The 57,671-nt window shown below is 69.7% G+C and carries 47 protein-coding genes (1 of these 47 running past the window's edge); 30 read left to right on the plus strand and 17 right to left on the minus strand.

All coding sequences use genetic code 11. The annotated features are described in order from the left end of the window. Positions 1-184: 184 nt before the first annotated feature. From ACFHYQ_RS10580 to ACFHYQ_RS10610, 7 genes are all read left to right on the plus strand, one after another. The gene (locus ACFHYQ_RS10580) at positions 185-1,036 is read left to right on the plus strand and encodes a class I SAM-dependent methyltransferase (RefSeq protein WP_394300938.1); all 852 of its coding nucleotides are present in this window, start codon (positions 185-187) and stop codon (positions 1,034-1,036) included. A gap of 53 nt (positions 1,037-1,089) precedes the next feature. Beyond that, entirely contained in the window at positions 1,090-2,040 is a 951-nt protein-coding gene (locus ACFHYQ_RS10585; protein ID WP_394300939.1) for a lysylphosphatidylglycerol synthase domain-containing protein, read from the plus strand. Positions 2,041-2,304: 264 nt separating this feature from the next. Next, positions 2,305-3,444: a glycosyltransferase family 4 protein gene (locus tag ACFHYQ_RS10590; protein ID WP_394300940.1), complete on the plus strand. Its 1,140-nt coding sequence runs from the start codon at positions 2,305-2,307 to the stop codon at positions 3,442-3,444. A gap of 16 nt (positions 3,445-3,460) precedes the next feature. After that, positions 3,461-4,555 (plus strand): mannose-1-phosphate guanylyltransferase, encoded by a 1,095-nt coding sequence (gene manB / locus ACFHYQ_RS10595; protein WP_394300941.1) that lies wholly within the window; start codon positions 3,461-3,463, stop codon positions 4,553-4,555. A 6-nt stretch (positions 4,556-4,561) separates the two neighbouring features. Further along, the gene (locus ACFHYQ_RS10600) at positions 4,562-5,599 is read left to right on the plus strand and encodes a DNA-3-methyladenine glycosylase family protein (protein WP_394300942.1); all 1,038 of its coding nucleotides are present in this window, start codon (positions 4,562-4,564) and stop codon (positions 5,597-5,599) included. Between the two features lie 291 nt (positions 5,600-5,890). Then, complete coding sequence (locus ACFHYQ_RS10605; protein WP_394300943.1) at positions 5,891-8,533, plus strand: bifunctional FO biosynthesis protein CofGH; 2,643 nt, start codon at positions 5,891-5,893, stop codon at positions 8,531-8,533. 74 nt (positions 8,534-8,607) lie between these two features. Next, complete coding sequence (locus ACFHYQ_RS10610; RefSeq protein WP_394300944.1) at positions 8,608-9,384, plus strand: SAM-dependent methyltransferase; 777 nt, start codon at positions 8,608-8,610, stop codon at positions 9,382-9,384. Here the strand turns inward: ACFHYQ_RS10610 and ACFHYQ_RS10615 are convergent, their stop codons facing one another. Further along, positions 9,385-10,716 carry a coenzyme F420-0:L-glutamate ligase gene (locus ACFHYQ_RS10615; RefSeq protein WP_394300945.1) on the minus strand — a complete coding sequence of 444 codons (1,332 nt, stop codon included), beginning with the start codon at positions 10,714-10,716 and terminating at the stop codon, positions 9,385-9,387. Between the two features lie 155 nt (positions 10,717-10,871). Then, positions 10,872-11,810: a 2-phospho-L-lactate transferase gene (cofD, locus tag ACFHYQ_RS10620; RefSeq protein WP_394300946.1), complete on the minus strand. Its 939-nt coding sequence runs from the start codon at positions 11,808-11,810 to the stop codon at positions 10,872-10,874. Positions 11,811-11,980: 170 nt separating this feature from the next. On the opposite strand from cofD, the gene ACFHYQ_RS10625 reads away from it, so the two are divergent. The 4 genes from ACFHYQ_RS10625 (at position 11,981) to ACFHYQ_RS10640 (ending at position 19,220) form a co-directional block, all read left to right on the plus strand. Then, positions 11,981-14,179: a hypothetical protein gene (locus ACFHYQ_RS10625; protein ID WP_394300947.1), complete on the plus strand. Its 2,199-nt coding sequence runs from the start codon at positions 11,981-11,983 to the stop codon at positions 14,177-14,179. Positions 14,180-14,385: 206 nt separating this feature from the next. Further along, complete coding sequence (locus ACFHYQ_RS10630; protein WP_200926223.1) at positions 14,386-14,628, plus strand: WhiB family transcriptional regulator; 243 nt, start codon at positions 14,386-14,388, stop codon at positions 14,626-14,628. A 144-nt stretch (positions 14,629-14,772) separates the two neighbouring features. Then, positions 14,773-17,694: a glycosyltransferase gene (locus ACFHYQ_RS10635; protein ID WP_394300948.1), complete on the plus strand. Its 2,922-nt coding sequence runs from the start codon at positions 14,773-14,775 to the stop codon at positions 17,692-17,694. After that, a complete protein-coding gene (locus ACFHYQ_RS10640) occupies positions 17,691-19,220 on the plus strand; it encodes a DUF5719 family protein (protein WP_394300949.1) in 1,530 nt (509 codons plus the stop codon). The genes ACFHYQ_RS10635 and ACFHYQ_RS10640 overlap by 4 nt, the downstream gene beginning before the upstream one ends. Positions 19,221-19,236: 16 nt before the next feature. On the opposite strand, the gene ACFHYQ_RS10645 is transcribed toward ACFHYQ_RS10640, so the two are convergent. After that, positions 19,237-19,632 (minus strand): metallopeptidase family protein, encoded by a 396-nt coding sequence (locus ACFHYQ_RS10645; RefSeq protein ID WP_204017963.1) that lies wholly within the window; start codon positions 19,630-19,632, stop codon positions 19,237-19,239. A 240-nt stretch (positions 19,633-19,872) separates the two neighbouring features. Here ACFHYQ_RS10645 and ACFHYQ_RS10650 point away from each other — a divergent pair, with 240 nt between their 5' ends. The 5 genes from ACFHYQ_RS10650 to ACFHYQ_RS10670 all read left to right on the plus strand — a co-directional run bounded on the left by ACFHYQ_RS10650 (position 19,873) and on the right by ACFHYQ_RS10670 (position 23,975). Beyond that, entirely contained in the window at positions 19,873-20,238 is a 366-nt protein-coding gene (locus tag ACFHYQ_RS10650; RefSeq protein ID WP_204019143.1) for a DUF3499 domain-containing protein, read from the plus strand. A 64-nt stretch (positions 20,239-20,302) separates the two neighbouring features. After that, positions 20,303-21,658, plus strand: a complete 1,356-nt coding sequence (locus ACFHYQ_RS10655; RefSeq protein WP_394300950.1) for a phosphomannomutase/phosphoglucomutase — start codon at positions 20,303-20,305, stop codon at positions 21,656-21,658. A gap of 4 nt (positions 21,659-21,662) precedes the next feature. Continuing rightward, positions 21,663-21,842, plus strand: coding sequence for a Trm112 family protein (locus tag ACFHYQ_RS10660; protein WP_204019145.1), 180 nt, complete (start codon positions 21,663-21,665; stop codon positions 21,840-21,842). Then, complete coding sequence (locus ACFHYQ_RS10665; protein ID WP_394300951.1) at positions 21,839-23,005, plus strand: SIS domain-containing protein; 1,167 nt, start codon at positions 21,839-21,841, stop codon at positions 23,003-23,005. Before ACFHYQ_RS10660 ends, ACFHYQ_RS10665 begins: the two co-directional genes overlap by 4 nt. 34 nt (positions 23,006-23,039) lie before the next feature. Further along, on the plus strand, positions 23,040-23,975 hold the full coding sequence (locus ACFHYQ_RS10670; RefSeq protein WP_394300952.1) for a cation diffusion facilitator family transporter: 936 nt from the start codon (positions 23,040-23,042) through the stop codon (positions 23,973-23,975). A 124-nt stretch (positions 23,976-24,099) separates the two neighbouring features. Here the strand turns inward: ACFHYQ_RS10670 and ACFHYQ_RS10675 are convergent, their stop codons facing one another. Beyond that, positions 24,100-24,432, minus strand: coding sequence for a MerR family transcriptional regulator (locus ACFHYQ_RS10675; protein WP_394300953.1), 333 nt, complete (start codon positions 24,430-24,432; stop codon positions 24,100-24,102). A 172-nt stretch (positions 24,433-24,604) separates the two neighbouring features. Between ACFHYQ_RS10675 and ahcY the strand changes: the two genes are divergently transcribed. Further along, positions 24,605-26,032: an adenosylhomocysteinase gene (ahcY, locus tag ACFHYQ_RS10680; protein WP_394301104.1), complete on the plus strand. Its 1,428-nt coding sequence runs from the start codon at positions 24,605-24,607 to the stop codon at positions 26,030-26,032. A 336-nt stretch (positions 26,033-26,368) separates the two neighbouring features. Then, a complete protein-coding gene (locus ACFHYQ_RS10685) occupies positions 26,369-27,649 on the plus strand; it encodes an adenosylhomocysteinase (protein ID WP_394300954.1) in 1,281 nt (426 codons plus the stop codon). A 154-nt stretch (positions 27,650-27,803) separates the two neighbouring features. Here ACFHYQ_RS10685 and ACFHYQ_RS10690 read toward each other — a convergent pair whose 3' ends face one another. Further along, entirely contained in the window at positions 27,804-28,700 is an 897-nt protein-coding gene (locus ACFHYQ_RS10690) for an RDD family protein (protein WP_394300955.1), read from the minus strand. Positions 28,701-28,768: 68 nt separating this feature from the next. Between ACFHYQ_RS10690 and ACFHYQ_RS10695 the strand changes: the two genes are divergently transcribed. The 4 genes from ACFHYQ_RS10695 (at position 28,769) to ACFHYQ_RS10710 (ending at position 32,849) form a co-directional block, all read left to right on the plus strand. Further along, positions 28,769-29,761: a stage II sporulation protein M gene (locus ACFHYQ_RS10695; protein ID WP_394300956.1), complete on the plus strand. Its 993-nt coding sequence runs from the start codon at positions 28,769-28,771 to the stop codon at positions 29,759-29,761. 159 nt (positions 29,762-29,920) lie between these two features. Continuing rightward, positions 29,921-30,649 (plus strand): GOLPH3/VPS74 family protein, encoded by a 729-nt coding sequence (locus tag ACFHYQ_RS10700; RefSeq protein WP_394300957.1) that lies wholly within the window; start codon positions 29,921-29,923, stop codon positions 30,647-30,649. Positions 30,650-30,780: 131 nt separating this feature from the next. Next, a complete protein-coding gene (locus tag ACFHYQ_RS10705; protein WP_394300958.1) occupies positions 30,781-32,259 on the plus strand; it encodes an APC family permease in 1,479 nt (492 codons plus the stop codon). After that, complete coding sequence (locus ACFHYQ_RS10710) at positions 32,256-32,849, plus strand: GNAT family N-acetyltransferase (protein WP_394300959.1); 594 nt, start codon at positions 32,256-32,258, stop codon at positions 32,847-32,849. The genes ACFHYQ_RS10705 and ACFHYQ_RS10710 overlap by 4 nt, the downstream gene beginning before the upstream one ends. A gap of 157 nt (positions 32,850-33,006) precedes the next feature. Here ACFHYQ_RS10710 and ACFHYQ_RS10715 read toward each other — a convergent pair whose 3' ends face one another. The 5 genes from ACFHYQ_RS10715 to ACFHYQ_RS10735 form a co-directional block, all read right to left on the minus strand. Then, positions 33,007-34,416: a DUF58 domain-containing protein gene (locus tag ACFHYQ_RS10715; protein ID WP_394300960.1), complete on the minus strand. Its 1,410-nt coding sequence runs from the start codon at positions 34,414-34,416 to the stop codon at positions 33,007-33,009. Between the two features lie 170 nt (positions 34,417-34,586). After that, positions 34,587-35,666 carry an AAA family ATPase gene (locus ACFHYQ_RS10720; protein ID WP_394300961.1) on the minus strand — a complete coding sequence of 360 codons (1,080 nt, stop codon included), beginning with the start codon at positions 35,664-35,666 and terminating at the stop codon, positions 34,587-34,589. Positions 35,667-35,674: 8 nt separating this feature from the next. Next, positions 35,675-36,931, minus strand: coding sequence for a DUF4350 domain-containing protein (locus ACFHYQ_RS10725; protein ID WP_394300962.1), 1,257 nt, complete (start codon positions 36,929-36,931; stop codon positions 35,675-35,677). After that, positions 36,928-37,650: a DUF4129 domain-containing protein gene (locus ACFHYQ_RS10730; protein WP_394300963.1), complete on the minus strand. Its 723-nt coding sequence runs from the start codon at positions 37,648-37,650 to the stop codon at positions 36,928-36,930. Before ACFHYQ_RS10730 ends, ACFHYQ_RS10725 begins: the two co-directional genes overlap by 4 nt. Continuing rightward, entirely contained in the window at positions 37,647-39,068 is a 1,422-nt protein-coding gene (locus ACFHYQ_RS10735) for a DUF7847 domain-containing protein (protein ID WP_394300964.1), read from the minus strand. Before ACFHYQ_RS10735 ends, ACFHYQ_RS10730 begins: the two co-directional genes overlap by 4 nt. 334 nt (positions 39,069-39,402) lie before the next feature. Here ACFHYQ_RS10735 and mtrA point away from each other — a divergent pair, with 334 nt between their 5' ends. From mtrA to hpf, 5 genes are all read left to right on the plus strand, one after another. After that, on the plus strand, positions 39,403-40,080 hold the full coding sequence (gene mtrA / locus ACFHYQ_RS10740) for an MtrAB system response regulator MtrA (RefSeq protein ID WP_055478012.1): 678 nt from the start codon (positions 39,403-39,405) through the stop codon (positions 40,078-40,080). Positions 40,081-40,095: 15 nt separating this feature from the next. After that, the gene (gene mtrB / locus ACFHYQ_RS10745) at positions 40,096-41,847 is read left to right on the plus strand and encodes an MtrAB system histidine kinase MtrB (protein WP_394300965.1); all 1,752 of its coding nucleotides are present in this window, start codon (positions 40,096-40,098) and stop codon (positions 41,845-41,847) included. Continuing rightward, a complete protein-coding gene (locus ACFHYQ_RS10750) occupies positions 41,837-43,636 on the plus strand; it encodes an LpqB family beta-propeller domain-containing protein (protein WP_394300966.1) in 1,800 nt (599 codons plus the stop codon). Before mtrB ends, ACFHYQ_RS10750 begins: the two co-directional genes overlap by 11 nt. Positions 43,637-43,705: 69 nt before the next feature. Continuing rightward, complete coding sequence (locus ACFHYQ_RS10755) at positions 43,706-44,479, plus strand: ComF family protein (protein WP_394300967.1); 774 nt, start codon at positions 43,706-43,708, stop codon at positions 44,477-44,479. A gap of 514 nt (positions 44,480-44,993) precedes the next feature. Continuing rightward, positions 44,994-45,686, plus strand: a complete 693-nt coding sequence (gene hpf / locus ACFHYQ_RS10760; protein WP_394300968.1) for a ribosome hibernation-promoting factor, HPF/YfiA family — start codon at positions 44,994-44,996, stop codon at positions 45,684-45,686. A 72-nt stretch (positions 45,687-45,758) separates the two neighbouring features. Here the strand turns inward: hpf and ACFHYQ_RS10765 are convergent, their stop codons facing one another. From ACFHYQ_RS10765 to ACFHYQ_RS10775, 3 genes are read right to left on the minus strand one after another with little or no spacing between them, the layout of a single operon-like run. Continuing rightward, entirely contained in the window at positions 45,759-46,256 is a 498-nt protein-coding gene (locus ACFHYQ_RS10765; RefSeq protein ID WP_394300969.1) for a hypothetical protein, read from the minus strand. Then, complete coding sequence (locus ACFHYQ_RS10770; RefSeq protein ID WP_394300970.1) at positions 46,253-46,726, minus strand: hypothetical protein; 474 nt, start codon at positions 46,724-46,726, stop codon at positions 46,253-46,255. The genes ACFHYQ_RS10765 and ACFHYQ_RS10770 overlap by 4 nt, the downstream gene beginning before the upstream one ends. After that, positions 46,723-48,615: an alpha/beta hydrolase gene (locus ACFHYQ_RS10775; protein WP_394300971.1), complete on the minus strand. Its 1,893-nt coding sequence runs from the start codon at positions 48,613-48,615 to the stop codon at positions 46,723-46,725. The genes ACFHYQ_RS10770 and ACFHYQ_RS10775 overlap by 4 nt, the downstream gene beginning before the upstream one ends. 54 nt (positions 48,616-48,669) lie before the next feature. On the opposite strand from ACFHYQ_RS10775, the gene ACFHYQ_RS10780 reads away from it, so the two are divergent. Both ACFHYQ_RS10780 and ACFHYQ_RS10785 read left to right on the plus strand, forming a co-directional pair. After that, on the plus strand, positions 48,670-49,095 hold the full coding sequence (locus tag ACFHYQ_RS10780) for a hypothetical protein (RefSeq protein WP_394300972.1): 426 nt from the start codon (positions 48,670-48,672) through the stop codon (positions 49,093-49,095). A gap of 163 nt (positions 49,096-49,258) precedes the next feature. Beyond that, complete coding sequence (locus ACFHYQ_RS10785) at positions 49,259-49,963, plus strand: response regulator (protein ID WP_394300973.1); 705 nt, start codon at positions 49,259-49,261, stop codon at positions 49,961-49,963. Here the strand turns inward: ACFHYQ_RS10785 and ACFHYQ_RS10790 are convergent. The 4 genes from ACFHYQ_RS10790 to ACFHYQ_RS10805 all read right to left on the minus strand — a co-directional run bounded on the left by ACFHYQ_RS10790 (position 49,960) and on the right by ACFHYQ_RS10805 (position 55,416). Then, entirely contained in the window at positions 49,960-51,873 is a 1,914-nt protein-coding gene (locus ACFHYQ_RS10790; protein ID WP_394301105.1) for an ABC transporter ATP-binding protein, read from the minus strand. The genes ACFHYQ_RS10785 and ACFHYQ_RS10790 overlap by 4 nt on opposite strands. Positions 51,874-51,956: 83 nt before the next feature. Further along, positions 51,957-53,690 carry an ABC transporter ATP-binding protein gene (locus ACFHYQ_RS10795; protein WP_394300974.1) on the minus strand — a complete coding sequence of 578 codons (1,734 nt, stop codon included), beginning with the start codon at positions 53,688-53,690 and terminating at the stop codon, positions 51,957-51,959. A gap of 74 nt (positions 53,691-53,764) precedes the next feature. Next, the gene (locus ACFHYQ_RS10800; RefSeq protein ID WP_394300975.1) at positions 53,765-55,021 is read right to left on the minus strand and encodes a winged helix-turn-helix domain-containing protein; all 1,257 of its coding nucleotides are present in this window, start codon (positions 55,019-55,021) and stop codon (positions 53,765-53,767) included. Between the two features lie 128 nt (positions 55,022-55,149). Further along, a complete protein-coding gene (locus ACFHYQ_RS10805; RefSeq protein WP_394300976.1) occupies positions 55,150-55,416 on the minus strand; it encodes an HGxxPAAW family protein in 267 nt (88 codons plus the stop codon). 223 nt (positions 55,417-55,639) lie between these two features. Here ACFHYQ_RS10805 and secA point away from each other — a divergent pair, with 223 nt between their 5' ends. Then, positions 55,640-57,671, plus strand: partial view of a preprotein translocase subunit SecA gene (gene secA, locus ACFHYQ_RS10810; protein ID WP_394300977.1) — the 5' portion only. 770 nt of this gene lie beyond the right edge of the window; the window shows 2,032 of its 2,802 coding nt (coding positions 1-2,032); its start codon is at positions 55,640-55,642; its stop codon lies off the right edge, out of view.

Raw genomic sequence — 57,671 nt, forward strand, 5'->3', positions numbered from 1 at the left:
GGTCAACTGCCATTGCTGCGAGTATTCGCGAGATCACGCGGGGGGGGGGGGCTGTCGCTGCTGCCGTCGCTGGTCGTGGTTCAAGGCTGTGATTCGCAACGGGGTTGGGCCGGGCGAAGGTACTGTTGGGCACCGTGGAACGGAACCCTGATCGCGAGTGTGGCGGCAGCGGCGGTGATCGGTCGTGAGCGAGGGGCGGGCGGCACAGCTCGAGTACTCCGAGTTCCAAGCCGCGATGCTCGACGAGGCCAAGCGCCGCCGGAAGGCCGCGAAGATCATCTCCGTGCTCGCGCATTTCCTGGGCAGGGAGAACGCCGATCCCGGCAAGGTCCTCGCCGGGCTCACCGTGGGCGATGTCGGCTGCTCGGCCGGGTTCATCGCCGACGAACTCGCCGGCGCCGGCGCGAGCCGTACGTTCGGGATCGACATCGACGTGCCGGGGCTGCGGAAGGCGGCCGACCGGTTCGGCGGGCGGGTCGGGTTCGTCTGCGCCGACGGCGGCGCGTTGCCGTTCCCGGACGGCTCGCTCGACGTGCTGGTCTTCAACCACATCTACGAGCACGTGGTCGACCCGGACGCGGTGATCGCGGACATGCACCGGGTGCTGGCCGACGACGGGGTGCTCTATCTCGGGCTCGGCAACCGGCTCGGCATCATGGAGCCGCACTACAAGCTGCCCTTCCTGTCCTATCTGCCGCCGGCCGCCGCCGACCGGTACGTCAGGGCGTTCGGCCGGGCCGACCACTACTACGAGCGCTTCCGCACTCGTGGGGGTCTGCGGCGGATGCTGGCGGCCTTCCACGTGTGGGACTACACGTTCCCGGTGCTCGCCTCGCCGGAGCGGTTCGCCGGGGGTGAGCTGTTCCCCGGTCCGGCGGGCCGTGCCGTACGGGAGACCCTGTCGCGGACGCCGCGCGCCGTGCTGCACGCCCTCCTGCCCGTCGTGCCGACGTACCTCTGGGTCGCCACCAAGACGCCGCGGCGGCCGCTCGGCGGCGCGCTCCCGCAGCCGCCCGAGCCGGTACGCACGCCGTGAAGCTCGGCCAGCCGCGTGAGAGACGTCAGCCGGCCGAACCGTTAGGCGGCCGGGTGAGCGGACGCAAGGTGGTCCGCGTGCTGTTCCTGCTGGTCGCGCTCGGGTTCGGCGCCTGGGCGATCGCCGGGCGGTGGGCCGAGGTCTCCGACGGCTTCGCCCGGCTGTCCTGGCCGGAACTGGCGGGGTCGCTCGCCGCCGTGCTCGGCGCGCTCGGCGCCGGGATGATGATGTGGCGTGCATTGCTGGCCGACCTCGGGTCGCCGCTGGCGTTCACCGACGCCGCCAAGATCTTCTTTGTCGGCCAGCTCGGCAAGTACATCCCCGGGTCGCTGTGGCCGGTGCTGGCCCAGATGGAGATGGGCCGTGATCACGGAATCCCTAGATCGCGCAGCGCCGCTGCCTTTTTCCTGACCTATCCGGTCTATCTGGCGAGCGGCCTGGTGGTGGCGGCGGTCACGCTGCCCGCGCCGGCGGGCGAGTCGGTGGCGCGGTACGCCTGGCTCCTGCTGCTCATCCCGGTGTTCGTCGCCGCACTGCACCCGGCGGTCGTCAACGGGGCGATCGGCTTCGGGCTGCGGAAGCTGCGGCGCCCGCCGCTCGAACGGCCGCTCACCCGCCGTGGGGTGCTCGTGTCCGCGGGTTGGGCGCTGGTCGGATGGGCGGCCTACGGCATGCACCTCGCGCTCATCGTGCACGCACTCGAGCCAGCCGGGGGAGGTGGGGCGTCCGGGGCGACGGCGGTGGTGCTGAGCTTCGGCGCGTTCGCGCTGGCCTGGTGCCTGGGCTTCCTGGTGGTCGTCGCACCGGCGGGCGCGGGCGTCCGGGAGGTCGCCATGTTCGCCGCGCTGGCCCCCGTGCTCGATCGGGGCTCGGCGACCGCCGCGGTGCTCTGCTCCCGCCTGATCGTCTCCATCGGCGACCTGGTCTGTGCCGCCCTGGCCGGTCTCGCCTCCCGGCGGGCCGTCTCTCCCTCCGACGCCGTTGAGAACGCCAAGCGGCGCTGATATTCCGTACAAACAGCGGAGTGGACTGGCATTTCCGGGCAATGGTCGCGGGTTCCGCGATTCTCTGACAGCCCCTTATGTGATTATCGCCACGGTTCGGGGGACGTCGGGAAGAGAGTGAAGGTGACGGTGACCGAGGGACGACTCTCTGTGGTCCGATCGCGAACACAGGGGAGCATCGGCAGGACCTCGGCCGCCCTCACCGGATGACACCGCCGGACCAATGAGTCCCGCCGCCGGGGCTCGCCGAGGGGAGCGATCTGGTTGACACCCCGAGTGCTCGTCGACGCCGCGGCGGTTCCCGCCGATCGCGGCGCGCTGATCCGGTACGTCGATGGGCTGGTCGCCGCCCTGCACGAGGCCGGCGCCGACCTCGCCGTGGTGTGCCAGCGCGCGGACGCCGAGCGGTACGGCAAGCTGGCCCCCGCCGCGCGGATCCTCGCCGGTCCGGCCGCCCTCACCAACCGGGGCAAGCGCCTGGTGTGGGAGCAGTTCGGCCTTCCCGTCCTCGCCCAACGCGCCGAGGCCGACGTGATCCACGCCCCTTACTACTCGATCCCACTGCGATCCGGACTGCCGATCGTGGCGACCATCCATGACGTGGCCTGCTTCACCGAGCCTGAGCCGGAGCCGGAGCAGTACGACACGGCCAGGGCGGCGTTCTTCCGCTCGGCCACGCGAACCGCCGTACGGCGGGCCAGCCGCCTCGTCGTGCCGTCCAAGGCCACGCGGGACGAGCTCGTCCGGGTGCTGGGGGCCGACCCGACCAGGATCGACGTCGCCTATCACGGCGTGGACACCGTGCTGTTCCGCCCGCCCGGCGAACGCGAGATCCGCCGGGTCGCCGACCGGATCGGCCTGCACGGTCATCCGTACATCGCCTATCTGGGCGTGCTCGAGCCGCGCAAGAACGTGCCGAACCTGATCCGCGGCTTCGCCGAGGCGGTGGGGCACCTGCCGGCACCGCCCGCGCTGGTGCTCGCCGGCGGGCCGGGCTGGGACGGCGAGGTCGAGGCGACGATGGCCGGACTGCCGTCCAGGATCAGGATCGTCCGGCCCGGATATCTTCCCTTCGCCGATCTGCCGGGCTTCCTGGGCGGCGCGCTCGTGGTCGCGTTCCCCTCACGCAGCGAGGGATTCGGGCTGCCGGTGCTGGAGGCGATGGCGTGCGGTGCGCCGGTGCTGACCACCCATCGGGCCTCACTTCCCGAGGTGGGCGGCGACGCGGTCGCCTATACCGAGCCGGATGCCGAGAGCGTCGCCGCCGCGCTGCGCGCGCTGCTGGAGTCGCCGCGACGGCGGACGGCGCTGTCGTCGGCCGGGGTCGACCGGGCGAGGGAGTTCACCTGGCGGCTGTCCGCCGAGGCCCACCTCGCGGCATATCAGCGTGCGGTGGACACCTGAGCTAGTCTGCCGGGCTATGGGTAACTCCGGTTCGCGATCGCTTGAAGCGATTCTCCTCGTCGGTGGTAAGGGGACGCGCCTGCGCCCGTTGACGATGTCGATTCCCAAGCCCCTCCTGCCCACCGCCGGGGTGCCGCTGCTGGAGCATCAGCTCGCGCGCGCCGCGGCCGCCGGGGTGCGGCATGTGGTGTTCGCCACGGCCTACCGCGCGGAGATGTTCGCGGAAAGTTTCGGCAGCGGCGGCAGGTTCGGGCTGGAGATCACCTATGTGACCGAGGACGTTCCGCTCGGCACGGGAGGCGCGATCCGCAACGCGTCGTCGGCGCTGCGGTCGGGGCCGGACGACCCCGTCTTCATCCTCAACGGGGACATCATCTCCGGCCACGACATGGCGGCGCAGCTGGCGGCGCACGAGAAGGCGGACGCCGCCGTGACGCTGCACCTCACCACTGTGGAGGACCCACGCCGGTACGGCTCGGTGCTGACCGACGCGCACGGCCGGGTGGAGGCGTTCATCGAGAAGTCGCCGACCCCGGTCACCGATCAGGTGAACGCGGGTTGCTACATATTCCGCCGCGGCGTCATCGACGAGATCCCGGCGGGACGCCCGGTCTCGGTGGAGTATGAGCTGTTCCCGAAGTTCCTGGCCGAGTCGACGCCGGTCCTGGGACATGTGGACCCCGCCTACTGGCTGGATGTGGGGACCCCGGCCGCCTTCGTACAGTGCTGCTGCGATCTCGCCCTTGGCCGGGTGCAGTCCCCGGCGCTGCCCGTTCAGGGGGTGCCCGCGCTGGTCGCGGAGGGGTCGGTCGTCGCGCCGGACGCCCGGGTGGAGGGCGGCTCGACGATCGGCGCGGGGGTGCTCGTCGCGTCCGCCGCCGTGATCGACGCGAGCGTGGTGATGGACGGCGCCGTGGTCGCGGAGGACGCCCGGGTGACGCGGTCCGTGGTGGGGCGTGGTGTCAAGATCGGCCCGGGTGTCGTGGTCGAGGACGCGATCGTGGGTGACGAGGCCGTCATCGAGGCGGGCAACGAACTGCGCGGTGGCATCCGGATCTGGCCCAGGTCCGTAATATCGGGCACGTCGGTCAGGTTCTCCAGCGATATGTGATCAACGATGTCGGACCTCACGCCCGCGCCGGTGTCCGCGCCGGGGCCGGGGCTGCCGAAATCCGTCGCGCCGCCACGGCCGTCCGAACGCGGATGGCGGCCGGCCATGCCGATCGACGTGGCGCTGACGCTGGCGCCCCATCGGCGCGGAGGCTCCGATCCCGCCTGGCGGCGTACCCCCGACGGGGCCGTCTGGCGCGCGTCCCGTACCCCCGACGGCCCCGCCACGCTGCGGATCGTCACGATCGAGCGAGCCGGAGAGGTCCGCGCTCAGGCCTGGGGACCTGGGGCGGAGTGGGCGCTGGAGACGCTGCCGGGGCTGCTCGGCGCCGACGACGACATGGCCGGCTTCGCCGACCTGCTGGCGGCGCTCACTCGCAGTATCCGGGCCGGCGAGACGGAGCAGGCTCGGCGGGCGATGTTCGTCGCCCGGCTCGCCGCCCGGCATTCCGGGCTGCGGATCGGGCGGTCCTTACGAGTCTTCGAGGCTCTGGTCCCCGCCGTGCTGGAGCAGAAGGTCGTCGGCAGGGAGGCCTGGCGGGCCTGGCGGTGGCTCGTCCGCCGGTACGGCGAGGCCGCGCCGGGCCCGGCGCCCGAAGGGATGACGGTGATCCCGCCGCCCGAGGTGTGGCGGCGGATCCCCTCGTGGGACTGGCACCGGGCCGGGGCGGAAGCCGTACGGGCGAGGACCGTCGTCAACGCGGCACGCCACGCCGAGAAGCTGGAAGCCACGTGCGGTGGCGCGGGCTCGGCCGAGGCGGACCGCCTGCTGCGGGCGCTGCCGGGCATCGGGGTGTGGACGTCGGCTGAGGTGCGTCAGCGCGCCCACGGGGATCCCGACGCGCCGAGCGTGGGTGACTACCACTTACCGAGCATCGTCGGATGGGCGCTGACCGGCCAGAAGACCGATGACGCGGGCATGCTCGCCCTGCTTGAGCCGTTCCGGGGGCATCGTCATCGGGTGATCAAGCTGATCGAGCTCAGCGGCATCCGCCCACCGGGCCGAGGCCCCCGCATGCCCGCCCGCGACTACCGCTCCTTTTAGTCGGGGCCTCTAAGTTTTTGGGGTTTTCCGGCTTCCAGCCTTGGCCGTCGCGGGTGTCCGCACCGAAGAGCGGGGCGAGCAGGGCGATGGCGGTGATGAAGACGAGGATGGCCCAGGGCATCGGATCTCCCGTGTGGTGTGTGCGTATCGTGACATTTCAAGTGTGCTTCGGTACGACTGTTTACGTCCAGCGAAATCTCTTTGGGTGGACGATTAAGAATCGCTGAAGATTGGTGAATCGATCAGACCCCGCCACAGGTGGGCGCCCGCCGGTTTCGTACTGTGCATCCTGTGCGTAACGAGGTTGTGATCCCCACGGAGGCCGCGATGCGGCGGGCGCTCGCCCGGGCACGGGACGGCAAGACACTGGATGCGGTCGAGGCCGCGATCCTGCTGCAGGCCCGCGGAGACGATCTGGAGACCCTTCTCGGGCACGCCTCGAGAGTGCGGGACGCGGGGCTCGCCGCCGTCGGACGGCCAGGCGTGATCACCTACAGCCGCAAGGTCTTCATCCCGCTGACCCGTCTGTGCCGTGACCGCTGCGGCTACTGCACATTCGCCACGGCCCCGAACAAACTGCCCGCCGCGTTCCTGTCACCCGACGAGGTGCTGGAGATCGCCCGGCAAGGAGCGGAGATGGGCTGCAAGGAGGCCCTGTTCACGCTCGGCGACCGGCCCGAGGACCGGTGGCATCAGGCGCGTGAGTGGCTGGACGCGCACGGCTACGACGACACGCTGTCGTATGTGCGGGCGATGGCGATCCGCGTCCTGGAGGAGACCGGGCTGCTGCCGCATCTCAATCCCGGGGTGCTGACCTGGCGCGACCTGCAGCGCCTCAAGCCGGTCGCGCCGTCGATGGGCATGATGCTGGAGACCACGTCGGAGCGGCTGTTCGCCGAGAAGGGCCAGGCGCACTACGGCTCTCCCGACAAGGACCCGGCCGTACGGCTGCGCGTGCTGGAGGACGCCGGGCGATCCAGCGTGCCGTTCACGACCGGCATCCTGATCGGCATCGGCGAGACCATCGAGGAGCGGGCCGACTCGATCTTCGCCATCCGGCGGGTGGCCAGGGAGTACGGCGGTGTCCAGGAGGTCATCGTCCAGAACTTCCGGGCCAAGCCCGACACCGCGATGCGTGGCATGCCCGACGCCGACCTGCACGAGCTGGCCGCGATGATCGCGGTGACGCGGCTCGTGCTCGGGCCCAGGGCGCGGGTCCAGGCACCGCCGAACCTGATCGGCGACGAGTACGGCCTGATGGTCCGCGCGGGCATCGACGACTGGGGCGGTGTCTCCCCGCTCACGCCCGATCACGTCAACCCCGAGCGGCCGTGGCCGCAGATCGACGAGTTGGCGGCCCGTACGGCTCGGGCCGGCTTCGAGCTGAAAGAGCGGCTGACGATCTATCCGGAGTACGTGCTGGCCGGGGAGCCCTGGCTCGACCCGCGGCTGCGCGAGCACGTGGCCGCGCTCGCCGACCCGCGGACCGGACTCGCCAGGGAGGGCGTGGCGCCGACCGGCCGACCGTGGCAGGAGCCGGACGGTGGTTTCGCCGCCGGACTGCGCACCAGCGGCCGGGCGGACCTGCACGTCTCCATCGACGCCGAAGGACGTACGAGCGACCGCCGTGACGACTTCGACAGCGTGTACGGCGACTGGGCGGCGCTGCGTGACCGTCTGCCGGGCGGCGGCGGGAGCCGTACCGGCGTGGTCGACGGCGTGGTGCGGGAGGCGCTGCGGCGCGCGGAGAGCGACCCGGCCAGGCTGACCGATGAGCAGGCGGTGGCGCTGCTGGGCCTCGCGGGCGACCAGACCGGCGCCGGCGCCGACGACGCGGGGCTGGACGAGCTGTGCCGGATCGCCGACGGGCTGCGCCGCCAGGCGGTGGGCGACGACGTCACCTACATCGTGAACCGGAACATCAACTTCACCAACGTCTGCTACACCGGCTGCCGGTTCTGCGCGTTCGCCCAGCGGCGGACCGACGCCGACGCCTACACCCTGTCGCTTTCCGAGGTGGCCGACCGGGCGCAGGAGGCCTGGGAGGCGGGGGCCACCGAGGTGTGCATGCAGGGCGGCATCCATCCGGATCTGCCGGGGACGGCCTACTTCGACATCGCGCGGGCGGTCAAGGAGCGCTGCCCGGACATGCACATCCACGCGTTCTCCCCGATGGAGGTCATCAACGGCGCGAGCCGGACGAACCTGTCCATCGAGGACTGGCTGCTCGCGGCCAGGGAGGCCGGGCTCGACTCGCTGCCGGGCACCGCGGCCGAGATCCTCGACGACGACGTCCGCTGGGTGCTCACCAAGGGCAAGCTCCCGGCAGCCGAGTGGATCGAGGTGATCACCACGGCGCACCGGCTGGGCATCCCGACGACCTCGACCATGATGTACGGCCACGTGGACACGCACGAGCACTGGGTACGGCACATCCGGCTTATCAGGACGATCCAGGAGGAGACGGGCGGGTTCAGCGAGTTCGTGCTACTGCCGTTCGTCCACCACAGCGCGCCCATCTACCTCGCGGGGATCGCCCGGCCGGGGCCGACGGCCCGGGAGAACCGGGCCGTACACGCGCTCGCCCGGATCATGCTGCACGGCGCGATCAGGAACATCCAGTGTTCGTGGGTCAAGCTCGGCGACGAGCTGTGCCGTTCCGTCCTCGCCGGCGGCGTCAACGACCTCGGCGGCACGCTGATGGAGGAGACGATCAGCCGGATGGCCGGATCCGAGAACGGGTCCTACAAGACGATCAGTGACATCGCCGCGATGGTCGCCCCGACCGGACGGCCGCTGCGCCGGCGGACCACGTCGTACGGCACGCCCGATCCCGAGCGCCTCGCTGCGGCCGAGCGCAGCGACGGGGTCTGCCGCAGCGTGCGTCTGCCAGTCATAGCGTCCGACGAGACGGGTCCGGGGCACCGGGGGTAGCGGCGGCAGCCGGGAGAATCACGACATGCGCAAAAGATCTAAAATGGCGCATACCGCGAAGTACCATGAGCCCCATGGTCGAAGGCGCCCCTCCCCGCGGTATTGACGTCAGCACGCCCAACGTCGCCCGCATCTATGACTACATGCTCGGGGGCAAGGACAACTTCGCCGCCGACCGCGAGGCGGCCGAGCAGATCCTCAAGGCGTTCCCCGAGGCCAGAGATGGCGTGCGGTACAACCGGGAGTTCCTCGGCACCGCCGTGCGCCACCTGACCGAGAAGGCGGGAATCCGGCAGTTCGTGGACATCGGGGCCGGGCTCCCGACACAGCGCAACGTTCACGAGGCGGCGCGCTCGATCACCCCTGACGCGCACACGGTCTACGTGGACAACGATCCCGTCGTGTGCGTGCACGGCAGGGCTATCCTCGCCAGCTCACCCGGGGCGGCGATGGTGCAGGCCGACCTGAGCCGGCCCAAGGAACTGGTCGCCGCGGTCGCCGAGTCCGGTCTGATCGACTGGTCCCGGCCCGTCGGGGTGCTCATGGTCGCGCTCCTCCACTTCCTCCCCGATCCCTATGAGGAGGTCGCCTACCTGCGCGAGATCATGGCCCCGGGAAGTCACCTGGTCATCACTCACATGACGCTGACCGACGACCGGGCGGGCGACACCGACCAGGTCAGAGGCGTCTACGAGAAGACCGCCTCCGGTCTCTTTCCCCGTGCCGTGGCGGACATCGTCAGATTCTTCGGTGATTTCGAGCAACTCGATCCGGCCCAGTTCATCGACGCGGCCCTGCTGCGCAGGTTCTCGTCGCTCGGCTGGGGCGCCGCCGCCCGCAAGGGAGCGTGATCACCGGGTTACGATGAAGTCGGCGGGGTCGCGGCGCGGCCGGTCCCTGGGCGGAGCGGCGGGGTGGCCGATGGCCACCGCGCCCATCGGATCCCAGGTCTCCGGTATGTCGAGCACCTTGCGCACCACGTCGCGGCAGAACATCGTGGACGACACCCAGGCCGAGCCCAGGCCCTCGACGGCGAGTTGGACGAGGAAGTTCTCCACCCCCGCTCCCGTCGCGACCACGAACATCTCCCGCTCGGCGGCGTTCCTGCGCTCGTCGCGGTAGGTGTGCGAGCCGTCCATGACCAGGCAGGGGACCGCCAGGTAGGGGGCGTTCCGCAGCACGTCGCCCCGCCTGATCCGCCGGGCGATCGACTCCTCGGAGAACCCGTCCGATCGCAGGTCCTCGATCCAGGCGTCCCGCATCGCGTCCAGCAGTGCCGTACGGGAGGCCGCGGTCTCCAGGAGGACGAACCGCCACGGTGTGGTGTGGTGCGGAGCCGGGGCGGTGACGGCCGCCGCCACCGCCCGCCGTACGGCCTCCGGATCCACGGCCTCGGCGGTGAACTCGCGGATCGTGCGGCGGGCGTGGACCACGTCGGCCGAGCCGTACCGGAACATGTCCATGTCGGCGGGCCGCACCAGTGCGCGGGCACCGGGGCCGTCGTCGGCGGTGACCAGGCCGGGCAGGCCGCGTACGACGGCGACCGGGACGCCGTCGAGCTTGCCCTTGACCAGCTCGGCGGCGGACGCCAGCTCGTCGATGAGCGCGGTGACCGTCGCCGACAGCTCGTTGCCGTACGGATCGAACCTCCCGCGGAAGTCGTCGAGCGGCCGGACGCCCGCCGCGCCGATCGCCACGTCGGTCAGGCCGTGCCGCCACGGCCGGCCGAACGTGTCGGAGACGATCACGCCGACCTGGACCCCCAGGCGCTCGTGCAGCCCTCGGCGGATCCGCCGGGCGGACTCGTCGGGGTCCTCGGGCAGCAGCAGGATCGTGCCGGGGGAGGTGTTGGAGGCGTCGACCCCGGCCGCCGCCATCACGAAGCCGTGCCGTGTCTGCGCGATCACGGTCTCGCCTCGCCGGGCGACCACGCGCGCCGTCTCCTCCTCGATCGCGGCGGTACGGACGTCGCCCTGTCTCGTATCGCTGTCGCCTTGTGTCGTACGGCTCTGGCGGATCCGACCCTCGGCCTTGCTGATGATTTTGGAGGTTATGACGAGGATGTCGCCGTCGGCCAGGCCGTCGGTCAGGTCAGGCGCGGCTCGCGCGACGAGGTCGGCGACGTCGTCGCCGGGCCGTACTTCGGGCAGTCCGGGCACGCCGGTGATGGCGATGTGGGTCACGGGTTCCCTCTGTGCAAGATCATGGACGCTGTTCTACCTGTTCAGAGTGGTCGGCTGCGAGAAACTGCAAGATCACGGTGGCCGAATTCGCTGGTCGGCGGGCGTGTCTGCGAGAAACTGCAAGATCACGCGGGGGTTGTGTGTGTGTGTGGGGGTCACGCTTTGAGGGAGGTCGCGAGGGTGAGGGCGGCGGCGGCGATGTCCCTGGTGGCCTCGGGGGAGTCCATGAGCAGCGGGCGGGCCTCGACGGTCACGCCGTCCAGGGAGACGTCCTTGTCCTGCTCGGCCACGAGCCACCCGTCGATCAGGCGTGAGCCGTACAGCTCGAGGACCGCCTGGGCGCTGGTGTGCACGCCTATCGCGGTCAGGCAGGCGTCGGCCATGCCGCGGACCGGCGCCCCGCCGATGATCGGGGAGACGCCGACGACGGTCTTCTCCTCCAATGCCGTCCGGATGCCGGGGATCTGCAGGATCGTGCCGATGCTGACGACCGGGTTCGAAGGCGGAAGGATCACGAAATCGGCGTCTCGGATGGCCTCCAGGACGCCGGGAGCCGGACGGGCGTCGTCGGCGCCCACGAGCACGATCTGCTCGGCCGGTACGGAAGCGCGCAGCCGCACCCACCACTCCTGGAAGTGGATCGCCCGCCTGCCGCCTTCGTCGGAGACGACCACGTGGGTCTCGGTCTGGTCGTCGGACATCGGCAGCAGCCGCACGCCCGGCCGCCACCGCACGCACAGCGCCTCGGTCACCTGCGAGAGCGGATAGCCGGCCGCCAGCATCTGCGAGCGCACGATGTGCGTCGCGAAGTCGCGGTCGCCCAGCCCGAACCACTGTGGCTCCATCTCGTAGGCGGCCAGCTCCTCCTTGACGGTGAAGCTCTCATCGGCGCGTCCCCAGCCCTGCTCCTCGTTGATGCCGCTGCCCAGCGTGTACATGACGGTGTCGAGGTCGGGACAGACACGCAGGCCGAAGAGCGTGATGTCGTCTCCGGTGTTGCCGATCACGGTGATCTCGGCGTCGGGCGCCGCTGCTCTGAGGCCGCGAAGGAAGCGAGCACCGCCGATTCCTCCGGCGAGGGACACGATTCGCATGTCTCTCAGTCTTCCATCGAGCCGTCTCCCCGCGTGAGGGGCCACCATGAGATGCAGGGATAAGGGGATTAGTAGGCTCTCGCGGCTTATGAGGTTCTTGTCGCGGCATACACCAATGTCGGCTGTGTGCAAAACTTCCCCGAGCACCGTTTTGACCGTTGGGGGGAGCCATGCTCAAGGCCGACAACGACCGGCTGCGCGAGCCAGCCGCGTTGATCATGCTCGCGGTGCTGGTCACGGGCACCCTCGTCGGCATCGCACAGTTGCTGATCGGTGAGAGCCCGATGTCCACCTTCGGTGACCGGGCGGTCCCCGGTCTGGCGAGCCTCGCTTTCCCGATGTGGACCGCCCTCGCCGTGGGCGCGGTGCTGCTCGTGACCAAGTTCGGCGCGCCGACGCCGCGCGCCCGCCTGGTCGCGCTCGGCTCGGCCGGGACGCTCGGCCTGGGCGTGCTTTTCAGCCTGATCAGTGTGCTGGGCGTGCTGTTCGGCGGTGACTGGACCTTCCGCACCCGGTTCGAGTCCCTGCTCACCGGGGTTCCTCAGATCGCCCTGGCCGCCATCGGGATCGTCTTCGCGATCAGGTCCGCCGCCAACCTCCAGTCCGGCGGCTCCTCCGCCGTGCCGAACCAGAGCTTCTATGGAGGACCGCAAAGCGACGCCTACGGCCCGCAGGGGCAGGCGTACGCCCCCGGTCCGCAGCAGGCCGGTCCGCAGCAGGCCGGTCCGCAGCAGGTCGGCCAGCAACTGGGAGGGCACCCCGACGGCGCCTACGGGGCGGGTTACGGTCAGGGCCCGGCCCCTCAGTCCCCACAGCCCGTTCAGCCTTCACAGCCCGTTCAGCCTTCACAGTCCTCTCAGTCCCCTCAGCCCGCCCAGTCCCCTCAGCTTGTCCAGCAGGACCACGGCGTACACCCCGGAGCCATGCCGCCCGTGCCCACCACTCAGGGTCAGTACGGCCCGCCCGGCCCGTACGGCGATCCGCATGGGGTCGGCCAGCCCGGTCCCGGCCCGATCCAACAGGGCCCGATCCAACAGGGCCCGACCCAACAGGGCCCGATCCAACAGGGCACAGTTCAGCAGGGCGTAGCTCAACAAGGCACAGTTCAGGAGGGCACTGCCCAGCAGGAGCAGGGATCGGGCCAGGGACAGCCGACGCCCGCCGTCGCTCCCGCTCCCGCCGCCTCCTATCCGCAGCTTCCGGCGCCACCGCCGGAGACCGCTGCGACAGAGCAGCAGCAGTACGCCCACGACTCGTACGGAACCGCGTACCCGGCGCAGGACCGTGGTCAAGGGGCCTTCAGCCAGGACCGCTCCGAGGATCCCTACGCCGCTCAGGATCCCTACGCCCAGAACACTCCGTACGCGCAGAACATCCCGTACACGCAAAACACCCCGTATGCGCAGAACGCCGCGTACACCCAGCATGCCCCGCACACGCAGGAGTCGTACGGGCAGCCCGCTCAGCAGCAGCCGTGGTCGGCGGCCGAACACCAGGGGCAGGACCGTCAGCCGTCCCCGCAGGACTTCCAGACGGGGGCGCACTACTCCGAGCAGTTCGGCGCCGCGCTCCCTCCGGCCCCGTCGACCCAGGGCGCGTCCGGTCAGGCTCTGCCGGGTCAGCCCCCGCAGGGCCCGATGTTCGACCAGTACGGCTACGCCGGCCAGCAGCAGCCCGGTGCTGAGGCGGGCGTCGGCCAGGGCGCCTACGCCGAGTCCTCGTACGGATCGCCCGCCGCCCCGCCCGCGGCGCCTTACGAGCAGGCGCCTTACGAGCAGGCACCCTACGAGCAGGGGCATTACGAGCAGGGTCGGCCCTACGGTCAGCAGGGCGGCTCGCCGTTCAGCGGATATTCGGGCCCCCAGTTCGCCAGGCAGGCGCCCGCCGCCCCGGCCTTCGACTCCGGCTACGAGACGACCTACGACGACTCTCCGAGATACGAAGGTGCGGCCGACCCGCGCGGGCAGCAGCTCGCGCAGGCGTACCAGCAGGCGCAGAGCTACCAGCAGCAGGCCAGGCCGAGCGACTACTCCAGCGGCCCGACCGGGCCCTTGGACCCGCCGCAGAGCTACCAGGACTTCTACGACAGCCCGCTCGGTCACCCGCAGATGTCCGACCGTCCGGCCGACCCGGCGTCCGGGGGCGCGGCCGCCGACCAGACCGTGCGCTTCGACCCGGTCGCCTACCAGGGAGATCCGCTGAGCGGTCCCAGCCCGACCGGGGGTCCGACCCGCCGGGAGGAGCCCATCGACCCGACCGCGATCTACGCCCCCGACCGGTCGCAGGCAAAGTATGAGGAAGGTTCCGGCAGCGATCAGTCAGGCCGCGGAACCGACCCCAACCTCCCTTGGTATGGTTCCGAACGCTGATTGGAGCGAAGAGCAGTACGGACGAACCGGGGCAAGCGTGTCTTTCCCCGGGTATCGTTATGCCGCTTGACGCCACACGCACCACGTGCGTGTAATTACAGACATGTTGTTACGCCTTCCCACGGGTGGGTATAGGGGAGGCGTTTTATGGGGGGCTCCATGTGGGCGGGCGAGCGACAGGGAGGTGTGCATTGACCGATCTGGTCATGGCACAGGCGCTCGATGGTGAAGATCTTGGTTGGCAGGAACGCGCGTTGTGCGCCCAGACCGATCCGGAGGCGTTCTTTCCCGAGAAAGGCGGCAGCACTCGGGAAGCCAAGAAGGTCTGCCGCTCGTGTGAGGTGCGGGCCGAGTGTCTGGAGTACGCACTCGAGCATGACGAGCGGTTCGGCATCTGGGGCGGGCTGTCGGAGCGTGAACGTCGCAGGCTGAAGCGTCAGGCCGGCTGATCAGCCCGCTCGGGCGCGCCCGTCTTTCGGGTTTCGGGCGTTTCCGCTGACCGGATGGGTCCGTTTCCTATGCGTGTGATCGGATGAGTCCGCACTTGCCGTATCGTGGTCGGCGCTAGCCGTACGACCCCCCAAGGATTCGACGTGCACTCGGTCACCGCGATCGTCGTCGCCCATGACGGCGCCCGATGGCTCAAGGAGACGCTGGCGGCCGTGCTGCGACAGACCCGGCCGCTCGACCGCGTCGTCGGTGTCGACAACGGCAGCCGCGACGGCAGCGGGCGGGTCCTGGCCGAGGTGTTCGGCGCCGGCAGCGTACTGAGTCTTCCGAGGTCGACCGGCTTCGGCGAGGCCGTGCACGAGGTGCTGCGGCGCCTTCCGGCCGCGCCCGCCCAGACGCAGGCGGGTCACCCGCAAGGACAGGTACGTGAGTGGCTGTGGCTGCTTCACGACGACTGCGCGCCCGACGCGAAAGCTCTCCAGGCGATGCTCGCGGCGGCCGACCAGGATCCGAAGGCGGCCATCCTCGGCCCCAAGCTCCGCGACTGGCTCGACCGGCGGGTGCTGCTGGAGATCGGCGTGACGGTCAGCAGATCGGGTCGGCGCGACACGGGCCTGGAGCCCAGGGAGTACGACCAGGGTCAGCACGACGGCGCACACGGTGCGCGGGACGTGTTGTCGGTCTCCACGGCCGGCATGCTGATCCGCCGTGATGTCTGGGAGGAGTTGTCCGGGCTGGACCCGGAGCTTCCGCTCTTCCGCGACGATCTGGACCTGTGCTGGCGGGCCAGGACGGCCGGCCACCGCGTGCTCAACGTGAGCGGCGCCGTCGCCTGGCACGCGGAGGCCTCCGCCCGGCGGCGCAGGCGCGTCGCGACCAGTGATGAGCACCCGCGCCGGCTCGACCGGCGCAATGCGCTGTTCGTCATCATGGCGAACCTGCCCTTCTGGGCACTGCTGCGATCGATCATGCGAAACGTGTGCGGGTCGCTCGTACGGACGATGCTGTTCCTGCTGGCCAAACAGCCCGCCAACGCCCTGGACGAGGTGGTCGCGCTCGGTTCGGTCATCCGCCATCCGGTGCGGCTGTACCGGGCGCGTAAAGCACGCAGGAAGGGCAGGAAGCAGGGGTACCCGGCGGTCCGGCGCCTGTTCACCCCGCCGGGCGGGGCCTTCCGGCGGCTCACCGACATGGTGCAGAGCTTCCTGGCCGGCTCGGGGCCCGTCGAGTCCTCCGGTCGCCATCACGCGGGGGCCGCGGGCGGTGAGACGGACCAGGATGACGGGGAGGAACTGCTCGCCGACGCGGGCATGCTCCAGCGGGTGTTCGGCAATCCGGGCGTGCTGCTCTGCCTCGTGCTCACCGCCGTCACGCTCGTGGCCGAGCGGTCGCTGCTGGTGGGTGACCTGCTGGAGGGCGACCTGCTGGGGGGCGGCGCGCTGACGCCGGTCGTGGGCGGCGCCGGGGACCTGTGGCGGCTGTACACCGAGGGGCATCACGCCGCCGGCCTGGGCTCCGACAACTGGGCCCCGCCGTACGTGGCGGTGCTCGCGGCGCTGTCCGCGGTCGCTTTCGGCAAGACCTGGCTCGCGGTCGGCGTGCTGCTGCTGGGCTGCGTGCCACTCGCCGGATTCTCGGCTTATGTCGCTACCAAGAGGATGATTCCGTACAGGCCGGCCCGGGTCTGGCTGGCGGCCACCTACGCCCTGCTGCCGGTCGCGACCGGCGCGATCGCGAGCGGGCGGCTCGGCACGGCGATCGTCTTCGTGCTGCTTCCGGTGTACGCGGCGCTCGGCACCAGGGTGGTCGCCGGTTCCCGCCGCGCGGCCTGGGGGTTCGGCCTGCTGCTCGCCGTCGGGACGGCCTTCGTCCCCCTCGTCTACATCCTGGTGGCGGTGCTGGGCGCGCTCGCCGCGGTGTCCTTCGGCGGGATCCGGCGGGGCACGCGGACCTCGCTGGTCATCGGTCTCGGCACCCCGATCCTCCTGCTGTTCCCCTGGCTGGCCGAGCTGGTGCGGGAGCCGGGCCGCATCCTGCTGGAGGTGGGCCTGCGCGACCCCGCCCTGGCCGACCCCCGCCTGCCTGCCGAGTCTCTGCTCATGCTGAGCCCCGGCGGCCCGGGCGTGCCCCCGTTCTGGGTGACCGCCGGTCTGGTCGCCGTCGCCCTGGCCGCGCTGCTGCTGCGCCGCGACCAGATGGTGATGGTGATCGGATGGGGGGTCGTGCTCTTCGGCGTGCTCGTCGCCATCGTCGTCAGCCGTGCCACGGTCGACGGAGTCTCGGTCTGGCCCGGTGCGCCGATGGCACTGGCCGCGACCGGCCTGCTGCTGGCCGCCGCGCACCCGGCCTACCGCATCGCGGAGTTCCGCGCGGCGGGCGGGCTGCGCCGTCTGGGCGCGCTGCTCATCGCGGCCGTCGCCTTCGCCACCCCGGTCGCGGCCGCGTCGCTGTGGGTGAAGTCGGGCGCGGGCGGTCCACTGCGGTACGACGTCCCCGACCCGATGCCGGTCCTCGCCGCGGTCGGATCGGCAAACGGGCAGGGCACGCTGCTGTTGCGCCAGAAAGACGGGCGCGTCGTCTACACCGTCCTGCACGGCAGGGCCCCCCTGATCGGCGAGGCCGACCTGGAACCGCCCGACGACGATCGCCGGCGGTTCACCGACGCCGTGGCCGGGCTCACCTCAGGCCGTGGCGGTGCCGATGTCCAGACGATCGCGTCCTTCGGGGTTCAGTTCATCACCGTGCCCGCCCCCGTAGACCCGGCCCTGCGGCGGGCGCTGGACTCCGAGCCGGCCCTGGTGCGGATGAGCCTGTCGCAGGCCGGCGGGCTGTGGCGGATGGCCCATCCGGTCGCCCTCCCCACGCCGCGGACCGCCGACGACAGCCGGCACCGGGCCTGGCTGTGGGCTCAGGGAGGTCTGCTCGCCCTTGTGCTCATCCTCGCCTCGCCGGGCCGTACCAACCGGGAAGAGGAGTACGGCGAAGCCGACGTGCCGGCGGAGGAGAGCGCGAGGGAAGACAGGGCGAAGAGAAACAGGGCGAAGGCGAACAGGGTGCGAGCATGAAAGGACTGATCGAGAACCGCTTCGGCCTGCTCGCCCTGGTGCTGGTCGCGCTGGCCGCCCTGTACGGCGCGGCCTACGTCGGCCGGCCCGCCCCGGTGGTGCAGCGGCAGCCCCAGGCGGTGAAGGCTCCGGTGGAGGCCGTGTCCGTGGTGTGCCCGGCCCCGGGCGGCAGCAAGATCAGCGTCGTGTCTCCGCCCGATTCTGAAGGGCCCCATTCTGAAGGGCCCCATTCTGAAGGGCCCGATGCCGAGAGTTCCGGCGGCAAGGGCACGGGTAGCGCCACGCTCACGCAGGTGCACGCATCAGCCGAGGCCGCGGGCGCCAAGACGGAGAAGGACGGGAGATCCCCGAAGCCGGAGACCGTGATCGACAGGCCGGGCGTGCTGTGGCAGCGGGAGATGCCCGCCGGCGGTGGGCCGGTCACGGTAGCGGCGACCGGCGCCATGGCCCCCGGGCTGGAGAGCGCGCAGACCGCCCGTGAGACCTCCGGGACCCAGCGCGGGCTGGCGGGCGTCCGCTGCGTCGAGCCCGGCGCCGACGCCTGGTTCGTCGGCCCGGGACCGGCAGGGGCGGATGTGCGGCTCTATCTCGCCAACGCCGACGCCGCGCCCGCCGACGTGTCGGTCATGATCTATTCGGGTGAGGGCCCGGTGCTCAGCGACCGGGGGAACGGGGTGATCCTCCAGCCGGGTGAGCACAAGGCGATCGATCTGCGCGATCTCGCACCCTCACCCCTGGTGATGGCGCTGCGCGTGAGCACGGGCAACGGGCGGGTGGCCGCCGCGGTCAAGGTCGTCCTCAGGAAGGGCGTCGACTGGCTGCCGGTGGCCGCGGCGCCGTCCACCACGGTGGTGGTCCCCGGCATTCCCGGCATCGCGGGCCGCCGCGAACTGTACGTCACGGCCCCCGGAGAGGAGGACACCGTCGTCCAGGTGAAGGCCGTGCTCAAGGACGGCTTCTACGCCCTCAAGAACAAGGAGGACGTGGACGTGCCCGCGGGCTCCACCGCGACGATGGACCTGACGACCGGCATCGGCGGACAGCCGGCGGCGCTGGTGCTGACCTCGGATGCGCCGATCGTCGCCGGCATGATGATCACCGGGACCGGCGCCGCGCAGGACGTCGCGTTCACCGCGGGAGCGCAGCCGATCGACCTCGGCAGCGTGGTGGCCGACGGACGGTCCTCCCGGAAGCAGACCTCGCGTCTCGTGCTGTCGGCCCCGTTCGCGGCGGGCGCCGTACGGATCCGGATCCTGCCTCAGAAGGGGACCGTGCCGGAGCCGATGGAGGTGACCGTGCCGGCCGGCCGGACCAGGGAGGTCAAGCTCAAGCCGCCCGCGGGGTCCGGGTCCGCCTTCGCCGTCGTCGTGCAGCCGCTGCCCGGCTCCGGTCCCGTGTACGGCGGACGCGTGCTCGACGAGTCGACCCGAGACGGCCTGCTGATCACCGCACAGCCACTCGCCCTCGCCCGGATCTGGACGCTCGTCCCGTCCACCACCGACTCCCCGGCCGCCGTTCTCCCTTGAGATCCCGCGCGGAAGGTCAATGGCGGTCGTCGTATCCGGGGTCGATGGTCTCCGGGGCGAGCCCGAGGAGACTGGCCACCTGCTCGACGACGACGTCGAGCACGAGCGTGCCGAGCTGGTCGCGGTCACGGGCCCTGGCCTCGAGCGGGCGACGGTAGACGATCACCGCGGCCGGATCCTTCCCTGCCGCGGACTCCGCCCGCCCGAGCGGGATGGGATCCGACGAGAGCCTGGTCGGCCCGTCGATCAACTCGTGCGGCGGAGGGACCTCCTCCACGGCGAACTCCACCGATGCGAGCTGCGCGCCCCACCGGGGCTTGAGCCGGTCCACCGCGTCGAGCACCAGGTCGTCGAAGCGCTCACCGCGCGACTTGGCGATCGGCACATGAGACGGTGCGATCGGTCCGCGCATGCCGCGGCCGTGCCGGTCGCGTCGCCGGACCCGCCGCTGGGGATCCGGGCCGCCGCCGCGCTCGCTCCGCTCGCTCACGCAGCCAGCTTAGGCTGTGTCCCTGGGGCGTGTTCCAAAAGTCATGCCCCTGCCGTGAGCCGGGCATGGGTACCTCGAATATTTTGGACGGATTGTGGCGACACGCTCGATAAGAGTGCCAGGGTGGTGGCAATGTGAACGCGGACCGGATACGGTCCCACCGTGAGCCCCGTCCGCAGCTGTTCCCGTACCGCCTGCAGGCAGCCTGCCGTCTTCACACTCACGTATGTCTACGCCGACTCCACCGCTGTCCTCGGCCCGCTGGCGACGTACGTAGAGCCTCACTGTTACGACCTGTGCGCGGAGCATGCGGAGCGGCTCACCGCACCGCGGGGATGGGAGGTCGTACGGCTTCCGTCGGAGGCGGTCTCGCCGAGCGGCGACGATCTGGAGGCGCTGGCCAACGCGGTGCGCGAGGCCGCACGTCCCGCCCCGGCGGCGGGGGAGCCGGTCGGACAGGCGGTCGAGGTGGGGCGCCGGGGGCACCTGCGGGTGCTGAAGTCGGCACAGCCGAACCGGGAGCGGTGACCTCGCGTCACGACGGCGCTATAGGCTCGACTGCGAAGACGTCACGACTTTTAGGGGCTATGCGGTGGCCGACCTCACCAAGATCTTCAAGGCGTACGACGTGCGCGGCGTGGTGCCGGACGAGCTCAACGAGGAGATCGCGCAGGCCGTCGGGGCGGCCTTCGTGGAGGTGACCGGCGCCGGGTCGGTGGTGATGGCGCACGACATGCGGTCCTCCTCCGGTCCGCTGGCCGCGGCCTTCGCCCGGGGTGCGACATCCCGGGGCGCCGATGTGGTCAATGCGGGCCTGGGCTCGACCGACATGCTCTACTACGCCAGCGGCAGCCTCGGCCTGCCCGGCGTGATGTTCACCGCCAGCCACAACCCCGCCCAGTACAACGGCATGAAGATGTGCCGCGCCGGGGCAGTGCCCATCGGTACGGACACCGGCCTGATCGAGATCCGGGATCGGGCGGCCGAACTGATCGGCAGCGGTGGAACCAGCGCGGCCGGTGAGGGCACGGTGAGCGAACAGAGCCTCCTCGGCGGCTACGCCACCCACCTCAAGACCCTGGTCGACCTGTCGGGGATCCGGCCGCTCAAGGTCGTGGTCGACGCGGGCAACGGCATGGGGGGATACACGGTTCCCGAAGTCTTCACCGGCCTGCCGATCGAGCTGACCCCGCTCTACTTCGAACTCGACGGCGGCTTCCCCAACCACGAGGCCAACCCGATCGAGCCGGAGAACCTGCGTGACCTGCAGAAGGCGGTCGTCGAGCACGGCGCCGACATCGGCATCGCGTTCGACGGCGACGCGGACCGGTGCTGGGTGATCGACGAGCGGGGCGAGTCGGTCTCACCGTCCACGATCACCGCGCTGGTCGCGGTCCGTGAGCTGGCCAAGCACCCGGGTGCGACGGTCATCCACAATCTGATCACCTCCCTGGGCGTGCCGGAGATCGTACGAGAGCACGGCGGCGTCCCGGTCCGTACCCGTGTCGGGCATTCGTTCATCAAGGCGGAGATGGCCCGTACGGGGGCGGTCTTCGGGGGCGAGCACTCCGCCCACTACTACTTCCGCGACTTCTGGTTCGCCGACTCCGGCATGCTGGCGGCCCTCCACGTGCTCGCCGCGCTGGGCGAGCAGGAACGGCCGCTGTCGGAGGTCCTGTCGCGCTACTCGCGGTACGCGTCCTCCGGGGAGATCAACAGCAGGGTGGCCGACCAGGACGCGGCCCTCGCCAGGGTGCGCGGGACCTTCGCCGGCCGTGAGGGCGTGACCCTCGATGAACTGGACGGTCTCACCGTCAGTGGTACCGGTTGGTGGTTCAACCTGCGGCCGTCCAACACCGAACCGCTGCTGCGGCTCAACGCGGAGGCGGCGGACGAGACGATGATGGCGGCCGTGCGCGACGAGGCGCTCGCCGTCGTGAGGAGCTGACGAGTTGAAGATCGACGACTGGTTGCTGGACATCCTGGCCTGCCCGGCGTGCAAGTCCCCGCTCCGCGTCGCCGCGGACGCCGATGCGGACGAGTTGTCGTGCACGTCCGACACGTGCGGGCTCATCTATCCGGTGCGCGACGACATCCCGGTTCTCCTCGTCGACGAGGCCCGCAAGGTATGAGCGGCGCCGGAGGGGCGCCCGGCCGGAGTTTCGAGCCTGACCGGCTCGACGACCAGTCCTGCCTTGTGGAGGGCGACCCCGCCGGCATGCTCAGGGCCGTCGCGTCGTCGGCCGCCCAGGTCCGCACGGCGTACCGCTCCGCGCGGGAGGCGGAGGTGGCTCGCGTCGCCGCGGACGGCAGGCCACGGGCGATCGTGGTGGCCGGGGTGGGGGCCTCGGCGCTCGCCGGCGAGGTGCTCGAGGCCGTCTGCGGGAACGGCGCGCCGCTGCCGATCGTGACAGTGCGCGGCTACCGGTTGCCGGGCTGGGTCGGCGCCGCCGACCTGGTCTGCGCCGTCTCGCGCTCGGGCCGTACCGAGGAGACGCTCGCGCTGGCGGCCGAGTCCGTACGGCGCGGCTGCCGGATGATCGGGGTCGGCCCGGTGGGCACGCCGCTTCGCGACCTCGTCGTCCGGGCCGGCGGGCCGTACGTGCCGGTCTCCGGATCGCCGGGTCCTTCGCGTACGGCGCTGTGGGAGCTGGCGGTTCCCCTGGTCGTCGCAGCGGCCTCGCTGGGCCTGGTGGAGGCGGGGGAGGACGTGTTCGAGTCGATGGCCGGGCGGCTCGAGGACATCGCCCACCGGTGCCGGCCGTCGAGTGAGTCGTTCATCAATCCCGGCAAGACGCTGGCGATGGAACTGGCCGGCAGCGTCCCGATGATCTGGGGCACCTCGCCGCTGGCGCGGGTGGCCGCGCACCGGCTCGCTCGTCAGCTCAGTGAGAACGCGAAATATCCCGCTGTGTGGGGTGAGATCCCCGATGCGAGCCATGACCAGCTCGCCGTGCTCGACGGGCCGCTGGCCGGGCGGGAGCTCTTCCACGATCCGTTCGCCGACGAGCCGGACGGGTCCGGCGGACCGAGCGCCCGGCTGCGGCTGTTCCTGCTGCGTGACGCCGAGGAGCATCCGCAGGTCGTGAAGTGCCGGACGGCGTCCGTACGGCTCGCCGAGAACCGCGGTGTGCCGGTGTCCGAGATCCTCGCCGAGGGCGCCCACCCACTGGAGCGCCTGGCCACGCTGGTCGGCTTGGGAGACTACGGCAGCGTTTATCTCGCCATGGGATATGGCATCGACCCCACCAACGTGCCCGCCGTGATGGAACTCCAGGCTCGGGTTTCCCCATAAGATCTCCCGTGGCCGAATTTCTGAGGAGTTCCACGTGAGTGCGGGTGGCGGTACCAAGGCGATCATCGCGGCGCTGGCCGCGAACCTGGCGATCGCGGCGGCGAAGTTCGTGGCGTTCGCCTTCACCGGGTCGTCGTCGATGCTCGCGGAGTCCGTGCACTCCGTGGCCGACTCGGGCAACCAGGCGCTGCTGATGGTGGGGGGCAAGCGCGCGGCGCGCAAGCGCACCCGCGAGCATCCCTTCGGCTACGGGCGGGAGCGGTACTTCTACGCCTTCGTGGTGGCCGTGGTGCTGTTCACGATCGGCGCGCTGTTCTCGCTGTACGAGGGCTGGCACAAGATCTCCGACCCGCATCCGGTGGCCTCGCCGCAGTGGGCCTTCGGCGTGCTGATCTTCGCGATCGCGGCGGAGGGGTTCTCGTTCCGGACCGCGATCAAGGAGTCGCGGGGGCACAAGGGCGACGAGACGTGGGTGTCGTTCGTCCGCCGGGCCAAGGCCCCCGAGCTGCCGGTCGTGCTGCTGGAGGACCTGGGCGCGCTGCTCGGCCTCGTTTTCGCGCTGTTCGGCGTGACGATGGCGGTGATCACCGGTAACGGCGTGTGGGACGGCGTCGGCACTCTCGCCATCGGCGCCCTGCTCGCGGTCATCGCGATCATCCTGGCCCTGGAGACCAAGTCGCTCCTGATCGGCGAGAGCGCGGCGCCCGAAGTCGAGGAGCGAATCTGCGCGGCAGTGGAAGAGGCACCGGAGATCGACAGGGTCATCCATCTGCGGACGCTGCACCTGGGGCCGGAGGAGCTCCTGGTCGCGGCGAAGATCGCGGTCCGGCACGACGAGACGGCGGCAGAAGTGGCCCGGGGGATCGACGAGGCCGAACGGCGCATTCGCGCGGCCGTACCGATCGCCCGAGTCATCTACCTCGAGCCCGATCTGTACCGCGCGAACGCCCCTGATCCGGACCGGGTCTGATCACGCGTCTTCGCCGGGCCGTACGCAGCCGGTCTCGTAGACGTGGATGACCGCCTGGCGCGGTCGTGCAGGGCCCCAGCTTCGCCGGCACCCGGGCCACGCGGTGACGGCGATCGCGGCTTCCTTACCGGCCCCTCAGCAGGCGGAGGGCCTTCTCCTTCTCGAAGTCCAGTGCCCGGCGCGGCGCCGGGATCCGGCCGATCCGCACGCCCAGGTCCCGGACGGCCTGGCCGACGGCGGGCTCGGCCAGCGCACGCAGCGCGAAGGCCAACTCGGCGGGGGAGACGTCGAAACGGCGTTCCAGGTCCATCGCCTGGCGGACGGCGGCCAACTCCTCGGGCCCGAACTGCCGGTGAGCGCCCCGATCGCGGATCGGCGGCAGCAGCCCGAGCGCCTCCCGGTAGCGCAGCATGCGGGGGGACAGACCGAGCCGTCTGGCGGCCTCCGTGATCCGCATCGAAGCCACCACCTCCAGTTCCTTTTCGCCCACGCTAGACGTTTCCGGGCCGTTGCGGGAGCCGTACGAGCGCAATCCTCACATTCTTGTGTCAGGTTCGCATGTGATCGGATGCACGGGGTGGATCGCGCCGCCTAAACTCGCTGCGACGGACAATGGAGGGATGACACTCATGGACTTCAAGGTCGCCGACCTTTCGCTTGCGGACTTCGGCCGCAAGGAGATCCGCCTCGCGGAGCACGAAATGCCGGGACTTATGGCGACCCGGAAGGAATTCGCCGCGTCGCAGCCGCTCAAGGGCGCCAAGATCATGGGCTCGCTGCACATGACGATCCAGACGGCCGTGCTGATCGAGACGCTCGTCGCGCTCGGCGCCGACGTCCGCTGGGTGAGCTGCAACATCTTCTCCACTCAGGACCACGCCGCGGCCGCGGTCGTCGTCGGCCAGAACGGCACCCCTGAGAACCCCTCCGGCGTACCGGTCTTCGCCTGGAAGGGCGAGACGCTCGAGGAGTACTGGTGGTGCACCGAGCGGGCCCTGCAGTGGCCGGACGGCTCCGGCCCCAACATGATCCTCGACGATGGCGGCGACGCCACGCTGCTCGTGCACAAGGGTGCCGAGTTCGAGAAGACGGGCGCGGTGCCGACGGCGGGCGAGGACGACCCCGAGGAGTGGGCGATCATCCTCGACACGCTGCGCCGCACCGTCGGCCCCGACAAGCGCTGGACCAAGATCGCCGAGGGCATCAAGGGTGTCACCGAGGAGACCACCACCGGCGTGCACCGGCTGTACGAGATGCACCGTTCCGGGCAGCTCCTCTTCCCGGCGATCAACGTCAACGACTCGGTCACCAAGTCCAAGTTCGACAACAAGTACGGCTGCCGCCACTCCGTGATCGACGGCCTCAACCGGGCGACCGACGTGCTGATCGGTGGCAAGGTCGCGGTCGTGTGCGGTTACGGCGATGTGGGCAAGGGCTGCGCCGACGCGCTGCGCGGTCAGGGAGCCCGGGTCATCGTGACCGAGGTCGACCCGATCTGCGCGCTTCAGGCGGCCATGGACGGCTTCCAGGTGACCACCCTGGACGACGTCGTCGGCACCGCGGACATCTTCGTCACGTGCACCGGCAACTACAACATCATCACCGCCGACCACATGTCGAAGATGAAGCACCAGGCGATCGTCTCCAACATCGGGCACTTCGACAACGAAATCGACATCGCGGGGCTCGCCCGCATCCCGGGCATCGTGAAGGAGGAGGTCAAGCCCCAGGTGCACACCTGGACCTTCGCCGACGGCCACTCGATCATCGTGCTCGCCGAAGGCCGCCTGATGAACCTGGGCTGCGCCACCGGTCACCCGTCGTTCGTGATGTCGAACTCGTTCACCAACCAGGTGATCGCCCAGATCGAACTGTTCGCCAAGACCGAGAACTACCCGACCGGCGTGTACGTGCTGCCCAAGCACCTGGACGAGAAGGTCGCTCGGCTTCATCTGGACGCGCTCGGCGTCAAGCTCACCACGTTGAGCAAGAAGCAGGCCGAGTACATCGGCGTCGACGTCGAGGGCCCCTACAAGCCCGACCACTACCGCTACTAACCGACCACCCCGCCCACAAGCGCACCCACCCACCCGCGCACCCACCCACCCGCGGTGATCTTGCAGTTTCTCGCAGGTATAGGGCGTGACCTGCTCCGATCCCTCTCGTGATCTTGTAGTTTCTCGCACACGAGATGGTTTCCGCTGGTCAGATGGGGTGTCATTACTCCGTGATCTTGCAGTCCGAAATTCCGGACTGCAAGATCACGGAGGACGTTCTCGCTGGTGGTAGCACCTGACTGCGAGTTTCTGCAAGATCATGAATGGGAAAACCGCAGGTGGGCAAGGGTAGCTGCGAGTTTTCGCAAGATCACGCCCGGGGGGTGGGTCAAGAACATGCCCTGGGAGGTTGGGGTGGTGGCAGAGGGGATCGCCGAGGCGGGAGAGCGCCGGATCGGATGGGCGGCCAGGGCCATGCCGGTGCTGACCGCGCTGGGGGAGCGGTTCGCCGGAGAGCGGCCGTTCGACGGCGTGCGGATCGCCGCCTGCCTGCACGTCACCGCCGAGACCGCCGTACTGCTGGGGGCGCTCAGGGCCGGTGGTGCCGAGATCGCGCTGGCCGCCTCCAACCCGTTGTCCACCCAGGACGATGTCGCGGCAGCCCTTGAGACGTACGGCATAGCGGTACACGCCCGGGCGGGAGTGGACAGGGGCACCTACTACCGGCATATCCACCAGGCACTGGACATCTCCCCGAACATCGTGCTCGACGACGGGTGCGATCTGGTCAACATCCTCCACACCGAGCGGGTGGAGTTGCTCGACACGGTCGCCGGCGGCTGTGAGGAGACCACGACCGGCATCATCCGGCTCCGCCAGATGGCCTCGGAGAACGCCCTCCGATTCCCCGTTGTCGCGGTCAACGACACCCGTACGAAGCGGATGTTCGACAACCGGTACGGCACCGGCCAGTCGACGCTCGACGGCATCATGCGGGCGACCAACGTCCTGCTGGCCGGCCGTACCGTCGTCGTGGCGGGTTTCGGCTTCTGCGGACGGGGAGTCGCCGAGCGGGCCAGGGGGCTGGGCGCGCGGGTGATCGTCACCGAGATCGACCCGGTGAAGGCGCTGGACGCCACGCTGCAGGGGTACGAGGTCCAGCCGATGGGCCGGGCCGCCGAGATCGGCGACGTTTTCGTGACCGTCACCGGAAACCGGGACGTGATCCGCGCCGAACACCTGGCCGACATGAAGGACGGCGCGATCCTGGCCAACGCGGGGCATTTCGACGTCGAGATCGACGTGCGCGCACTGGAGGAGTCGGCGACCGCCGTCCGCTTCGGCATCCGCCCCAACACCGACGAGTACGTCATGGCCGACGGCAGGCGGCTGCTGCTCCTGTCGGAGGGTCGCCTGGTCAACCTCACCGCGGCCGAGGGACATCCGGCGGCGGTCATGGACATGTCGTTCTCGGCTCAGGCCCTCGCCGTCGCCTGGCTCGCCCGCTCCACCTGGCTCGCCGAGGAGTCCGTACGGCTGCGGCCCGGCGTCCACGACGTACCGGCCGAGATCGACGCCGAGGTGGCCCGGCTCAAGCTCGCCGCGACCGGCATCGAGATCGACATCCTCACCGACGACCAGGAGCACTACCTCCACTCCTGGCGCCTCGGGTCATAGACGAGGACAGGCGCGGCCGGAGGCGACCTCTCCCTTCGCGGTCCGGCCGCGCCTGTCCCAACCCCACTGCAGGCACTGCCCCAAGGGCCTGCGAACGTCACAGGTGCCCCGCAAGCAGGGAGATACACCCTCTGCTGGCGACAAATCCGAAAAATCAGGCCGGGGGAACGAATCCCCCAGATGTCGGCCCCGGATCGTGGGCCGCCGGAGCGGGCGTGGTTCCATACGCCCCAGAAGTGCCGTACGCCCCAGAAGTGCCGTACGCGAACGGCGTTCCGTACGCGGGGGGCATGGCGGAACGGCGGGCCTGCGCCCGGGTGAGGCGGATCTCGGTGCGGCGGCGACGTTCGGCGAGGACGGCGGCGAGGTAGGCATGCGGCGGAACGCCCGGCGGGGGCGGCGGGGTGACGCGGGACATCACCTGGGCCGAGATCCGCGTGCCCATCTCGTGCTGGACGGCGGGGGTGAGCTGGTGCCAGCGTGAGAGGTACTGCCGGGCCGCGCCCGCCAGCTCGTCGGTGAGCTGGGAGAGCTCAAGTGTGGCCGCCCAGGAGGCGAGGTGCGGCGGCATGACCGGTGGCGGGCTCTGGCGTGGCCCGCGCTCCCCGATGACGATGGTCCCGGAGAAGACGTCGCCGAGCCGTTTGCCCTTCTCGTTGGCCAGCGAGGTGATGAGCGCCGGGGCTCCGGCGAACATCCAGAACTCCACGAACCCGGCGAGCCCGCGAAACAGTGCCTGCCGGAAGCGTTCGGGGCCGCCGTCGTCGCTCACCACCCGAAGGCCGAGTGCGAGCTTGCCGACGCTGCGGCCTCTGCTGATGGTCTCGAACGCGACCGGACAGGCCACGATGACGAGCACGGTGAGCAGGATGTTCAGGCCCATGGCCAGCGCGTCGTCGACGATGGGGGAGGCGTACGCGACGAGCAGGTAGACCCCGATGAGCAGGGTCATCTGGATGAGCCAGTCGATGAGGAACGCCAGGGCGCGGCTGGAGAGCTGGGCGACCCGCACCTCGACGACGACGGCCTCGCCGGTCACGACTTCGGACACACTGCGCACCCTATCTCCACCGCATCTCTACCGCCCTGATCGTCTCCGAGCCCGATAAGGTCCGATGCGTGGACATGGATGCGTTCGTCGCCGTGAACGGTCCGGTTTGGGACCGGCTCGACGAGCTGGTACGGCGGCGCCGGAGCCTTGACGGAGCCGAGGTCGACGAGCTGATCGAGCTCTACCAGCGGGCGACCACGCACCTGTCCATCGTCCGGTCCGGTTCGGCGGACGCGATGCTCGTCGGCCGGCTGTCGTCGCTGGTCGCGCGGGCCCGCTCGGCGGTCACCGGGGCGCACGGCCCGGCATGGCGGGAGGTCGTTCGGTTCTTCACGGTGTCGTTCCCCGTGGTGGCCTACCGGGCGTGGCGGTGGTGGCTCGGCGCGGCACTCGGGTCGCTCGCCGTCGCATATGTGCTCGCCGTGTGGGTGGTGAAGGACCCCGCGGTACAGACCGTCCTCGGCACTCCGGAGGAGATCAGGCAGCTCGTCGAGCGCGATTTCGCCGACTATTACTCCGAGCATCCGGCGGCCTCGTTCGCCGGCCAGGTATGGGTGAACAACGCCTGGGTGTCGCTGCAGGTCGTCGTCTCGGCGATTCTGCTCGGGCTGCCGATTCCGTGGATTCTCTGGCAGAACGCCGCGAACCTGGGAATCATCAGCGGGCTGATGCACGCCCACGGCAAGGCCGACGTGTTCTGGGGACTGATCCTGCCGCACGGCATGCTGGAGTTGACCGCGGTCTTCCTCGCGGCGGGGGTCGGCATGCGGCTCGGCTGGACGGTGATCGACCCGGGCCCCCGGCGTCGAGGGGAGGCGCTGGCCGAGCAGGGCAGGGCCGTGATGAGCGTCGCCCTGGGGCTGGTCGCCGTGCTGCTGGTCTCCGGGCTGATCGAGGCCGGGGTCACCCCGTCGGGCCTGCCCACGTGGGCGCGCATCGCGATCGGCGCGCTGGCCGAGGTGCTCTTCCTCACGTACGTGATCGTGTTCGGCCGCCGCGCCGTACGCGAGGACGAGACCGGTGACATTGAGGAGGCCCCCGACCTGGCCCCTACGGCCTGACGTCGTTCCTGACCAATTTAGGTAGCCCGAAATTCGGACATTCGAGTCATCCGTATTCTGACCAGTTTTGCCAGTGATGTCAGGGGTAGCAGGTGGCAAAACTAGAATTTAATTCACAGGGCTGACAAACCCGACATTCGGGCTATACGATCGCCTCTCGTGACTGGAGCCGATCTTTCAGGTCCCCTCCTGGCCAACGATCTCTACTTCGTCATACATGACGACAGAACGGGCCGGATGCGGCTGCATCCCCGGCTGACCGGGCTCGGTCTGGCCGCTGCCATCGTGGGTGAACTGATGCTCGCCGGGTGGATCACCATCCGGCTCGCCGCGGGTCAGGCGCGGCTCGCCCCGGTCGGCACGCCTCCCGGAGGCGTCGTCTCCGCGCCGGGTACGGCCCCGCGAGGCACGATGACGGCCGGTGCGGCCGGTGCGGTCGGCGTGGCGCCTCTGGCCGACGTGGTCACGCGGAGCGCGCTGGCCCACATCGCCGCCGAGCCGGCGCATTCCCTCCAGACCTGGCTGCAGTTCCTCGCCCGTACGGCTCACGCCGACGTGGCCGCCCGCATGACGGAGGCCGGGCTGCTGCGGCGTCCCCCCGGCAGGCGGCTGCCGCGCCGGGCCCGGCCGCAGGCTCCCGTCGATCCCAACACGGCACTGTGGCCGGTCGGCCGTCTCAACCTCGCGATCCAGCGCGGTCAGCGACTCGACACGCGCGAGGCGCTCCTGCTGGGGCTGGTCGTCGCGACCACGGTCGCCCGGACAGTCCTGTGGGAGCCGGACTCGAGACACCTGTCCGACTCGATCGCCACCCTCCCCGCGCCGTTCCGGGAGCTGATCGCCCAGACCAAGGCCGCTGTCGGCGACGCCGTCATCAGCCGCCTGTGAAAGTCCCCCTCTGAAAGTCCCCCTGCCAAAGTGCCGACTGCCAAAGTGCCGACTGCCAAAGTGCCCCCTGCCAAAGTGCCCCCTGCCAAAGTGCCGACGAAAACCGACACCCCTCTCCACGGAGTTTCCGCATGTCCCTGACAGAGCACAGAACTACGAGCGCCGTCTCGGCGGCGCTGGCCAAAGACCGCCTCGGCGTGCCGTCCGTGGTGTTCTTCGTCATGTCGGCGGCGGCCCCGCTGCTGGTCACCGCCGGCGTGGTGACCACCGCCTACGCCGTGACCGGCGTGACCGGCGTTCCGCTGGCGTACATCCTGCTCGGCGCCATTCTGGGGCTGTTCGCCGTCGGATTTGTGACGATGTCCCGCTACGTGGTGAACGCGGGCGCGTTCTACGCGTACACCGCGAAAGGCCTCGGCCGGCCGGTGGGCGTGGCGACCGCCTGGGTCGCGCTGCTGGCCTACAACGCACTCGTGCTGGGCCTCTACGGCATTATCGGGTCGGCCGTCGAGCCGCTGCTCGGTGACTGGTTCGGGATCTCGCCGCCGTGGTGGCTGATCGCGCTGGTCTTCTGGGCGCTGACCGGGGTGCTCGGCCTCATGCGGGTGGACGTGAACGGGAAGATCCTGGCAGTTCTGCTGCTGTCCGAGATCGCCTTCGTCATCGTTTTCGACATCGCGGACTTCTTCCACCCGGCCGCCGCCACCGGCTTCAGCCCGGAGATCTTCAACCCCGGCAACTTCTTCGCCCCCGGCTTCGGCGCTCTGCTCGCGATATGCGTCGCGTCCTTCTCGGGTTTCGAGTCGTCGGTGGTCTTCGCCGAGGAGACCAAGAACCCGAAGCGGACGGTGCCGCTCGCGACCTACCTGGCGCTCGCCGTCATCACCGTTCTGTACACCATCTCGTCGTGGGCGATGATCGTGCCGGTCGGCACCGATGAGATCGCAGAGGCGGCCGGAGAGCAGGGTCCCGGTCTCCTGTTCGGCCTGGCGGAGCAGCACCTGGGGTCGACGATCTCGACGATCGGCTCGGTCCTGTTCGCGACCAGCATCGTCGCGGCGATGATCGCCTTCCACAACACGACCTCTCGCTACATTTTCGCGCTCGGCCGGGAGAACGTCCTGCCCGCGGCCTTCGGCCGTACCCACCCGCGGACCGGCGCCCCGTTGCTGGGATCGCTGACCCAGAGTGTCCTCGGGCTGGTGGCGATCGTCATATACGCGATCTTCAGCTCGGATCCGCTGGTCGAGATGTTCTTCACCCTGGGCTCGTTCGGCGGCTTCGGCCTGTTGGTGTTGCTGACGGCCACCTCGGTCGCGGTGTTCGCCTTCTTCGCCAAAAACCCCGGCCTGAAGAACGCCTGGCGCACCCAGATCGCCCCGGGCATCGCCTCGGTGCTGCTGTTCTGTGTGCTCGGACTCGCGCTGATCAATTTCGACAAGATTCTCGGCGTGGAGCCCGACTCCCTGCTCCGCTGGCTCCTGCCCGCCCTGTACCTCCTCGGCATCGGGCTCGGCGTCGCCTGGGCGCTGTTCCTGCGCGCCAAACGCTCAGAGATCTACGCCAACATCGGCCTGGGCGCCCAGGCCGCGGTCAGGAGGAGCAGTTGAGCGAGATCATCCGGATCAAGCCCAGCTCGGAGGCGGCCGACACGGTCGGCGCGATCATCGCGGAGTCCTTCCACGACCTCGCGGTCTCGAACTGGCTCGTCCCGCCGGACGACGTCCGTCGTCGGGTGCTGCCGCCGCACTTCGCCATGTTCGTCGAGCACGCCTTCACCTACGGCGAGGTCTACGCGACGGCCGACATGTCCGCGGTCGCGGTGTGGTTCGACAACATCGCCTCGCCCATCCCCGAGATCCCGGACATCGGGCCCCGCATGGAGGTGCTCGCCGGTCCGCACGCCGAGCGCTTCGGGCTGCTCGGCGAGGCGATGGACAAGCATCATCCGCACGAGCCGCACTGCTATCTCGGGTTTCTCGCCGTGCTGCCGAACCGGCAGGGTCAGGGACTGGGCAGCGAGCTGGTGGCCGAGCACCATCGCAGGCTCGATGAGCGGGGGACGGCCGCGTACCTGGAGGCCTCCAGCCCCCGCAGCCGCGAGTTCTACCTGCACCACGGCTACGCGGACCTCGGTGAGCCGCTGATCCTGCCCGGCGGCCCGCCCATGTTCCCGATGTGGCGCCCCCCGGCCTCCTGAACTCTTTTAACCGTCCCGTACGGAGGCTCAACGTGAAGGAAGCTTCCGTACGGGCACCGGGAACGGGCACCGCAGCGCTCGCCGAGCATTTCGACGGCGTCGCCATTCCACCTCACCGGACCCACAGCTCTGGGTTCTCCGATCCATGCGGCTGCCCTCAGAGGCGGCCGGCGGCTTTGAGGGCTAGGTAGGTGTCGGCCAGGGCGGGGGCGATGTCCTCGGGGAGCGCGTCCACGACCTCGACGCCGTGTCCGCGCAGCAGTGCGGTGATCCTGCGTCGCTCCCCGCGCAGCCGTTCGGCCGCGGCCGCGTCATACACGCGCTCGGCCGTGCCCCGGCCGGACGCCATCGCGGCCACCCGGGGGTCGGCGACGGCGGCGAGCAGGACGAGGTGGCGGGACGAGAGCTGGGGCAGCACCGGCAGCAGGCCTTCCTCCAGCGCGGCCGGGTTGAGGTCGGTGAGCAGCACCACCAGGCAGCGGCGGCCGGCCCTGGCCAGCACGGCCGACACCATGCCGGACGCGTCGGACTCGACGAGCTCCGCCTCGATCGGCGCCATGACGTTGACCAGTGAGGAGAGCAACTCGGTCCGGGACGCCCCGGACAGCGACGCGCGGACCTTCCGGTCGTAGGCGAGGAAGTCGACCCGGTCACCGGCGCGGGAGGCGAGCGCGGCCAGGAGCAGCGCGGCGTCCATCGACCAGTCCAACCTCGGCCACCCCGCTTCGGGACGACCCGCGAGATCCGCCGCCGAAGGCCCGTCCTGCCCCGCTTGACGGCCGTCGGACTTCCCGTGGCCCGTCGATGGTTCACCGGCGAGCGGGATCGGTGCGACACCGACACGGCCCGCGGACGTACGCCCCGTGTCGAGGACGATCAGCACCCGCCGGTCGCGCTCGGGCCGCCAGGTCCGTACGACCACGTCGGCACGCCTGGCGGTGGCCCGCCAGTCGATCGACCTGACATCGTCGCCGACCACGTACTCTCTGAGCGAGTCGAACTCGGTGCCCTGGCCGCGCACCAGTGCGGGATGGTTGCCCTCGAGCTCCTGCAGCCTCGCCAGCCTGCTGGGCAGATGTCTGCGGCTGAGGAACGGCGGCAGCACCCGGACCGACCACGGCACCCGGTGGGCGCCCTGCCGCCCGGCAAGGCCGAGCGGCCCGAGCGAGCGGACCGTCACGGTGACCGCCTCGCGGTCGCCCCGCCTGGTCGGAGTCAGCGTCGTGATCAGTCGCCGCCGTTCGCCGCTCGGCACCGCGAACCGCACCTGGCGGGGCCTCGCCCCCGCCGAGGGCGGCCATGCGTCGCGCAGCACACCCCGGACCCGGCGGCTGCCGGGGTTCTCCACGATCAGGCCGATCTCGGTCGACCGGCCGAGCCGTACCAACCGTTCGCCGTCCCGGCCGAGCCGCAGCGCGCGCACGCTGCCGGCGAGCAGCAGGTCGATCACGATGAGCGCGGCGATCAGCATCGCGAACCCGGCCACGGCGAGTCCCGGCCGCGGCGCGAACAGCACCGCGACGGCGCTCAGCGCGGCGAGCAGGCCAGCGCGTCCGGTCAGCGCCACGACGCCGCGGTTCCGGTCGTTACGGCTGCCGCCTCCTGGTGCATGATCACGAACTCCATCTCCGCGGGTCAAGGCTATTGCATGCGATTATCTGCAAGATCACGCACAAGAAAAGGCCTGGTCGTGGCGTTTCCTGCGAGCAACTGCAAGATCACGGGGGGTGGCGGGGGTCAGCGGGGGACCGGGACGGTGGCGAGGATGCCGTCCAGGATGCCGTCGGGGATGGCGCCCTCGAGCTCGGCCTCGGGCCGGAGCTGCACGCGGTGGCGCAGCGCGGGCCGGGCCAGGGCCTTGACGTCATCCGGGGTGACGTACGTCCGCCCTGACAGCCAGGCCCACGCACGGGCCGCCGCGAGCAGCGCGGTCGCCCCTCGAGGAGAGACGCCGATCCGCAGCGACGGCGACTGGCGGGTGGCGCGGGCGAGGTCCACCACGTACCCGAGCACCGCCGGCCCCACGTGAACCTGCTTGACGGCGTCGCGGGCCGCCGCCAGGTCGGCCGGCGTGGCGACCGCCTTGATCGCGGAGAGGTCGCGCGGGTCGAAGCCGAGCGCGTGCCGCTCCAGCACGGCGATCTCCTGCTCCCTCGGTGGCAGCGGCACGGTGATCTTGAGCAGGAACCGGTCGAGCTGCGCCTCGGGGAGTTGGTAGGTGCCCTCGTACTCGATGGGGTTCTGGGTCGCCGCCACGATGAACGGATCGGGCAGCGCGCGGGCCGCGCCGTCCACGCTGATCTGGCGCTCCTCCATCGCTTCCAGGAGGGCCGCCTGGGTCTTGGGCGGGGTGCGGTTGATCTCGTCGGCCAGCAGCAGGTTCGTGAAGACCGGCCCCTCCCGGAACTCGAACTCCGCGGTCTTCGCGTCGTAGACGAGCGAACCGGTCACGTCACCGGGCATCAGGTCGGGGGTGAACTGGATCCGCTTGAAGTCCAGCGCCAGCGCGGAGGCCAGCGTGCGGACCAGCAGGGTCTTGGCCACACCGGGGACGCCTTCGAGCAGCACGTGCCCACGGCACAGCAACGCGATGACCAGGCCGGTGACGACGGCGTCCTGGCCCACCACGGCCTTGGCCACCTCGGCGCGCAGCGCGGCGAGCGCCGCTCGCGCGGCCTCGGCCCGCTGCTCGTCCGATCCCGCGACGGACCCGGCTGAGCCGTCGGATCCGGCTGAGCCCGATGACGGATCGCCCGAGTATCCGGGCGGTCCCGAGGGTCCCGAGGGTCCGGGGGTCCCTGGGGATCCTGGGGACATTGGTGCGGTCAAGAGTCTCGAACCTGCCTTTCGAGTCTGTCGAGGTGTTCGGCGAGCGCCACCAGGCCGGCGTCGTCCGTCGGCGCCGGGCCGTACAGCGCGGCCCACACCTGCTGGAGATCCTCCCCGGCCCGTACGGCGACGGCCGCCGCGACCTCGTCGGGCGCCGCGGTGGCGGGCAGTCCGAGGCGCGGGGTGATCCGGTCGGCGGCAGCGGCCCGCAGCGCGAGCGCGGCTCGGTCACGTGCCCGTCTGGCCCGATAGAGCCGCCCACGTCCCTCCACGGTCTCGGACGCCCGCACGATCACGGGAAGGCGCTCGACCACGACCGGGCCGAGCCTGCGCCCGCGCCACACGGCGACCAGGGCCACCGCGACGACAAGCTGAAAGACCGCCCAGTTGACGCCGTCCGGAACGAGGCCGCCGAGCGACCGCGCCTCCGTGGGGTCGTCTGATCCGGATCCATCCGTACCCGGGTCAGCGGCGCCCGGGGGAACGAGCCAGACCAGCCGCCGTTTCGCCCCGGCCAGGTTGATCGCGAGCGCGGCGTTGCCGTCCTCCGAGAGCCGGAGGTTGGTCATGAAGTCTCCGTCGCCGACCACGGTGATCGTGCGCCCGTCCAGGACGTACCGGACCAGGGTCGGGTTCCCGGCGGCGGGATAGCAGCCGATGGACCCGGCCGGCCCGGTGAACGAAATGCCGCCCAGGTACGCGCTGCCGGCCCGGGTCGCCTCGCGCAGCCCGCACTCCGGGTCGCGGGACCTGGTCCGTGTGCCGCGCTTCTTGGGCGTGACCCCGCTCGCGAGGATGTCCAGGTGCGCCGCCCGACCTACGATCAGGCGGTCGGCCGGGGATGCGGCCAGCCGCCTCGCCCCCGTCGCGGTCACCTCGCCGGCTTCGGTGACGAGGAGCAGGCTGTCGGAGCCGGCCCGGGCCAACGCGGCCGAGACGCTGTCGACGCGCTCGACGGCGACACCGTGATCCGCGAGCACGTCGGCGAGGGCCCGGGCGCCCGCCAGGGACGTGTCGGCGGGATCCAGGTAGTGGCCGCCAGCCTCGCCGGACGGCGTCAGCAGTACGGGCACCACGGCGGCCGCCACCACGATGATCCCCACCAGCAGGACCCCGCGCAGCCGACGCCATCGCCCGGTCTTCACCACGGCCGTTCCCGCCGTCGCCGGCGGTACGGTCCGCGTCGCGTCTCCCGCCTCGGGCCGCGCCGACCGGCCGGCCGGCGCGGTGTGCTCGCTCGTCCGGGTGCTCACGTGGCCGCGTCCAGCGAGATGCGGGCCTTGCGGAGGCTGTCGTCGAGAGCGGTGAGGGTGAGATATGCCTGCCGCGTCCCCGGCACGTCGCCGTACGCGATGTCGTCGAAGACGCGCGCCGCCTGCCGCAGCGCGGCGGCGTGTGACGGCAGCGCCGTGCCCGCCGTCTCGGCGAGCTCCATCGCGGTACGGCCGGGCAGCGGGCTGACGATGGCGCGTTCCTCGAGGTCGCGGGCGATCGCGCGGAGCCGCTCCTGGACGGCCGCGCGCCAGTTCCCGTCGGCGGCGTGCCGCCCCGCCGCGGCCCGGTGCTCGGCGGCGGTCAGCTCCGCCTGGTCGAAGACCGCGCCCTCACCGGTACGGCCGCCGCGCGCCATCCGCCGCAGGGCCCACAGCAGCAGCGCCGCCAGGACGACGAGGATCACCACGATGACGATGAGCGACATGACGCCGCCCGCCGAGTTCGTTCCGGCGTCGAGCAGATCGCCCAGGAACTCGTCGAACTTCCGCCAGAGCCAGTCGACCGGCGACTCCTGCTCGTAGCCCGACCGCAGCAGCTTCCCCTCCGCCTCCTGCCGAGCCTGGTCGCGTCCGATGTCGACGGGGGGCCCGATCGGCGACGCGATCGGCGACGCGAACGGCGACGCGGTCAGCGGCCCGACCAGTGACACGAACAGCGGCACGACCGCCGACAGGACTGCCGACGGGGCCGGCGTCACGGTCGGGGCCCCTGATATGGCGGCCCTTCATACGGCGGCGATCCGGCGGTCGCCGCCTGGGCGGCGTTCGACGGGTGCCACAGGTCGTCGACGCTCGCGTGCACCCACCCCTGCGCCTGGTTCTGCGCGGCCGCGGTCTGCAACACGAGGTCGAACGCCTCGGCCCGCATCCGCCGGTCGGCGTACAGCAGGCCGTTGACCCCCGCCTGGAACGGATATGTGATCATCGAACCGAGGACGCCGCCGATGGCCACCAGCAGAGCTCCCAAGATCGCCGACGCCGTCGTGCCCTCACCCAAGAACCCGAGCAGGGTCCCGGCGAGGCTGAAGGGGAACGAAAGCACCCCGCTGACCACTCCGACGAGCAGCGTGGTCAGCAGCAGGATGCCGAGCACCCGCCACGAATCACCCTTCACCAGCCGCCACGACCGGCGCATCGAATCGGTCACGCCGAGCCCTTCCAGCACGACGGAGGGGGCGGCCAGGGCGAGTTTCGTCTGGAAGAACAGCACGTAGGGGAGGTAGAGCACGATGAACAGCAGTATGAAGAGGAACAGCGCCCCCAACGAGGAACCGCTCAGGTCATCGAGCGAGCCGCCCATGCCGAGCGCCACGAACGTCGCGATGGCCACCAGCAGCGGAGTTAGGAGGATGAGCCCCTGGAGCAGGACCAGCCCGAGCAGGGCGGGCACCCTCGACCTCGCCAGCCGCCACGCCTCGCCGGCCGTGATGCGCCCGCCGAAGACGGCGCGGCCGAGCACCCGGGTGAGGATGCCGGTGAGGATCGTGGTCGCGAAGAACGAGATGACGAGGGAGACCAGTGTGCCGACGAGTTGGGCGACCTGCCCGGAGGGCAGGGTCCCCGCCGTCTCGACGGCGTCCATTCCGCCATTGAACGTGCCGTAGTCCCGCAGGACGATCCCCTGGCCGACCGCGACCGGGATCGTGCTGATCGCGGCCACGACGGCCGAGAGGCCCAGCGTCGCCTTCGGATTGGACCGGATCAGCTTGATCGAGCCGTCGAGGATGTCGCCCAGGGCCAGCGGGCGCAGCGGAATGATGCCGGGCCGGGGCGCCTGAGGCGGCGGGCGGAAGCCGTACGGCCCGGACTGGCCCCCGTACTGCTGCCCGCCGTAGCCGTACGGACCGGGTCCCTGCCCGTACGGCGACTGCCCGTACGACTGCTGGTTGTACGGCGGCTGCTGGTTGTACGGCGGCTGCTGGGGGCCGGGACCGCCCGGGTAGGGGGCGTCGGGGTGGGGGTTGCCCGAGTGAGGGTTGCCGGGGTCGGGGGAGGCGCCCGGCCGTTCCTGACCGCCCGGCGAAGCCCAGGAGGCGGCGGCTCCGCCGTACGGCGGAGGTTGTTCGGCCGCCCAGCCGGACGGTTCGTCGGAGGTGGGATCGGGGGCGTCTGTCATGTCCCAATCCTGGCATGATGTACGGCCAGCCGCACGGCGATGCAGCGCCCGCCGAGACGTTCGGCCCCTCGTGGCCAGGGTTCCCCTGCGGCCCGGGTTCCCTCGCGACCCGAGCGCCCGGAGCGATGCGGCGGCCCAAGATCCAGGTCGAATGTCAAGGGAAAACCAAGATCCTGACCGTATCCGGTCAGGTAATCGCGCATCCGTCGTTCTGGGCCTAAACTGCGTCCTCTGTGATGGTGGTGTTACCCCCAAGTGGCGACCACGGGTAACCTTCCTGTGAAACCCGTGACAATCACCCAAATCTCCCAAAGCGTAGAACGAATGAGGGGCCATGAAAGGACGCGTGCTGGTCGTCGACGACGACGCCGCTCTCGCCGAGATGCTCGGCATCGTCTTGCGCGGGGAGGGTTTCGAACCGTCGTTCGTGTCCGATGGTGACAAGGCGCTGGACGCTTTCCGGGACACCCGGCCCGACCTCGTCCTGCTGGACCTGATGCTGCCCGGCGCCGACGGCATCGACGTCTGCCGCCGCATCCGCGCCGAGTCCGGGGTTCCCATCGTCATGCTGACGGCCAAGAGTGACACGATCGACGTGGTGCTCGGCCTGGAGTCCGGCGCCGACGACTACATCATCAAGCCCTTCAAGCCCAAGGAGCTCGTGGCTCGCGTCCGCGCGCGGCTGCGCCGTACTGACGAGCCGACCCCGGAGATTCTGCAGATCGGCGACATCACCATCGACGTGGCCGGCCACTCGGTGAAGCGGGGCGAGGAGACGATCAACCTCACGCCGCTGGAGTTCGACCTGCTGGTCGCGCTGGCCCGCAAGCCGCGCCAGGTGTTCACCCGCGAGGTGCTGCTCGAGCAGGTCTGGGGGTACCGGCATGCCGCCGACACCCGGCTGGTCAACGTGCACGTCCAGCGGCTCCGCGCGAAGATCGAGAAGGACCCCGAGCACCCTGAGATCGTGGTGACGGTCCGGGGTGTCGGCTACAAGGCCGGCCCGGCGTAACACCTCACCTCCGGCATGTCCGCCTCCGCCGCCAGGTCCCGCCGCCGGACCCCGGGCCAGATCGCCCGGGGGGTGCGCAGGCGCGCCCGCCGCGCGGCGGGCAGGTTGCGGCGGAGTTGGCGGCGCTCGCTGCAGTTCCGGGTGGTGACGAGCACGCTTGTGCTGTCGATGGCCGTCGTCGTGGTGCTGGGGGTGTTCCTCATGCAGTCGATCACGACGTCGGTGCTGCAGGGCGCCCTGCAGTCGGCCAGGGAGGAGGCACGGGCCAACGTCACGACCGCGATCGGCTACCTCACCCCGCCGTCGCCCGACCTGACCGACGCGCTGCCGGACGGCGACGCGGAGGGGGAGGCCGGCGACCTGGTCGGGGAGGCGGTCGACGCGCTGGTCGATCGCTCTGGTGGGCGCTACGACATCGTCACCTTCAATGAGAGCAAGGTGGGCCAGGCCCGGGCCACCGGCGCGATCGACTGGTCGAGCGTGCCCGACACGCTGCGCGCCAAGGTGCAGCGCAGTGAGGAGGGCGTGCTCGTCGAGCAGAACACGAAACTTCGCTATCTGGGCGACAAGCAGCGGGTGAGCGGCATCGTCATCGGCGCCAGGGTCAACGGGACCTACGAGATCTACCACCTCTTCCCGCTGGGTGAGGTGGAGACCACGCTTCTCGCCGTACAGCGCATTGTGATCGGCGCGGGCGCGGCGCTCGTACTGCTGCTCGCCGGGATCGCCTCCCTGGTCACCCGCCAGGTGGTCACTCCGGTGCGGCTCGCGCGGCAGGCGGCGGAACGGCTCGCCGCCGGGCGGCTGGAGGAGCGGCTCAAGGTGCGCGGGGAGGACGACCTCGCCCGGCTGGCCACCTCCTTCAACGAGATGGCGTCCAACCTCGCCCTGAAGATCCACCAGCTCGAGGAGCTGTCCCAGGTCCAGCGGCAGTTCGTCTCCGACGTCTCGCACGAGCTGCGCACCCCCCTGACCACCGTGCGCATGGCCGCCGACCTGCTCTACGAGAGCCGGGAGGACTTCGATCCCGCGGCGGCGCGCTCTGCCGAGCTCATGCAGAACCAGCTCGAACGGTTCGAGTCGATGCTCGCCGACCTGCTGGAGATCAGCCGCCACGACGCGGGCGCGGCCACCCTCGATCTCGAGCCCGCCGACATGCGCGATGTCGTCCTGCGCGCGGTCGGCGACTCCGAGGCACTGGCCGAACGGCAGTCCACCAGGTTCGAGTTGCGCCTGCCCAGCGAGCCGTGCGTGGCCGAGGTCGACAGCCGCAGGGTCGAGCGGATCCTGCGCAATCTGCTGTTCAACGCCATCGAGCACGGCGAGGGCAGGGACATCGTGGTCACCCTCGGCGCCGACCGCGACGCGGTGGCGGTGGCCGTACGGGACCACGGGGTGGGGCTCAAACCGGGCGAGGAGATGATGGTCTTCGACCGGTTCTGGCGGGCCGATCCGTCGCGGGCCAGGACCATCGGCGGCACCGGGCTGGGGCTGGCCATCTCACGAGAGGACGCCATGCTGCACGGCGGCTGGCTGCAGGCGTGGGGATCGCCGGGCGAGGGCAGCCAGTTCCGCCTGTCGCTGCCCAGGGCGGCCGGGGCCCCGCTCAGGGGATCGCCGCTGCCGCTGGTGCCGCCTGAGGTGGAGATGCGGCGCTCGTGGCGGGGGCACGGCACCCCGGTCCTGGCCCCGGCCATCGGGGTGATCGCGGAGGTCGGCATCGGGGTGCGGGAGACCTCGGACGCGGGCGGTTTCGATGTCTCCTAGGTTCCCGAGGACCACCGCTACGGCCGCGGCGTTCGCCATACTCGCCGCGGGCACCGGCTGCGCCACCGTGCCGACGAGCGGCAGTCCGCACCTCGTCGACGAGGACAGGGCGAGGGACACGCTGAGCCAGCAGTACGTCCGCCTGATCGCCGAGCCGCCGAAGAAGGACGCCTCGCCTGAGGACGTCGTCAAGGGTTTCCAGGCGGCCACCGCGAGCTTCGACGACCCCCGCCTGACCATGGCCAGGCGTTACCTGACCGCCGACGCCTCCCAGAAGTGGAAACCCTGGAAGCAGACGAGGGTCTACGACGAGGGCAAGTTCTCGGGCCCGATCCGCTCGCTCAAAGACGCCAAGGACGCCACCGTCACGCTCAAGGGGACGGCCGTGGCCACCATCGGGTCGGAGGGTAACTACACCCCGGCCACCGGCATGGTGGAAGAAACGTTCCGTCTGGTCAGGGGGGATGACAAACAGTGGCGGATCGCCCAGCTGCCCGACGGGCGGCTGCTGTCCCGTCACGATCTCGAGCGAGCCTATCGCCGGGTGGACCTGTGCTTCCCCCCGGCGACCCCGGTCAACGGGCTCGTCGTCGACCGGGTGTGGGTGCCGATCATCCCGGGCAGGGGGCTGCCCGAGACCCGGGTCCGCCGGTTGCTCGCCGGTCCGAGCGAGTCGATCAGAGGCGCGGTCGCCACCGCCTTTCCCGGCGGCACGGAGCTCAACCGGATCACCGTCGAGGGCGGTGACACACTCGTCGTCGACTTCACCTCCGCGGTGGAGTCGGTCTCCGACAACGAGATCGATGCGATGAAGGCCCAACTCGTGTGGAGTCTGGGGGAACTGGCGACCGGCTTCACCGTCGAGATCCGGGTCAACGGCGAGCCCTTCCGCGGCATCGGCCTCCGCTTCAAGCTGCCGGACTACGCCCAGTTCGACCCGAATGTGGTCACAGCCCAGGCGCAGGTGTACTTCATGCGGGACGGCAAGTTGCACCGGGTGAAGGACAAGGGCGGCGGTGACCCGGTCCTGGGCGCCGCGGGCGAACAGGATGTCCAGTTCACCGCCCCTGCCGTCTCCGGGGACTACCAGCCCAGGATCGCCGCGCTGGTCAACGGCGACGGGGTCTACGTGACGGGTACGGCACAGGGCGGCAAGTGGCAGCGGTGGATCGCGGGCAGGGACCTCACCGGCCCCTCATGGGACCGCTATGGATCCGTGTGGGCCGCCGAGCCGGTCGGTGAGGGCAAGACCCGGGTGTGGCAGGCGACCCAGGGGCAGGCGCGGCGGGTGGGCATTCCCCCCGCTTTGGCGAACGGCCGCATGAACGCGTTCCGGGTGTCGCGTGACGGCACTCGGGTAGCGGTGATCATGGACGAGGGGCGCGGCACCACGGTGAAGATCGGCACGATCTTCCGGATCGGCCGGCAGGTCAGAATCGACAACGTGCGGACGCTGGTCGAGGCCCAGGACCGTCAGAAGATCAAGGCCATCGCCTGGCGGGACGCCGCCGACCTGCTCGTGCTCTCCAAGGGCAAGGGCGGCCAGGATCTCGCCACCTGGTCTGTCATGGAGGGCAAGCCCGCCGAGGAACCGGCCATCAAGCTCGACGCCCAGGCCGAGATCGTCTCGATCGCCGGCGCCCCCGATCACGTGCTGGCCGGGACGGACATCGACAGGGGCGAGTCGGGTCCGGGACACGGTGAGGTGCGCACCTACAGCGGCGACAAGCGGGAATGGACCATGCTCGCCAAGGACGGCGCCGCCGACCCCGTCTACCCCCTCGGCTGAGCTGTTTCCGCGCCGGGGCGCGCCCCGGGAGCAGGCTGTCTTGTCGGTGGCGGCTGGCACGGTAGGGCCGTGCTCGCGGCCCTTCTCGACCTCGTCATCCCATCTCGATGCGCCGGCTGTGATGAACCGGGATCGGTGGCGTGCCGTGCCTGTACGGCACAGCTGCTGCGGGATCCGGCTCCCCGTCCGCCGGATCCGCCGCCGCCGGGTCTGCCGGAATGCTGGTCGGCGACCGCCTATGACGGTGCGGCACGCCGCATGATCCTCGCCTTCAAAGAGCACGGCCGTACGGCTGTCGCCCCGATCCTGGGCGCCTGCCTCGCCCGGGTGACCGCCGCGGCCCTGACGACGTCGGCCGAGTGGGCCGACCGGGGGCCTCGGCCGATCGCGCTGGTCCCGGTTCCGAGTGCCCGTGCCGCGTCGCGGAAGCGGGGTCATGATCCGGTCCGGGCTGTCAGCAGGGCCGCGGCAGAGGAGTTGCGCGCACTGGGCCTGCCGGTCATGTCCGCTCCGATGCTCCGGCAGGTGAGACGGGTGGCCGACCAGGCGGGGCTCAGTTCGACGCGGCGCGCCGCCAACCTGTCGGGCGCGTTCGAGGTGGTGCCCGGCCGTACGGGGCTCCTGGCGACGCTCGGGAGCCGGGGAGCGGTGGTCGTTCTGGTCGACGACATCGTCACCACCGGATCGACGCTGGCCGAGGCGGCCCGGGCGATCCGGCTGGCCGGAGTCAAGGTGCCGCTGGCGGTGACGGTCGCCGCGACACGCAGGAAGGACCGTCAGGGCCGAGGCCGACACGCCCAGGGAGCAAATCGGCGAACTATGACAGAGAGTAAAGATGGGTAAAAACCCTCCATGGCTAAGGGGATACATCTCTGTGTCAACCTCGGGGCGATTCTCCTGGTCGGAGCATCGGAGGGGGCGAGATCCCAGGTGATTCCGGTGTCTTGGCGGGATGTTTCACCGGTCTCATCTGAAACGGAGCTAACGCAAAGTGATCGTCTGCCGGACCCCGTGGCTGACATTCCTGCCGCCAGCGGCTAGCGTGCAGACATGGCACCCGTTCGGGTCCGTGGTTGCGCCGGGCCGACTCCGTTCAGGGGTCCGGCCTGGCTAGCCGATGCCAGCCGCAGGCGAAACGGTCCACGTAAGGCGACTCTTGGTCGGCCGATCACGGTGCGGCTTAGAAGTAAGTCCTGCCCTCCCGGTAGGTCAGATGCCTTCCGTCAGGGGAGAAGGGCATTAGTGGCAAGTGAGCTGCGAACCCCTCAGCAGGCGAATGTGGGGACGAAGACCAGGTCGGCCGGACGGGTGCTTCGAGCGCTGTGTAGCACAGTCGATGTGCGAAGGGGGGCTTTGCGTGGAAATCATCGTCAAGGGACGGCACACCGCAGTGAGTGACCGATTCCGTGATCAAGTGACTGCCAAGCTGGCCAGGATCGAACGACTGGACAACAAGCTCATCCGCGTAGACGCGGAGGTTTCCCAACTGCCCAATCATCGGCAGAGCGGTCACCGGGAACGGATGGAACTGACCGTCTACTCCCGGGGGCCGGTGATCCGCGCGGAGGCGTCCGCGGACGACCGGTTCGCTGCCCTCGACATCGCGCTCGCCAAGCTGGAGGAGCGGCTGCGGCGGCTGCGGGACCGCAGGAAGATCCACCGTGGGAACCACCCCATGCCCCCCCTCGGCGCATGGACCGCCACCTCGGCGGAGGATGCGGCGCAGCGGATCCCACTGCCGGAGCCGCGTCCGTCGGTCGAGGCCGAAGCGGAGCCGGTGCCGGTCACCGAGGCGCGAACCGGCGCCCGGGAAGAACAGGGTGGCTTCGCGGACTCCGTCGTCCCGATCGAGATGGACGGCGACGGCCCGCTCGTCGTCCGCGAGAAGTTCCACAAGGCCGAGCCCATGACGATCGATCAGGCGCTCCTTGAGATGGAGCTCGTGGGCCACGACTTCTTCCTCTTCCGCGACAAGGAGGGAGACCTGCCCAGCGTCGTCTACCGGCGGCGCGGCTACAACTACGGAGTCCTCAGGCTCGTCGAGGGGTAGTCCCTGCCGGATGCGGGCCGGACCACGTCCATCGGGTCCGGCCCGCCCTGCTGCCGCGACCGTTTGAGCTGACTACATAGGCGCGTGAGTGAAGGCGGGATTCCTCACGCACTCGGTCGTGCCGATGATGTCGATGCCGAGCGGAGACTCGGCCAGCACGGCACTGATGTCGCCGACGCCCTCGCGCTCGGCCCCGGCTATCCGGTTGTCGCTGTACTTGACCCGCCAGCCCCGCTGCTTGAGCACCTCGACGACGTTCCGGAACACGTTGTCGGGATCCATCGCATCGTCCGGGTCTTCGCCGTGGGCGCTGATGCCTGCCGCAACGCTGGAGTAGTCGGTGCCGGCCGGTCCGCCACACGGCCGGTTCATTTCCTGTACGGCGATGCGAGGGTCGGTGTCCGGCAGGACGGCCCGGATGACGGCGATCGTCTCGGCGATGAAGACCTCGCGGGACTCGTCGGGAGTCATGTCCGGCTTCGCCGGTTCGCCGGCGCAGCCGACCGCGAGCACGACCAGAGATAACGCCACGAGGACGGCCTGGAGCCGCAGCGACAGGGACGAACTCATTTCTCCGGGTTCTCCACACACTCGGTGTCCCCGAGAATGTTGATGCCAATGGGCGAGTCTCCTACTCCCGCACTGATGCCGCCGACACCCTCGCGTTCGGCCCCCGCGATCCGATTACGTGTGTAGTTGATCTGCCAGCCCCGCTGCTTCAACACCTCGTTGACCTGTTCGAAGACATGATCGGGGTCCAGGTTGTCATCCGGCGCGTCACCGTGGACATTGATGGTGGTTTCCACGCTCGAGTAGTCAGTACCGACCGGCCCACCACACGGGACGTCCCTTGCCTTTACAACAACAAGAGGATCAACGTCGGGAAAGACGGCCTGGATGACGGCCTTGGCCTCGGTGATGAAGACCTGGCGGGACTCCTCTGGCGTCATCTTCGCCTCCAATTCGCTTGTACAGGCGGTCATGAGTGCGAGCAGGACCGACGCCGCCACGGCTCCGAGGAGCAAGGTGGGGAATCTCATCGCGGGTAGGCTCCCCTGGTCGCGGTGAACAGAATGGCTCGTTCGGCGAGTGGCGCACCGGCCGCCGCGAGGGCCTTGGCGGTGATCTCGGTGATGTCGGCAGCGGAGAGATAGCCGCCGAGCTCGGATTTCCGCAGCTCATGCATGGCCTGGTTGATCACGGCCTTCTGATCGGTCTCTCCGGCGAGCGCGCTCTTGATGACCGGGTCGAGCGCCGCGGCCAGCTCGCCCGTCTTCCACTGCGGCACCCGGCTCTGAAGTTCCTTGACCAGGACCCGTACGCCGCTCGCGCCGAACTGCTCGTCATCGACCCTCGGCGAGCCGGTGAACGGCCGCACGTAGGCATCACCGGTGAGGACGGTCTGAAGATTGTCCAGTCCGGTGTTCTTGGGAATGTAGTACTTGGAGTGCCCGGACGATGCGCCGGTGGCCAGTCGCTGGATATCGGGCATGTCGGCGGGATCGTAGCCGTGCGCCTCGGTGTAGGAGACCCAATCAGCGGGGGCTCGCATGGCGAACACCTGGGTGCCGGCGGTGAGCTTGAGGTCGGCGGCACTCTTGACGTTGGGGCCCAGACCGGGGCTGCCCATGAAGACCACTGAGTCGAACGACGCGCCCTGCTGCAGTGCCTTGCTCGACAGCAGCGTGCCGTAGCTGTGGGCGAACAGCGCGAACTTCGCCCCCTTGGCCGCGTCCAGTCCGGCCCGGAATGAGTGCAGGGCGGGGGCGCCCGCCTCGGCCTTGGCCGGCAGCACGGAGTCGCCGAACTCGGGCGTGTCGTATCCCAGCCACGTGATCACCGCCGTCTCCGGCAGATCCTTACCGGTCATGCGATCCGCGAGAAGATTCTCCGCGTCATTCGCGATGTCGTCGTAGTTATCCAGCCGGTTGGTGATGCCGGGGACCATGACGGCGACGTGCTTGGCCTTGGCGAGATCGCCGAAGACCTCGGCGACCCGGCCGTCGTCGGCGGGATCGAAGAGCAGGAACTGCCGTTGCTTGAGCTGGTTGTCGCCGGTCACCCGAGGCTGGAGGAGCTCCGACATGCGGGCCACCCGCTGCTCCAGCTGTGACACCCGGGGGTCTTGGGGGATCGCGCGCTCGAGCCTCTGTGCCATCTGGGGGTCGTCGTCGAGGGCGCGCTCGATCTTCCGTGAGATCTCGGGATCGCGGGCTAAGGCCTGCCTGATCTTCTGTGCCATCTGGGGGCTGTAGACGGAGGCCTGCCCGAGCAGCAGCGCCATCTGGGGGCCGTCGCCGAGGGCGCGCTCAAACAGCGATGCGAACCGGGGGTCGTTGACGAGACCGTGCTCGATCAGCGACTCCACTCGAGGCTTCTTCGGAATGCCGGCCTTCAGTTCGGCCAGGTTCCGCTGCTCGTGGGCGAGGGCGCGCTCGATCAGTAATCGGTTGGCGGCGTACCTGACGGTTGCGGGAGCGCCGTCCAATCGGCCCACCACCTCGGGCCGTTCGATGGCCAGCCAGGAACGTTCGGCGGCGGTCAGTTTTCCGAAGAACTCTCGAATCGCCTGTGCACGTTGCTCCGGGCCGGCCTTGGCGTTATCGGCGATAAGTGCTTTGAGGTCATTCTCCAATCGGGTTCTGTCTTGTCCGGAAACCTTGCTGATTGCGGTGGTGAGACCGAATGTCGACAACGCCCCAAAGGGGTCGCCGCCCTTATCCGCGGCTCGGGAGATCTGGGCGCGATCGCGCAGGTCGCCGGCGGTGTCGGTGGCCCACTTCAGCACGGTCACCAACTGATTCGCCCCTGGCTGTCCCATGAACTGGCAGGCCCGCTTGTAGTACTCCTCGGCCAGTTGCTGCCTGTCTGTGAGCTGCTTGGCCAATTTTTCCAGTTCGTCTGGGTCGACCACCCGCTCCGGATCCACAGGACAAGAAGCTAGCCGTTCTTTGCACGACGTGGAAGTATTCTCACACCATCGGTGTCGATCGGATGGGAAACGGGGATGTCGCTACGCGATGACTTGTTGCGGTTGGCACATGAACACCAGGATCTGGCCGAAGCCATCGAGGAGTTGCTGAAGCCCGTCAACGATTCGGTAGGCCGAATGCGTTGGAAAGGTCCTCATCAGGACCGGGTGCGGACCGAGCTGGGGACGATGACGCGGAATGCCCGTGTGGTCGCCGAATCCCTGCGTGGCCGCGCCAAGCTGATCCGAGACGCGGCCATCAACATCCCCGACATCGGTAGGGATGCGCTGCTCGCACTCGGCGGGCCAGTAGGACGATCCATGATTAATCAGGCACCCGCTGAAGATCCGCTTGTGCTGCTTCGCGCCCTTCAGCAGCAGTTGACCCCCATGGGACCCGCGGTATCGGAGGTGCTCGCCAGGCACGGCGTCAGGTGACCGGGGCCTCCGCCGGAGGCCGGCCGAGACGGCCGGAAGTCATGCGGCCGGCAGATGAAGATCCGCATCTCGTCCGGAACCGTGTAATGATGACGGTCGGTGCGTTGACCGTGAACGTTTGCGGGAAGAGCATTAGCGTCCTTGGCCCCCGCGAGGAGGTTTCGTGACCCGATCCGATGAGGTTGCCCCTGTTGCCGGTCGCGGTGAGCCGATCCGTGTGCTGATCGTCGACGATCACGCGCTGATCCGGCGCAGCCTTGAGTTGGCGCTGGCCGCGGAGGCGGACATCGAGGTGGTGGGCGAGGCGAGCGACGGCCGGGAGGCGGTCGAACTGGCCGGCCGGCTGCTCCCGGACGTGGTCCTCATGGATGTCCGGATGCCGAAACAGGACGGCATCGAGGCGACCCGAGCCATCAAGGAATCGGTGCCGAGCACCCGGATCATCATGCTGACGGTCAGCGACGAGGAGGAGGATCTCTTCGAGGCGATCAAGGCGGGTGCCACCGGATATCTGCTCAAGGACGTCCAACTCGACGAGGTGCCCGACGCCGTGCGCGGGGTGCACGAGGGCCAGTCGCTCATCAACCCCGCGATGGCCGCGAAGCTGATCTCCGAGTTCGCGAACATGAGCCGCAAGGAGGCCGAGCGCCCTCCGCAGCTCCCCGTGCCCAAGCTGACCGAACGCGAGATGGAGGTGCTCCGCCTCGTCGCGAAGGGCATGAACAACCGGGAGATCGCCAAGGAGCTGTTCATCTCCGAGAACACGGTCAAGAACCATGTGCGCAACATCCTGGAGAAGCTCCAGCTCCACTCCCGGATGGAGGCCGTGGTCTACGCCGTCCGCGAGCGCCTGCTCGAGATCACCTAGGAGCCGCTGGTCGCCGTCTCCTCGTCGGCCGAAACCAGGGCGCCGCTGAATTGCGCGGAGTACAGCCGGTGGTAGGCGCCATGGGTGGCGAGCAGTTCGTCATGGGTGCCCTGCTCGACGATGCTGCCCGCCTCCATGACCAGGATGAGGTCGGCGTCCCGGATGGTGGACAGCCGGTGGGCGATGACGAAGCTGGTGCGGTCGCTGCGGAGCGCGGCCATCGCATGCTGCACCAGGACCTCGGTCCGAGTGTCGACCGAGCTGGTGGCCTCGTCCAGGATGAGCAACGACGGGTCGGCGAGGAAGGCCCGGGCGATCGTGATCAACTGCTTCTCGCCGGCGCTGACGTTGCCGCCCTCCTCGTCGATCACCGTGTCGTACCCGTCGGGCAGTGTGCGGACGAAACGGTCGACGTACGTGGCCCGTGCGGCGGCGTGGATCTCCTCGTCGGTGGCCCGCGGGTTGCCGTACGCGATGTTGTCACGGATCGTGCCGCTGAACAGCCAGGTGTCCTGGAGGACCATTCCGATCTGCGAGCGCAGGTCCTCGCGGCGCATCTCGGTGATGTCGACGCCGTCCAGGGTGATGCGGCCCGCGTCGAGCTCGTAGAAGCGCATGATCAGGTTGACCAGCGTGGTCTTTCCCGCGCCCGTGGGACCGACGATCGCGATCGTGTGCCCGGGGTCGGCCACCAGCGACAGGTCCTCGATGAGGGGCTGTTCGGGGTCGTAACGGAAGGACACGTGCTCGAACTCGACGCGGCCCCGCCGGGTGGCAGGCAGCGCCGGCTCGGCGGGGTCGGGCTCCTGCTCCTCCGCGTCCAGCAGTTCGAAGACCCGCTCGGCGGACGCCACGCCCGACTGCAGCAGGTTCGCCATCGAGGCGACCTGGGTCAACGGCTGGGTGAACTGCCGGGAGTACTGGATGAACGCCTGGACGTCGCCCAGGCTCATCGATCCCGTGGCCACCCGTACGGCGCCGACGACGGCGATGGCCACATAGTTGAGGTTCCCGATGAACATCATCGTCGGCATGATGATTCCGGAGATGAACTGGGCGCCGAAGCTCGCCTTGTACAGGGCGTCGTTCCGCTCCCGGAACACCTGCTCGACCTCCGGTCCGCGTCCGAACACCTTCACCAGTTCGTGGCCGGTGAACGCCTCCTCGATATGGGCGTTCAGGGTGCCCGTGTGGGCCCACTGCGCGACGAAGTGCTTCTGCGAGCGCTTGGCGATCTGACCGGTGACGAGCATCGTGACGGGGATGGTCACCAATGCGATCACCGCGAGCAGCGGCGAGATGACGAACATCATGGCCAGCACGCCGATCACGGTGAGCAGCGAGGTCAGCAGCTGGCTCAGCGTCTGCTGCAGGGTCTGGGACACGTTGTCGATGTCGTTGGTGACCCGGCTGAGCAGCTCGCCGCGCGGCTGGCCGTCGAAGAACCGCAGCGGTAGCCGGTTGATCTTGTCCTCGACGTCGGCCCGCAGCCGGAACACGGTGCGTTGGGTCACGTCGTTGAGCAGGTAGCCCTGCAGCCACATGAAGCCCGACGCCGCGACGTAGAGCCCAAGGGCCCAGGCCAGTGCCGTGGCGAGCGCACCGAAGTCGATGCCGTGACCCGGGACGAGGTCCATCGCCGCGACCATGTCGGCGAAGTTGTCACGGCCCGAGGCGCGAGCCGCCTGAACCGCCTGCTCCTTGCTGATTCCGGCGGGCAACTGGCCGCCGATCACACCACTGAAGATCACGTCTGTCGCGCGGCCGAGGATCTTCGGTCCGATGACCGAGAACACCACGCTGATCACGGCGAGGCCGATCACGGCCAGGACTCTCGTACGCTCGGGGCTCAACCGCCGGAGCAGCCGCCGGGCAGAGGGCCCGAAGTTCATGGACTTCTCCGCGGGCATTCCCACGCCGAAACCGCGGCCTCCCAGGCCGCCGCCTCCCATGGGGGGTCGCGGTCGCGTTGGTGCCGCCGTCGGCCGGTCGCTCATGCCGCACTCTCAATGGTCAGTTGGGACTCGACGATCTCGACATAGGTCGGGCAGGAGCCGAGCAGTTCGTCATGGGTGCCGATGCCGACGATGCGCCCGTCGTCCAGGACGATGATCTGGTCGGCGTCGATGATCGTGGAGACCCGCTGGGCGACGATGACCACGGTGGCCTCGGCCGTGTACGAGCGCAGCGCGGCGCGCAACCGGGCGTCGGTGGTCAGGTCGAGGGCCGAGAACGAGTCGTCGAACAGGTAGATCTCAGGTTCGGCGACCAGCGCCCGGGCGATCGAGAGCCGCTGCCGCTGGCCGCCGGACACGTTCGTGCCTCCCTGCGTGATCGGCGCCTGCAGGCCCTCAGGCATCGCCTCGACGAAGTCGCGGGCCTGAGCGACCTCCAGCGCCTCCCACAGCTCCTCGTCGGTGGCGTCCGGGTTGCCGTACCGCAGGTTGCTCGCGACGGTGCCGGTGAACAGGTACGGCTTCTGCGGCACCAGGCCGATCCGCGACCAGAGCATCTCAGGGTCGAGATCGCGTACGTCGACGCCGTCGATCAGTACGGCGCCGGAGGTGGCGTCGAAGAGCCGGGGCACCAGGGAGACCAGCGACGTCTTGCCCGACCCGGTGCTGCCGATGACGGCGGTGGTCTGTCCCGCGACGGCGTGGAAGGAGATGCCGGACAGCACCGGAGCCGCCGCCCCCGGATAGCGGAACTCGACGTCGCGCAGCTCCAGCTCGGCGCGGCGGTCCACCTGCCGTACGGGGCGCTCGGGCGGTCGCACCGACGACTCGGTGTCCAGCACCTCGCCGATGCGCTCGGCGCAGACCGCGGCGCGCGGGATCATCATCGAGATGAAGGTGGCCATCATCATCGACATGAGAATCTGCAGCAGATACATGAGGAACGCGGTGAGGGCGCCGACCTGCATCTCTCCGCTGTCCACCCGGGCGGCGCCGAACCACAGCACGGCGACGCTGGAGGCGTTGAGGATCAACATCACGGTGGGGAAGATGAGCGCGGTCAGCCGTCCGACGCGCAGCGCCGTCTCGGTCAGCGCGTCGTTCGCCTCGCCGAACCGGTGGGTCTCCTCACGCTCCCGGACGAAGGCCCGCACCACGCGGATGCCGGAGAGCTGCTCGCGCAGCACCTGGTTGACCACGTCGATGCGGGTCTGCATGGCGCGGAACTGCGGAACCATCCGGGAGACGATCAGTCCGATCGCGAGCAGCAGCACCGGGACGCAGACCAGCATGAGCCAGGACAGCCCGAGGTCCTGGCGCAACGCCATGATGATGCCGCCGATGCCCATGATCGGCGCTGCGACCAGCATCGTGCAGGTCATCACCACGAGCATCTGGACCTGCTGCACGTCGTTGGTGTTGCGAGTGATCAACGAGGGCGCGCCGAACTGGGTGACCTCCCGGGTGGAGAACCCGCCCACCTGGTGGAAGATCGCAGATCGGAGGTCCCGCCCGAACCCGGCCGCCACCTTGGCCCCGTGGTAGACCGCTGCGATCGAGCAGGTGATCTGGACGAGGGAAACAGTCAGCATCCAGCCGCCGGTGGTCAGGATGTAGCCGGTGTCGCCGGTCGCGACGCCCTTGTCGATGATGTCGGCGTTCAGGCTGGGCAGATACAGCGAGGCGATGGTGCCGACCAGTTGGAACAGAATCACCGCGGTCAGCGCCGACGAGTACGGCCGCAGGTACGTACGGAGCAGTCGGCTCAGCATGCGCGCCCCCCGGGGGAGACGGTGCTGCGGGAGGTCGGAATCACGCGGAAAACGCTATATGATCCCTTGGTCGCTCACGCATGATTTTTGGCGTCGAGCGCCGCCCGCAGCGGTCCGTCGAACTCCGGCGAGGTGATCCGCTCGACCCGGAGATCCGTGCAGTCCACCCAGCTCGCGGCCTCCGTCAGCGCGTCACGCATAGCTGTGATGGCCGCACTGCGACCCGCCGCGGTACGGCTGACGCCGGCTTCGAAGCCGACCTGCCGGGCGACGAGCGTGCGGCCCTCCCGCGCCGGATCCACCCGGCCTATGATCTGCCCGCCCGCCAGGACCGGCATCGCGAAATAGCCGTGGACCCGTCTGTCCTTCGGCACGTACGCCTCCAGGCGGTGGCTCACCCCGAAGATCCGCTCAGTTCGGGGCCGATCCCAGATGAGGGAGTCGAACGGCGACAGCGGCGTGGTCCGGTGTCGGCCGCGGGGCTCCGTCTCGAGTGCGGCCGGGTCCGCCCAGGCGTTGGGGGCGCCGGCCGTGTCGGTTTCCGCTCCAGCCCGGGCTCCGGAACGGCGTCGAGCCGGCGGCCACCCGGCGACCCGTACCGGCACGAGTCCGGCGGCACCGCTCAGCAGGGCATCGTCGAGCAACTCGGCGTAATTCCCCTTCACCCGGGTGAAATCGACGAGGTCGGCCCGGGTCGCCACGCCCAGGGAGCGGCCGGCGATCGCGGTGAGCCCGGCGACGCACTCCGCGTCGGTGGGATCCTCGTCCAGCAGATCGGCGGGGATCACACGTTCTGCCAGGTCGTAGACGCGACGCCAGCCGATCCGCCGGGTGCAGACCACCTCGCCGATGTCGAGCAGGAACTCGATCGCGATCTTGGAATCCGACCAGTCCCACCAGGGGCCGCCATTACGCGCTCCGCCGATGTCCGCGGTGGTGACCGGTCCCTCCGAGCGGACGAGATCCAGGATTTTGTCGATCGTCGGCGGCACCTCGTGCCAGCGAAACCGCCGCTCACGATAGGCCCGGCGGCGGAAGCCGTACAGGGGCCACTGTTCGAGGGGGAGGACGCATGCGGCGTGACACCAGTATTCGAAGGCGCGCGGAGGGTCGTGCCAGTAGGCGCGCTCCACCTTCGTACGCCCGACAGGACCGAGCCGGGCGTACGCGACGAGTTCATGGGAGCGCGCCAGCACAGAGATGGTGTCGAGCTGGACGGCGCCCACCCGCCGCAGCATGGCGGACATGCCACCGCCGCGCGCGCTCGCGCCGAGGAAACCCTGGGCCCGCAAGATGATCCTGCGGGCCTCGTCGGAGGTCAGGTCGGTCACATCCGAAGATGCTAAACGGGGCGACCGACATTCTTTCGAAGGTCAGGGGCCGTCGGCGGCCAGGGCTTTCGAAGGTACGGGGCTGTCGGCGGTCGGTCGCCGGACACCGCCGCCGGGGGCCGTACGGCTCAGGCCTTGTGGTGCTCGAACGGGGAATGGTGCTCCTGCGCTTCGATCTCCCGGGGCGCGTCGACGATCACGTCGGAGAAGATGTCGACCGCGAGCGCGAGCAGGCCGCCGACCGCGCAGATGCCGACGCCGACCCAGAAGTACAGCCAGTTGGGGCCCGCGACGAGGGCGATCCCGCCAACGAGGAAGCCGATGAGGATCGTGCTGACGGCGAGCCACGATTTGGGGCTTCCCGCGTGGCTGCCTTGGTGTCCGCTCTGTGCCATACCCCGTTTTCTACCTGATGGTCACCACGGTCGGCACATCGGGGGAACCCCTCAGGCGTTTCGCTCGTTATAACTCATGCGAATGCGGCACGCCGCTCCGGCCCGTCGGCGATGGCTGTGTCCGGTGGCGGAACAGCCTACGATGGTTGCGGGGAAGTGTGTGTCTCGTCCTCCCACTCCGGTCGGACCGCCCGGGGTAGACCTGCGAGGAGCTCTACTAACAGTGCCAGCCATTCTCGACAAGATCCTTCGCGCCGGCGAAGGCAAGACTCTGCGGAAGCTCAAGCGGATCGCCGAGCAGGTCAACTCCATTGAAGAGGACTTCAAGAGCCTGTCTGACGCCGAGCTTCGCGCGCTGACCGACGAGTACAAACAGCGTTACGCCGACGGCGAGTCTCTCGACGACCTGCTGCCCGAGGCGTTCGCGACCGTGCGCGAGGCCGCCCGCCGGGTGCTGGGGCAGCGCCACTTCGACGTGCAGCTCATGGGCGGGGTCAACCTGCACATGGGCAACATCTCGGAGATGAAGACCGGTGAGGGCAAGACCCTGACCTGTACTCTCCCGAGCTACCTCAACGCCCTGTCCGGCAAGGGCGTCCACGTCGTCACGGTCAACGACTACCTGGCCAAGCGCGACGCCGAGACGATGGGCCGCGTCCACCGCTTCCTCGGCCTCGAGGTCGGCGTGATCCTGGCGAACATGCCGCCGGACGAGCGCCGCAGGCAGTACAACGCGGACATCACCTACGGCACGAACAACGAGTTCGGCTTCGACTACCTGCGCGACAACATGGCCTGGTCGATGGACGAGTGCGTCCAGCGCGGCCACAACTTCGCGATCGTCGACGAGGTCGACTCCATCCTCATCGACGAGGCACGCACCCCTCTGATCATCTCCGGTCCCGGTGAGCAGTCCGGCAAGTGGTACACCGAGTTCGCGAAGATCGTCCCGAGGCTGCGCCGCGGCACCGAGGGCAAGGACGGCGAGGAGAGCACCGGCGACTACGTCGTCGACGAGAAGAAGCGCACGATCGGCGTCCTCGAGGCCGGTGTCGAGAAGGTCGAGGACTGGCTCGGCATCGACAACCTGTACAAGCCCGAGCACACCCACCTCGTTCAGTTCCTCAACAACGCGATCAAGGCGAAGGAACTGTTCAAGAAGGACAAGGACTACATCGTCGTCGACGGCGAGGTCCTGATCGTCGACGAGTTCACCGGGCGCGTCCTGCACGGCCGTCGCTACAACGAGGGCATGCACCAGGCCATCGAGGCCAAGGAAAGTGTAAAGATCAAGGACGAGAACCAGACACTCGCCACGATCACGCTGCAGAACTACTTCCGCCTGTACGACAAGCTCGGCGGCATGACCGGCACGGCCACCACCGAGGCCAACGAGTTCCACCAGACCTACAAGCTCGGCGTGGTCCCGATCCCGACCAACCGGCCGATGGTCCGCAAGGACCAGGCCGACGTGGTCTACAAGACCGAGGACGCCAAGTTCCAGGCCTGCGTCGAGGACATCAAGGAGCGGTACGAGAAGGGCCAGCCGGTCCTGGTCGGCACCACCAGCGTGGAGAAGTCCGAGAAGCTCTCCCGGATGCTCAAGCGCCAGGGCGTGCCGCACGAGGTGCTGAACGCGAAGAACCACGCCCGTGAGGCCACGATCGTCGCCGAGGCCGGCCGCAAGGGCGCGGTCACCGTCGCCACGAACATGGCGGGCCGCGGCACCGACATCATGCTGGGCGGTAACCCCGAGTTCCGCGCCGACCTGGAGCTGCAGCAGCGCGGGCTGTCGCCGTCGGAGACTCCGGAGGAGTACGAGCAGGCCTATCCCGAGGCGCTGGAGAAGGCCAAGGAGGCCGTCAAGACCGAGCACGTGGAGGTCATCGAGAGCGGCGGGCTCTACGTGCTGGGCACCGAGCGGCACGAGTCCCGGCGCATCGACAACCAGCTGCGCGGCCGTTCCGGCCGTCAGGGCGACCCGGGCGAGTCCCGGTTCTACCTGTCGCTCGAAGACGACCTGATGCGGCTGTTCAACGCGGCCAAGGTCGAGATGATCATGACGCGGCTCAACATTCCGGACGACGTGCCGATCGAGTCGGGCATCGTGTCCAAGGCGATCGCCTCCGCCCAGCACCAGGTCGAGCAGCAGAACTTCGAGATCCGCAAGAACGTCCTCAAGTACGACGAGGTCATGAACCGGCAGCGCACGGTGATCTACGCCGAGCGTCGCCGCGTGCTGGAGGGCGCCGACC

Source organism: Sphaerimonospora cavernae (assembly GCF_042435035.1).
In the GTDB taxonomy this organism is placed as follows: Bacteria; Actinomycetota; Actinomycetes; order Streptosporangiales; family Streptosporangiaceae; genus Sphaerimonospora; species Sphaerimonospora cavernae.

Excerpts from the sequence above, each read along its gene's own strand:
- ACFHYQ_RS10675 (WP_394300953.1), bottom strand. The coding sequence starts at position 24,432 with ATGCGGATCACGGAGGCCGCCAGACGGCTCGGTCTGTCCCCCCGCATG.
- ACFHYQ_RS10705 (WP_394300958.1), top strand. The coding sequence starts at position 30,781 with ATGTCCCTGACAGAGCACAGAACTACGAGCGCCGTCTCGGCGGCGCTG.
- ACFHYQ_RS10610 (WP_394300944.1), top strand. The coding sequence starts at position 8,608 with ATGGTCGAAGGCGCCCCTCCCCGCGGTATTGACGTCAGCACGCCCAAC.
- manB (WP_394300941.1), top strand. The coding sequence starts at position 3,461 with ATGGGTAACTCCGGTTCGCGATCGCTTGAAGCGATTCTCCTCGTCGGT.
- mtrB (WP_394300965.1), top strand. The coding sequence starts at position 40,096 with ATGTCCGCCTCCGCCGCCAGGTCCCGCCGCCGGACCCCGGGCCAGATC.
- ACFHYQ_RS10805 (WP_394300976.1), bottom strand. The coding sequence starts at position 55,416 with ATGGCACAGAGCGGACACCAAGGCAGCCACGCGGGAAGCCCCAAATCG.
- cofD (WP_394300946.1), bottom strand. The coding sequence starts at position 11,810 with ATGCGAATCGTGTCCCTCGCCGGAGGAATCGGCGGTGCTCGCTTCCTT.
- ACFHYQ_RS10630 (WP_200926223.1), top strand. The coding sequence starts at position 14,386 with ATGGCACAGGCGCTCGATGGTGAAGATCTTGGTTGGCAGGAACGCGCG.
- ACFHYQ_RS10685 (WP_394300954.1), top strand. The coding sequence starts at position 26,369 with ATGCCCTGGGAGGTTGGGGTGGTGGCAGAGGGGATCGCCGAGGCGGGA.
- ACFHYQ_RS10735 (WP_394300964.1), bottom strand. The coding sequence starts at position 39,068 with ATGACAGACGCCCCCGATCCCACCTCCGACGAACCGTCCGGCTGGGCG.
- ACFHYQ_RS10750 (WP_394300966.1), top strand. The coding sequence starts at position 41,837 with ATGTCTCCTAGGTTCCCGAGGACCACCGCTACGGCCGCGGCGTTCGCC.
- ACFHYQ_RS10765 (WP_394300969.1), bottom strand. The coding sequence starts at position 46,256 with ATGAGTTCGTCCCTGTCGCTGCGGCTCCAGGCCGTCCTCGTGGCGTTA.
- mtrA (WP_055478012.1), top strand. The coding sequence starts at position 39,403 with ATGAAAGGACGCGTGCTGGTCGTCGACGACGACGCCGCTCTCGCCGAG.
- ACFHYQ_RS10625 (WP_394300947.1), top strand. The coding sequence starts at position 11,981 with ATGCTCAAGGCCGACAACGACCGGCTGCGCGAGCCAGCCGCGTTGATC.
- ACFHYQ_RS10645 (WP_204017963.1), bottom strand. The coding sequence starts at position 19,632 with ATGCGCGGACCGATCGCACCGTCTCATGTGCCGATCGCCAAGTCGCGC.
- ACFHYQ_RS10770 (WP_394300970.1), bottom strand. The coding sequence starts at position 46,726 with ATGAGATTCCCCACCTTGCTCCTCGGAGCCGTGGCGGCGTCGGTCCTG.
- ACFHYQ_RS10600 (WP_394300942.1), top strand. The coding sequence starts at position 4,562 with ATGTCGGACCTCACGCCCGCGCCGGTGTCCGCGCCGGGGCCGGGGCTG.
- ahcY (WP_394301104.1), top strand. The coding sequence starts at position 24,605 with ATGGACTTCAAGGTCGCCGACCTTTCGCTTGCGGACTTCGGCCGCAAG.
- ACFHYQ_RS10720 (WP_394300961.1), bottom strand. The coding sequence starts at position 35,666 with ATGTCCCCAGGATCCCCAGGGACCCCCGGACCCTCGGGACCCTCGGGA.
- ACFHYQ_RS10640 (WP_394300949.1), top strand. The coding sequence starts at position 17,691 with ATGAAAGGACTGATCGAGAACCGCTTCGGCCTGCTCGCCCTGGTGCTG.
- ACFHYQ_RS10790 (WP_394301105.1), bottom strand. The coding sequence starts at position 51,873 with ATGCCCGCGGAGAAGTCCATGAACTTCGGGCCCTCTGCCCGGCGGCTG.
- ACFHYQ_RS10665 (WP_394300951.1), top strand. The coding sequence starts at position 21,839 with ATGAGCGGCGCCGGAGGGGCGCCCGGCCGGAGTTTCGAGCCTGACCGG.
- ACFHYQ_RS10795 (WP_394300974.1), bottom strand. The coding sequence starts at position 53,690 with ATGCTGAGCCGACTGCTCCGTACGTACCTGCGGCCGTACTCGTCGGCG.